Source organism: Stenotrophomonas maltophilia group sp. Smal12 (assembly GCF_037079935.1).
Taxonomy (GTDB): Bacteria; Pseudomonadota; Gammaproteobacteria; order Xanthomonadales; family Xanthomonadaceae; genus Stenotrophomonas; species Stenotrophomonas sepilia.
In genome coordinates this window covers 16,554-58,163 of record NZ_JBAWUK010000033.1, presented here as the reverse complement: position 1 = coordinate 58,163, position 41,610 = coordinate 16,554, and the positions used below count along the sequence as shown (strand labels likewise).

At 66.7% G+C, this 41,610-nt stretch carries 35 protein-coding genes; 23 read left to right on the top strand and 12 right to left on the bottom strand.

The features are described 5' to 3' along the window. Positions 1 to 316: 316 nt before the first annotated feature. Positions 317 to 1,375, bottom strand: a complete 1,059-nt coding sequence (locus WDC87_RS14780; RefSeq protein ID WP_080376906.1) for a lipid A deacylase LpxR family protein — start codon at positions 1,373 to 1,375, stop codon at positions 317 to 319. Between the two features lie 351 nt (positions 1,376 to 1,726). Between WDC87_RS14780 and WDC87_RS14775 the strand changes: the two genes are divergently transcribed. The 7 genes from WDC87_RS14775 (at position 1,727) to gnd (ending at position 9,188) form a co-directional block, all read left to right on the top strand. After that, positions 1,727 to 2,005 (top strand): YbeD family protein, encoded by a 279-nt coding sequence (locus tag WDC87_RS14775; protein WP_065196483.1) that lies wholly within the window; start codon positions 1,727 to 1,729, stop codon positions 2,003 to 2,005. Next, entirely contained in the window at positions 1,993 to 2,703 is a 711-nt protein-coding gene (lipB, locus tag WDC87_RS14770; RefSeq protein WP_072167188.1) for a lipoyl(octanoyl) transferase LipB, read from the top strand. Before WDC87_RS14775 ends, lipB begins: the two co-directional genes overlap by 13 nt. An 18-nt stretch (positions 2,704 to 2,721) precedes the next feature. After that, on the top strand, positions 2,722 to 3,732 hold the full coding sequence (gene lipA, locus WDC87_RS14765; RefSeq protein ID WP_072167187.1) for a lipoyl synthase: 1,011 nt from the start codon (positions 2,722 to 2,724) through the stop codon (positions 3,730 to 3,732). 278 nt (positions 3,733 to 4,010) lie between these two features. After that, complete coding sequence (locus WDC87_RS14760) at positions 4,011 to 6,188, top strand: carboxy terminal-processing peptidase (RefSeq protein ID WP_072167186.1); 2,178 nt, start codon at positions 4,011 to 4,013, stop codon at positions 6,186 to 6,188. A gap of 234 nt (positions 6,189 to 6,422) precedes the next feature. Next, positions 6,423 to 7,019, top strand: a complete 597-nt coding sequence (locus tag WDC87_RS14755; RefSeq protein WP_252744845.1) for a DUF2242 domain-containing protein — start codon at positions 6,423 to 6,425, stop codon at positions 7,017 to 7,019. Positions 7,020 to 7,021: 2 nt separating this feature from the next. Further along, on the top strand, positions 7,022 to 8,272 hold the full coding sequence (locus tag WDC87_RS14750) for a hypothetical protein (protein WP_088496531.1): 1,251 nt from the start codon (positions 7,022 to 7,024) through the stop codon (positions 8,270 to 8,272). A gap of 10 nt (positions 8,273 to 8,282) precedes the next feature. Next, the gene (gnd, locus tag WDC87_RS14745; protein WP_072167183.1) at positions 8,283 to 9,188 is read left to right on the top strand and encodes a phosphogluconate dehydrogenase (NAD(+)-dependent, decarboxylating); all 906 of its coding nucleotides are present in this window, start codon (positions 8,283 to 8,285) and stop codon (positions 9,186 to 9,188) included. Positions 9,189 to 9,372: 184 nt separating this feature from the next. Here gnd and WDC87_RS14740 read toward each other — a convergent pair whose 3' ends face one another. Further along, the gene (locus WDC87_RS14740) at positions 9,373 to 10,416 is read right to left on the bottom strand and encodes an oxidoreductase (RefSeq protein ID WP_072167182.1); all 1,044 of its coding nucleotides are present in this window, start codon (positions 10,414 to 10,416) and stop codon (positions 9,373 to 9,375) included. Between the two features lie 171 nt (positions 10,417 to 10,587). Here WDC87_RS14740 and WDC87_RS14735 point away from each other — a divergent pair, with 171 nt between their 5' ends. The 4 genes from WDC87_RS14735 to WDC87_RS14720 all read left to right on the top strand — a co-directional run bounded on the left by WDC87_RS14735 (position 10,588) and on the right by WDC87_RS14720 (position 14,976). Further along, positions 10,588 to 10,974, top strand: a complete 387-nt coding sequence (locus WDC87_RS14735; protein ID WP_072167181.1) for a BON domain-containing protein — start codon at positions 10,588 to 10,590, stop codon at positions 10,972 to 10,974. Between the two features lie 231 nt (positions 10,975 to 11,205). After that, the gene (locus WDC87_RS14730; RefSeq protein ID WP_252744844.1) at positions 11,206 to 13,023 is read left to right on the top strand and encodes an ATP-binding protein; all 1,818 of its coding nucleotides are present in this window, start codon (positions 11,206 to 11,208) and stop codon (positions 13,021 to 13,023) included. Beyond that, complete coding sequence (locus WDC87_RS14725) at positions 13,020 to 13,460, top strand: response regulator (protein WP_005411057.1); 441 nt, start codon at positions 13,020 to 13,022, stop codon at positions 13,458 to 13,460. Before WDC87_RS14730 ends, WDC87_RS14725 begins: the two co-directional genes overlap by 4 nt. Before the next feature lie 4 nt (positions 13,461 to 13,464). Beyond that, positions 13,465 to 14,976, top strand: coding sequence for an ATP-binding protein (locus WDC87_RS14720; RefSeq protein WP_088496527.1), 1,512 nt, complete (start codon positions 13,465 to 13,467; stop codon positions 14,974 to 14,976). 80 nt (positions 14,977 to 15,056) lie between these two features. Here WDC87_RS14720 and WDC87_RS14715 read toward each other — a convergent pair whose 3' ends face one another. After that, a complete protein-coding gene (locus tag WDC87_RS14715; protein ID WP_061479677.1) occupies positions 15,057 to 15,797 on the bottom strand; it encodes a 20S proteasome subunit A/B in 741 nt (246 codons plus the stop codon). Between the two features lie 89 nt (positions 15,798 to 15,886). On the opposite strand from WDC87_RS14715, the gene folK reads away from it, so the two are divergent. After that, on the top strand, positions 15,887 to 16,372 hold the full coding sequence (gene folK / locus WDC87_RS14710; RefSeq protein WP_088496526.1) for a 2-amino-4-hydroxy-6-hydroxymethyldihydropteridine diphosphokinase: 486 nt from the start codon (positions 15,887 to 15,889) through the stop codon (positions 16,370 to 16,372). 59 nt (positions 16,373 to 16,431) lie between these two features. Here folK and WDC87_RS14705 read toward each other — a convergent pair whose 3' ends face one another. After that, the gene (locus WDC87_RS14705) at positions 16,432 to 17,169 is read right to left on the bottom strand and encodes a pteridine reductase (RefSeq protein ID WP_005419347.1); all 738 of its coding nucleotides are present in this window, start codon (positions 17,167 to 17,169) and stop codon (positions 16,432 to 16,434) included. 59 nt (positions 17,170 to 17,228) lie between these two features. Here WDC87_RS14705 and WDC87_RS14700 point away from each other — a divergent pair, with 59 nt between their 5' ends. Both WDC87_RS14700 and WDC87_RS14695 read left to right on the top strand, forming a co-directional pair. Beyond that, positions 17,229 to 18,413 (top strand): SAM-dependent methyltransferase, encoded by a 1,185-nt coding sequence (locus tag WDC87_RS14700; RefSeq protein ID WP_065178045.1) that lies wholly within the window; start codon positions 17,229 to 17,231, stop codon positions 18,411 to 18,413. Beyond that, on the top strand, positions 18,410 to 18,802 hold the full coding sequence (locus tag WDC87_RS14695) for a hypothetical protein (RefSeq protein ID WP_065178046.1): 393 nt from the start codon (positions 18,410 to 18,412) through the stop codon (positions 18,800 to 18,802). The genes WDC87_RS14700 and WDC87_RS14695 overlap by 4 nt, the downstream gene beginning before the upstream one ends. 118 nt (positions 18,803 to 18,920) lie before the next feature. On the opposite strand, the gene WDC87_RS14690 is transcribed toward WDC87_RS14695, so the two are convergent. The 3 genes from WDC87_RS14690 to WDC87_RS14680 form a co-directional block, all read right to left on the bottom strand. Then, complete coding sequence (locus WDC87_RS14690; RefSeq protein WP_252744643.1) at positions 18,921 to 21,278, bottom strand: family 20 glycosylhydrolase; 2,358 nt, start codon at positions 21,276 to 21,278, stop codon at positions 18,921 to 18,923. Positions 21,279 to 21,389: 111 nt separating this feature from the next. After that, entirely contained in the window at positions 21,390 to 24,053 is a 2,664-nt protein-coding gene (locus WDC87_RS14685) for a TonB-dependent receptor (RefSeq protein WP_088496524.1), read from the bottom strand. Positions 24,054 to 24,196: 143 nt separating this feature from the next. Continuing rightward, complete coding sequence (locus WDC87_RS14680) at positions 24,197 to 25,213, bottom strand: glucokinase family protein (protein ID WP_088496523.1); 1,017 nt, start codon at positions 25,211 to 25,213, stop codon at positions 24,197 to 24,199. Between the two features lie 375 nt (positions 25,214 to 25,588). On the opposite strand from WDC87_RS14680, the gene WDC87_RS14675 reads away from it, so the two are divergent. The 6 genes from WDC87_RS14675 (at position 25,589) to WDC87_RS14650 (ending at position 34,528) form a co-directional block, all read left to right on the top strand. After that, positions 25,589 to 26,881 (top strand): sugar MFS transporter, encoded by a 1,293-nt coding sequence (locus WDC87_RS14675; protein ID WP_005419333.1) that lies wholly within the window; start codon positions 25,589 to 25,591, stop codon positions 26,879 to 26,881. A 39-nt stretch (positions 26,882 to 26,920) separates the two neighbouring features. Continuing rightward, positions 26,921 to 27,988, top strand: coding sequence for a LacI family DNA-binding transcriptional regulator (locus tag WDC87_RS14670; protein ID WP_005411045.1), 1,068 nt, complete (start codon positions 26,921 to 26,923; stop codon positions 27,986 to 27,988). A 7-nt stretch (positions 27,989 to 27,995) separates the two neighbouring features. Beyond that, a complete protein-coding gene (locus tag WDC87_RS14665) occupies positions 27,996 to 29,024 on the top strand; it encodes an SIS domain-containing protein (RefSeq protein WP_252744719.1) in 1,029 nt (342 codons plus the stop codon). Continuing rightward, positions 29,024 to 30,172, top strand: coding sequence for an N-acetylglucosamine-6-phosphate deacetylase (gene nagA / locus WDC87_RS14660; RefSeq protein ID WP_072167171.1), 1,149 nt, complete (start codon positions 29,024 to 29,026; stop codon positions 30,170 to 30,172). The genes WDC87_RS14665 and nagA overlap by 1 nt, the downstream gene beginning before the upstream one ends. After that, positions 30,172 to 31,239 (top strand): heparan-alpha-glucosaminide N-acetyltransferase domain-containing protein, encoded by a 1,068-nt coding sequence (locus WDC87_RS14655; protein WP_252744720.1) that lies wholly within the window; start codon positions 30,172 to 30,174, stop codon positions 31,237 to 31,239. The genes nagA and WDC87_RS14655 overlap by 1 nt, the downstream gene beginning before the upstream one ends. 262 nt (positions 31,240 to 31,501) lie before the next feature. Continuing rightward, on the top strand, positions 31,502 to 34,528 hold the full coding sequence (locus WDC87_RS14650; RefSeq protein ID WP_336331309.1) for an autotransporter outer membrane beta-barrel domain-containing protein: 3,027 nt from the start codon (positions 31,502 to 31,504) through the stop codon (positions 34,526 to 34,528). A gap of 102 nt (positions 34,529 to 34,630) precedes the next feature. Here WDC87_RS14650 and WDC87_RS14645 read toward each other — a convergent pair whose 3' ends face one another. Further along, positions 34,631 to 35,065, bottom strand: coding sequence for a hypothetical protein (locus WDC87_RS14645; protein WP_252744926.1), 435 nt, complete (start codon positions 35,063 to 35,065; stop codon positions 34,631 to 34,633). A 408-nt stretch (positions 35,066 to 35,473) separates the two neighbouring features. Between WDC87_RS14645 and WDC87_RS14640 the strand changes: the two genes are divergently transcribed. Together WDC87_RS14640 and WDC87_RS14635 are read left to right on the top strand one after the other, a co-directional pair. Next, positions 35,474 to 36,517 (top strand): S41 family peptidase, encoded by a 1,044-nt coding sequence (locus WDC87_RS14640; protein WP_088496421.1) that lies wholly within the window; start codon positions 35,474 to 35,476, stop codon positions 36,515 to 36,517. Next, positions 36,514 to 36,840, top strand: coding sequence for a hypothetical protein (locus tag WDC87_RS14635; RefSeq protein ID WP_072167166.1), 327 nt, complete (start codon positions 36,514 to 36,516; stop codon positions 36,838 to 36,840). The genes WDC87_RS14640 and WDC87_RS14635 overlap by 4 nt, the downstream gene beginning before the upstream one ends. 91 nt (positions 36,841 to 36,931) lie before the next feature. On the opposite strand, the gene WDC87_RS14630 is transcribed toward WDC87_RS14635, so the two are convergent. The 3 genes from WDC87_RS14630 to WDC87_RS14620 are packed head-to-tail and all read right to left on the bottom strand — an operon-like array spanning position 36,932 to position 39,050. Further along, complete coding sequence (locus WDC87_RS14630) at positions 36,932 to 37,834, bottom strand: XVIPCD domain-containing protein (protein WP_252744644.1); 903 nt, start codon at positions 37,832 to 37,834, stop codon at positions 36,932 to 36,934. Beyond that, the gene (locus tag WDC87_RS14625; RefSeq protein WP_252744645.1) at positions 37,780 to 38,415 is read right to left on the bottom strand and encodes a hypothetical protein; all 636 of its coding nucleotides are present in this window, start codon (positions 38,413 to 38,415) and stop codon (positions 37,780 to 37,782) included. Before WDC87_RS14625 ends, WDC87_RS14630 begins: the two co-directional genes overlap by 55 nt. Next, positions 38,412 to 39,050, bottom strand: a complete 639-nt coding sequence (locus tag WDC87_RS14620; RefSeq protein WP_072167164.1) for a hypothetical protein — start codon at positions 39,048 to 39,050, stop codon at positions 38,412 to 38,414. The genes WDC87_RS14625 and WDC87_RS14620 overlap by 4 nt, the downstream gene beginning before the upstream one ends. A 685-nt stretch (positions 39,051 to 39,735) precedes the next feature. On the opposite strand from WDC87_RS14620, the gene WDC87_RS14615 reads away from it, so the two are divergent. Further along, positions 39,736 to 40,170 carry an SseB family protein gene (locus WDC87_RS14615; RefSeq protein ID WP_072167163.1) on the top strand — a complete coding sequence of 145 codons (435 nt, stop codon included), beginning with the start codon at positions 39,736 to 39,738 and terminating at the stop codon, positions 40,168 to 40,170. A 48-nt stretch (positions 40,171 to 40,218) separates the two neighbouring features. Here WDC87_RS14615 and WDC87_RS14610 read toward each other — a convergent pair whose 3' ends face one another. After that, positions 40,219 to 41,439, bottom strand: coding sequence for a multifunctional CCA addition/repair protein (locus WDC87_RS14610; protein WP_072167162.1), 1,221 nt, complete (start codon positions 41,437 to 41,439; stop codon positions 40,219 to 40,221). Positions 41,440 to 41,610 lie beyond the last annotated feature (171 nt).

Sequence of the window (41,610 nt, the reverse complement as noted above, 5' to 3'; positions counted from 1 at the left end):
CCCCCCTACTACACGGCCATGAAGTACACGGGCTGGTGGAAGTTTTTGTGTATTTGTTGTAAATGATAATAACCCCCGCCGGGGGTTGTTAAACAAACGGCCCGCCAAGGGGGTTTTTTTTTTTTGTGGGGTTGGGGTTGGGGTGGGGTGGGGGGTGGGGGGGGCGGGGGGGGGGGGGGGGTGGCCCGGCGGGGGTGGGCCCACCGGCGGCCCCGCGCCCCCCACTACCCTCAGCCGCTCGCTTACAGCGAGCGATGCAATAACCGGTGTGCCGACCAACGGTCGGCACCTACCCGCTTCACCATCAGCCCCTCGCCTACAGCGACCGGCTGATGGTGAAGCTGCCGAACACCGGCGCCTCGCGCTGGCCGTTGAACTCGCGCGTGCTGTGGTAGCGCGCGGCGGCGAACTTCCAGCGGCCGTACATCACCGCCACGCCGTACCCGCCGTAGGCCACCACATGGCGCTTGTCCACGCTGTGACTGTTGCGGAAGGTGTTGCCATCGAGGGTGATATCGCGGATCACCCAGGCAGCGTCCGAGGTCGCGAACAGGTGCCAGGACCACCCACTGGGGCGGCCGCGGCGGGTCGGCGCGGTGTTCTCGCCGGCCGGGCGCAGCGGCGTGCTGCCGAAGTCGTCTGGCAGCTTCCAGCCAAAGCGCACTTCACCGCCGAAATTGGCCTTGGTTTCCAGGTTGCCGATCGACCCGCCGTAGTGGCTGATGGCGTCCCAACCCCAACCGTCGGCATTGACGCTGGCATCGCCCGGCCAGCGGCGCATGCGCTCATGGGTCAGCATGAACAGTGGTTCGTTGTGCAGCTGGTTGTCCCAACCCTTGAATTTTTCGTCGCCCAGCACGTCGTGCACGGCATTCTGCACCTGCTTGCCCTGTGCCCACGGACCGACCACGCCCAGTGTCAGCTGGGTGGTCTGCAGGCGGTCGCCGCTGCGCGCATTGAAACCGAAGTTCGCGATCAGCACGCCGGCGTAAGGGCGGTCGTCCTCGATCAGGTCCCTGCGAGTGAAATCGGTCGGGGTGAAGATCCCCTGGCCGATGCTGAAGATCATGTTCTGCTGTTCGAACTTGCCCGGATGCAGCCCTTCCAGGTACCGGTTCACCCAGCGCGCCATGCGCGGCAGGCAGGGGTCGTCGGTGTAATCGACCAGATTGGGGGAAACCAGGGTCAACAGCGCACCGTTGGTATAGCCCTGATCCTGGTGGCGGCCGCCGAACAGGTCGTTGTCGACGCGGAAATTGACCTGCGGCGGGTGGTCGCGCATGGCGTCCGGGCCACATTGTTCGGCCGCCTGGGCGGCAAGGGGGAGGGCAGAGGCCAGCAGGCCGGCGAGCCCGAGAGCTGCGACACTACGCATGGATGGAATGCTCATGGGGAAGGGGGCGGTTTTCAGTCGTTTTCTGCAACGCTACGGTACTCGTGCCCGCGCGTCGGAACGAGCACGTCCGGATCACTTGTCTGTTCCGAAAACAACATTGTCCGGCGGGCACAATTTGTTACCCGCGCACGCGCCGCGGGCCGGGCGTGAAGGCGGTCGCGGGCCGCCCGTACGATGTTCGCGTTGGTGACGGTCAGGAGATTGCAGTCAGCTGCCGTTGGGCCTCAGGCCCGTCCCTTTGGGCCGCCTGCAACGCAGCAGACCGCCGGTGCGGTCCTGGCGTTGATGAATACTCTTGGGTTTGTTGCCCTGCGGCCCGATAATGGGGCCATGGAAATCAAGTCCGACAACCCCGACCACGGCTTCCAGTTCCCCGGCCAGTTCGAGCTCAGCGCCATGGGCCCGGCCAACCGCGGCCTGGAGCATGAGCTTCCCCGCCTGTTGCTGGCCGCCGGCATCGATGTGGTGAACGAACGCATCAGCTGGAAGCACTCCTCCAACGGCAAGTACGTGTCCGTCCGCATCGTGTTCAAGGCCGGGAGCCGCGAACAGTACGACCTGGCGCACCAGGCGCTGCGTGACCACCCGGAAGTGAAGTGGACGCTGTAGCCGACTCCTGCCCGGCCGAAGCCGCCCCGGAGGACCGTGCGCCGCGTCCGGCGCTGGTCCGTGACCTCGGCCGCCAGCCGTATGAACCGGTGTGGCGCGCCATGCAGCGCTTCACCGACCAGCGAAGCGACGCCGATGCCGACGAGCTGTGGGTGGTCGAGCACGATCCGGTGTTCACCCTGGGCCAGGCCGGCAAGGACGAGCATGTGCTGGCGCCGGGCGACATCCCCGTGCTGCACGTGGACCGCGGCGGCCAGGTGACCTATCACGGTCCCGGCCAGATCGTGATCTATCCGTTGCTGCGCCTGCCACGGCTGGGCATCGGTGTACGCGATTACGTGTGCCGCATCGAGCAGGCGCTCATCGATACCCTGGCCGAGTGGAACATCGGCGCCGAACGCCGCGAGGGCGCCCCGGGCGTCTACGTCGGTGGTGCCAAGATTGCCGCACTCGGCATCCGCGTGCGCCGCGGCTGCACCTTCCATGGGCTGGCCTTCAACGTGGCCATGGACCTGGAACCCTTCCACCGCATCAATCCCTGTGGCTATCAGGGGTTGCAGGTGACCTCGGTGCTGGACTTGGGCGGCCCCTCCGGGATGGACGCCGTCAAGCCAGTGCTGCTGGACCACCTGGCCCGCCAGTTTGGCCTGCTGCTGCAGCACACGCCCGAACGGCCCGATCTTTCTGCGGCCGCCTGACCGCCCCCCGGAACTGCCATGACTGAAACCACCGCCCGTTCCATTCCCCTGCAGATCGTGCAGGGCGATTCTCCGTCCACCGCGCCGTTGCAGGCCGGGGTCAAGCAGCTGGGCGGTGACAAGATCAACCGTTCGCCGGTGCAGTTCGCCGACGCGCCGGTACTGCGCAAGCCGTCCTGGATCCGCGTGCGCATTCCTTCGGGCAATGCCGTGCAGAACCTGAAGGCCAAGCTGCGCGAGAACCGCCTGGTGACCGTATGCGAGGAAGCCAGCTGCCCGAACATCCACGAGTGCTTCGGTCATGGCACCGCCACCTTCATGATCCTCGGTGAGGTCTGCACCCGGCGCTGCTCGTTCTGCGACGTGGCCCATGGTCGCCCGAAGCCGCCGGATGCCAACGAGCCGGCCAGCCTCGGCCAGACCGTGGCCGACATGGGCCTGAAGTACGTGGTGGTGACCAGCGTCGACCGCGATGACCTGCGCGACGGGGGTGCCCAGCACTTCGTTGACTGCATCACCGCCATCCGCGAGAAGTCGCCGGGTACCCGCATCGAGGTGCTGACCCCGGACTTCCGCGGCAAGGGCCGCATGGAACGTGCGCTGGAGATCCTGGCGCAGAACCCGCCGGATGTGTTCAACCACAACATCGAGACCGTGCCGGACCTGTACCGCAACGTGCGCCCGGGTGCGGACTACCAGTGGTCGCTGAACCTGCTGAAGAACTTCAAGGCGCAGCACCCGGACGTGCCGACCAAGAGCGGCATCATGCTGGGCCTGGGCGAGGACTTCGAACAGATCAAGGCCACGATGCGTGACCTGCGCGCGCACGACGTGGACATGATCACCATCGGCCAGTACCTGCAGCCGACCGCGCACCACCACCCGGTGCTGAAGTACTGGACCCCCGAGGACTACAAGGCGCTGGAAGACTACGGTTACGAGCTGGGCTTCAGCCATGTGGCGTCCGGCCCGATGGTGCGCTCCTCGTACCACGCCGACGTGCAGGCCAAGGGCGCAGGGGTTTCCTGACACCCTCCCGGTGGGTGGGAGCTGCTTCTCCTGTGGGTGCGGACCGTTGGGCCCCACACCTCTGCCTGCGGTAGAGCCGAGCCCATGCTCGGCTGCTTGCTGCGGGCCAGCCGAGCATGGGCTCGGCTCTACATGCATTCACAATTTGCTACACCGGCCCCGCTAGGCTGGTTTTCCACCGAGCGCGGCCGGGTGACAAACCCGGCAACTTTCGGCACTGTCGGGGTGTCTGAACACCCTGCAGTCTCCCCCTTGGCAAGGCGCCTTCGAGCACGTCAATGAAATTCAAAGCCCCCGCATTCCTGATGGCCCTGGCGCTGGTCGCGCCGCTGGCGCTGGCGGCCAAGGCCGACTCGCCTGCATTGCCCGCTGCGGCAACTGCCGATCAGGTGACCACCTCCAAGCTGGTATATGGCCTGTTGTCCGACAGTCGTTACGCCTACCGCCCGCGTGCGCTGGACGAGGCCACCTCCAAGGACGTGTTCAAGCGCTATCTGGAGACGCTGGACGGCGCCAAACAGTATTTCACCCAGGCCGACGTGGCGCGCTTCGCGCCCTTCGAAGCCAACATCTCCTCGGCCATCCGTGGCGGCGAACTGGAACCGGCGTTCCAGGTGTTCGCGGTCTACAAGCAGCGTGTCGGCGAACGTGTGGCCTTTGCGCGCAAGCTGCTCAAGCAGGAGCCGGACTTCACCACCGACGAGCGCTTCGAGTACGACCGCAAGAAGGTGCCGTGGGCGGCCAGCAGCGCCGAGCTGGATGAGCTGTGGCGCAAGTCGGTGAAGAACGACTGGCTGCGCCTGAAGCTCGCAGGCAAGAAGCCGGACGATATCCGCAAGACGCTGGACAAGCGCTACGCGACGCTGGAGAAGTCGGTCAACGAGCTGAAGGGCGAAGACGTCTTCCAGTTCTTCATGAATTCGTACACCAGCGCGGTTGATCCGCACACCGATTACTTCACCCCGCGCACGGCCGAGAACTTCAACCAGGCGATGTCGCTGTCGCTGGAAGGCATCGGTGCGCAGCTGCAGCGCCAGGACGACGTGGTGGTGATCCGCGAGATCATCGCCGGCGGCCCGGCTGCGGTGGACGGCACGCTGAAGCCGGGTGACCGCATCGTCGGCGTTGGCCAGGGCAAGTCTGGCCAGGTCGAGGACGTGATCGGCTGGCGCATCGACGATGTGGTGGCCAAGATCCGCGGCGCCAAGGACACCCAGGTCAAGCTGGAGTTCATTCCGGCTGCCGAAGGTGCCGACGGCAAGCACCACACCCTGGTACTGACCCGGCAGAAGGTGCGCCTGGCCGAACAGGCCGCCAAGGGCGAGACCATGACCATTCCGGCCGCCAACGGCGAGCCGGCACGGAAGATCGGCGTGATCAAGCTGCCGACTTTCTACCAGGACTTCGAAGGCCGTCGCCGCAACGCCGCCGACTATGCTTCGGCCACCCGCGACGTGGCCAAGCTGCTGGCTGGTTTCAAGAACGACAAGCTGGACGGCGTGGTGCTGGACCTACGCAACAATGGCGGCGGTTCGCTGGATGAAGCCATCGAACTGACCGGCCTGTTCATCGAGCAGGGCCCGGTGGTGCAGGTGCGTGAGTCTGGTGGCCGCGTCACCGTCAACAGCGACCGCAACCAGGGTGTGGCGTGGGATGGCCCGCTGGCGGTGCTGATCAACCGCGGTTCGGCCTCGGCCTCGGAGATCTTCGCCGGTGCGATCCAGGATTATGGTCGTGGCCTGGTGATCGGTGAAACCAGCTTCGGCAAGGGCACCGTGCAGAACATCGTCGACCTCGACCGTTGGCCGAGTGGCGAGACCCAGCGCTTCGGCCAGGTCAAGCTGACCATCGCCCAGTTCTTCCGCATCAGCGGCAGCAGCACCCAGCACAAGGGCGTGGTGCCGGACCTGGCCTTCCCGGCCAGCGTCGATGCCACCGAGTTCGGCGAGAGCACCTACGATAACGCCCTGCCGTGGACCCGCATCGCCGCCGTGCCGCACACCCAGTACGGCAACTTCGCGCCGCTGCTGCCGAAGCTGGAGGTCCGCCACGACGCGCGAATCGCCACCGACAAGGAATTCCAGTGGTGGAACGAGGACGTGCAGCAGTTCCGGACCGAGGCGGCGAAGAAGTACATCTCGCTCAACGAGGCCACCCGTCGCGCCGAACGCGAGCGCCAGGACGCCCAGCGCAAGGAACGCCAGCTGCAGCGCAAGGAGCTGGGCCTGGCCCTGGACCCGCTGGCCGATGACAGCAGTGATGATGGCCTGACCGGCAACGAACGCGACATCGTGAAGGATGCCGCCCGCGAGAAGGCCGCCGAAAAGCGTCCGGACCCGCTGCTGCGCGAGTCGGCCTCGATCCTGGCCGACGCGGTGAACCTGCTGGCCAATGACCGTCCGCTGTCGGCCCAGGTGCTGCCGCAGTCCACCGGCGCGGGGCGTTGGGCGGACTGAGCCGGAGGCGGCGCACGACATCCGCAGGGGCCGGCATTGCCGGCCCCTATCTGTTTGGGAAGCCCATTCCCGGTCGCGCCGGGCCATGCCCGGGCCAATGAAGTGCCGCAAACGACTTGATCCCCTCCGTCCCCTTTTACGTGCATGAACCGGGAGCAACGTGGGGGGGCATATCGACCTGCCGCACACGGGGGCGGGACTACCCTTGGTGCTTCCGTCCTCGCAGGAGTACCCATGCGGGCCTCCCGTCTTTCCCGCGCTGCCGTGGCGTGCGCCAGCGCCTTGATCCTTTCGGCCTGTGGTGGCCGCGCCGCCGACAGCACCGTGCTGCGCGAGTCTTTCGATTCCGGCGATACCTTCTCGCGCACCGTTGAGGGACGCCCCGGCGAAGCCTGCGAGGCCGCGCGCCGCACGCTGCTCAGCCAAGGCTATGCCATCGCCCGCTCCGATGACGCACAGGTGGAGGGCAACAAGAACTTCCAGCCGCGCGAGGATGACCATGAGCAGCTGGTGCTGCGCATCTCCTGCGCCCCGCGCGGCAGCCAGACGCTGGTGTTCGTCAGTGCCGTGCAGGACCGCTACGCGCTGAAGAAGAGCCCGACCTCGGCCAGTGTCGGCGTGGGTGCGCTGGGCTCGGTGTCGCTGCCGTTCGGCAGCAACGACGACTCGCTGGTGAAGGTGGCCAGCAGCACGGTCACGGATGCCGAGTTCTATCGTCGCTTCTTCCAGCGCCTGCAGCAGTATCTGCCGGCCGCGGCTGGCACGCCATCGCCATCGCCGTCGCCGGCAGCGGCGCCGGAACCCGCACCGGCGGTCACGGACCAGGGCTGAGTGTGCGCGGCAGGTGGCTGATTGCAGCCCTGCTGGCGCCCGCGTGGGTCGTGGCAGCGCCATCCCCGGACTGTACGCAGGGCCTGCTGCAGCGGTTGGGGTGGCGCTTCGAAGAAGCGTCCCTCACCGCGCCGCAGGTGCGCGGTGGTCCCGTATGTACGCGTGCCTCGCTGGCTGATTCACAGGCGGCCGGCGACCTGCAGGTGCGGTGGCCGGCGGCGCTGCCCGCTGCCGCTCGGCAGGCACTGCTGCAGCAGCTGCTGGATGACCCCGCCACCGTCTGCGCCTATGCCTTCGAGCTGGGGGCGGCCACGCGGCGCGCGACTTCGGCATTGCAGGGCAATCCCACGTTCCGCTTCTCCGGCCCGCAGCTGGGATGGATCGGCTTCGGATTGCAGGGCGCACCGGCACAGGGTTGGCAGCGTACGCGCAGTTTCGGTCGTGGCTTCGTGCCCCGCGCGGGCAACAGCCATGCGCTGCAGGCGTTCTACAGCGGTGCCGTGCGTGCCGAATGCGGTGTCGGCCGCCAGGTCGCACAGCTGGCCACCCAGCGCGAGCTGTATGGCGATGCTGCGTTCGACACCGGGTTCGCAGCGGAGGAACTGTCGATCGGCACCTTCCTCGCGCTGCACGACACCGACAGCATCCTGCTCGGCGCGCATGCGGGCGACCTCTTCGCCGATGGCAAGGCGGTGCGCACCGCGGCGATGGGGCGGCAGGCGTTCGTGGGCGTGCCCGGTTTCATCGAACATGTGTACGACAAAGGCACGCTGGACGACCTGAGCAACCAGGCCGAGAACTTCGTGGTGGTCGAGGTGGGCGAGGGCGCTGCGCAGGCGCTGGCGCTGCACGCCGGCCTGGCCTGGTACGACCAGCGCAATGCCGAGCTCTGGAAACTGGCGCAGGACATTCCGCGCGCCGGCCAGCGCTATTTCGAGCGCCTGCTGTTCGAGCGCGATCCACAGCTGCGCGCACGCCTGGCACCGCGCTACCACGCGGCTCTGGTGCGCATGGATCAGCTGCTGGACGATCCGTTCTACCAGCAGTTCGTGATCTACGTGCATCCGCGCGGTATACGTCCTATCGGCTACCACATCGTCCGCCTGCTCGATCGCAACCCGAGAACGCCGTTTTCGATCGACCTGGCGGTGCACAATCTGCATACCACGCTCTACCGGCGTTGGCGCGAGGCGCAACTGCGCCACTGCGCGGCTACCGGCAGGCCAGGCAGCCTGACCCTAGACCCCAACTGAAGGTGAAACAATGGATATTGCAATGATCGGCCTCGGCCGCATGGGCGCCAACATGGCCCAGCGCCTGCATCGCGGCGGCCACCGCGTGGTCGGCTACGACCCGGGCGAAAGTGCGCGCCAGCGCGCTGCAGAAGCCGGCCTGGAAGTGGTTGATTCGCTGGCCGCCGCCGTGGCCGCGCTGCCGGTGCCGCGCGTGGTGTGGCTGATGGTGCCGGCGGGTGAAACCGTCGACCAGACGCTGGGACAGCTGACCCCGCACCTGGCCGAGGGTGACATCGTCATCGACGGCGGCAACTCCAACTACCAGGACTCGATCCGTCGCGCCAAGGCGCTGGCGGAGGACGATCTGGGCTACGTCGACTGCGGCACCAGCGGCGGCGTGTGGGGCCTGCAGGAAGGCTACAGCCTGATGGTCGGTGGCGAAGCGCCGGTGGTGGAGCAGATCGCACCGCTGCTGCGCACGCTGGCTCCGGCGGAGGATCGCGGCTGGGCGCGTGTTGGTCCATCCGGCGCCGGCCATTTCACCAAGATGGTCCACAACGGCATCGAATACGGAATGATGCAGGCCTATGCCGAAGGCTTCGCGCTGATGGAGCGCAAGCAGGAAATGGAACTGGACCTGGCCCAGGTGGCCGAAGTCTGGCGCCACGGCAGCGTGGTGCGTTCGTGGCTGCTGGACCTGAGTACCGAAGCACTCAAGCGCAATCCGTCGCTGGATGGCATCGCGCCATACGTGGAGGATTCCGGCGAAGGCCGCTGGACCGTGGCCGAAGCCATCGCGCTGGACGTGCCGGCACCGGTGATCACGTTGTCGCTGCTGGAGCGCCTGCGTTCGCGCGAATCGAATTCGTTCACCGATCGCCTGCTGTCGGCGATGCGCAATGAATTCGGCGGCCACGCCATCAAGAAGTCGTAAGCACTGCGGTGGGGTCAGAGTCCTTCGGCGTTGCCGAAGGGATCCGACCCCGGGCAGATCGGGGTCGGATCCCTTTCCGCAGGAAAGGGCTCTGACCCCATGCAGCCAGTCGAGCATGGCTCGACTCTACAAAAGCCGTCTCTGATCGTTGCCACGTCATCCACGCATGGCGTGGATCTACTGGTCAGTCCAACGCGATCCGCCGCCCTTCGCGCGCGCTGTCCATGCCGGCCTGCAGCAGCCGCATCAACTGCAATGCCTGCATCGGGCTGACCGTCGCTTCGCCGTCGCCGTGCATCGCCGCTGCGAACTGCGCATACAACCGACGATAGTCGCCGGGCAGGTTGTCGACGGTGCTGCGCAGAACATTGTCTTCTGCATCACAGCGCACCAGTTCGCCATGCCGGGGATCGATGCCCCAACCGGGCGCACCCGGCGCTACGCCGCGGCGCAGCTGGGCCTCCTGCACATCCAGGCCGTACTTGATCCAGCTGGCCTTGCTGCCATGCACGCTGAAGTGCGGGGCAGGGGCAGCCACCAGCGAACCGGCATGCACGATGGCGCGATGCCGCGGGTAGTGCAGTACGGCGTGGAAGTAGTCGATGCCGGCGCCACCTTGGCGCTGCACGGCCAGATCCGCATCGATGGCGTCGGGCCAGCCGAACAACACCAGCATCTGGTCCAGCAGGTGCGGGCCGAGGTCGTACCACAGGCCACTGCCTGGCCCGTCCTGTTCGCGCCAACGGTCGCGCACCTGCGGCCGGTAGCGGTCGAAATGCGCATGGCATTCGGCCACCTCGCCCAGCGTGCCTTCGGACAGCAGCGCCTGCAGCGTGAGGAAGTCGGCATCGAAGCGCCGGTTCTGGAACACGGTGGCGATGCGGCCGGCGTCGCGTGCTGCGGCCAGTACTGTTTCCGCTTCGGCCACATCCAGCGCAAAGGGTTTGTCGACCAGCACGTGCTTGCCGGCGGCCAGCGCGGCCATCGCCAGTGGCACGTGCTGTTCGTTCGGCGTGGCGATCACCACCGCATCCACCGCTGGATCGTCGAACACGTCCTGTGGCGTTGCACGCACGTGTACGTTGCTGAACGTGCGCAGCAACGTGTCGCGCTGCGAGCTGACGATGCTGTGCAGGACCAGGCCGGGCGTGTGCTGGATCAGAGGGGCATGGAAGACGCGGCCGGCGAGGCCGTAGCCGATCAGGGCCAGGTGCAGGTCGGGGCGCATGGCAGAGCTCCGGCTGGGGGGAAGGGCAGGGTAAACGACGGATGCGGACAGCCCAAAACTGAACCGTTGCCGTTGGAAACGCTTCGATTCACGGCGGCATGACCGCGACGCCACGCCTGCTCTACGTGCGCTTGTCCAGACTGGCAGCACATCCCGAAGGAGAACGACACGATGAGCAATACCACTCGCACGCTGATTGCTTCTGCCCTGACGCTGGGCCTGGCACTGTCCTCCTCGGCCGCCTTCGCCAAGGACCCGGCCGCGAAGAGCCCGCCGGCCACCAGCGCACATCCGGCTACCCATGCGGATCGCCATGATTCCAACGAACCGGTGACCGACAGCTGGATCACCACCAAGGTGAAGGCGGACCTGCTGACCAGCAGCAACGTCCCCGGCACCGAGATCAAGGTGGAAACGGTGAACGGCGTGGTCAGCCTGAGCGGCACCGTGGCCACCCAGGCCGAGAAGGACAAGGCGGTCACCACCGCCAAGGGCATCAAGGGCGTGACCCGCGTCGATGCCGCCGCATTGAAGGTCAGCGCTGCCGCCAAGCGCTGAACCGGTTGGGCGCCCCCGCGTGGGGCGCCCGGTGACCTGTAGAGCCGAGCCACGCTCGGCTGGAACTCCAAGGCAGCCGAGCATGGGCTTGGCCCTACAGGTCTGATTGCCAACCCGTTCAGCCGACCGCGCTGGAAATTCCAGAGTTGTGACCGCCTGCGCTATATTGCCGGTTCCGCCGCAACCGGGTTCGGCCCGGCCAATGCGTCGCGGCAGAGCTGAAGAGGAACTATGGCGCTGGTTTTCAGTGACGACATCTGGGACCGCTGGCGGTTGCCGGCCTTGGCGCTGGCCGCCGCCGCGATCATCGTGGTGCCGTGGTTGACCCTGCGTAAACTGCAGCAGGACAGCGAACAAGCGATGGCCTGGGTCAACCACACCCAGGCCGTGGGCGTGGCACTGCAGCAACTGCAGGCCGATGTGCGCGACGTTGAATCGGCCGCGTTGACCCTGTCCAAGGGCGTGGATGCCCCCGGCCTGCGCGAGCGCATGGCCCGCGCCGATGAAATTCCCGGGCGCCTGGCCGAACTGGGCCGGATGACCCGCGACAATCCCGACCAGCTGATCCGCATCGGTCGGATCGAATCGATGCTGGAAGGCCGCATGAAACTCGCCCGCGAGCTGGCCAGGTCCGAGCCGAACAGCGACCAGCGCGAGCTGGTGCAGGACCTGAGTACGCGCTATCCCATCCGCGGGCTGGTGGAAGAACTGCAGGCCAGCGAGCAGAAGCTGCTGGCGCTGCGCGCCGAGCAGGCGGCGCGCCAACGCAAGCAGACCGAACTGGTGTCGTGGAGTTCGCTGGTGATCCAGCTGGCGCTGCTCGGCCTGGTGCTGTGGCTGCTGCAGCGGCAGATCGGCCGTCGCCTGCATGCGGAGCGGCAATCGCTGCGCTCGGCTGCACGTGCGGCGTCGGTGCTGCAGACCGTGCGCGAACCGATCGTGCTGCTCGACCGCGACCTGCGCGTGCAGCTGCACAATCCAGCATTCGCTGAGCTGTACGGCCTGCAGGACGAGCGTGCCGACGGCCTGCTGCTGGAAAACGTTGGCGACAATGCATGGCAGGACCCGGTGGTCCGGCAGCGCCTGGCCGACGTACTGTCGCGCGGTCGCGAACTGTGGGACTTCGAGCACGAGCAGCGCACCGCTGACGGCGTGGTGCGCTACATGCTGCTCAACGCGCGGCGCATGCCGCTGCCCGACAGCGATGACGAGGTAGTGCTGCTGACCATCAGCGACGTCACCATGCAGCGCGCAGTGCAGCTGCGCGTGGAAGAGCTGAACCGCCAGCTGGAAGGCAAGGTTGCGCAGGTATCCGAGGTCAACCGCGAGCTGGAGGCCTTCAGCTATTCGGTCTCGCATGACCTGCGTGCACCGCTGCGCCACGTGGCCGGATTCTCCGACAAGCTGTCGCGCCACCTCGGCGATCAGGCCGATGACAAGAGCCGCCACTATCTGGACGTGATTTCCAGTTCGGCCCGGCGCATGGCAGCGTTGATCGACGACCTGCTGGTCTACTCGCGCCTTGGCCGTGCGGCGATGCGGCAGCAGGCGGTGGACATGCAGTCGCTGGTGGCCGACACCCGGGCCATGCTCGATTCCAACCTGCAGGCCGAGGCCGAGAACAGCGGCCATGTGCACCAGGTGGAGTGGAACATCGCGCCGCTGCCGATCGTGGTGGGCGACGAAAACATGATCCGCCAGGTCTGGCTCAACCTGCTCGGCAACGCAGTGAAGTACTCGGGCAACCGCGAGCCGGCGAAGATCCGCGTTGACTACCAGCAGCAGCCCGACGGCGGCCATCAGTTCACGGTCAGCGACAATGGTGCAGGCTTTGACATGGCCTACGCCGGCAAGCTGTTCGGTGTGTTCCAGCGCCTGCACAAGGCCAGCGACTATCCGGGGACCGGCATCGGCCTGGCCAGCGTGCGCCGCGTGCTGACCCGCCATGGTGGCCGTATCTGGGCCGAGGCCGAACCGGACGTCGGCGCTGCTTTCCACTTCTACCTGCCCCCCGCGACCGACGCGGACAAACAAGGTCCCTCTGCATGACGACTCTGCGCACCATTCTTCTCGCCGAAGACAGCCCGGCGGATGCCGAAATGGCGATCGACGCCCTGGAAGAAGCGCGTCTGGCCAATCCCATCGTGCACGTCGAGGACGGCGTGGAAGTGATGGACTACCTGCTGCGCCGCGGTGCCTTCGCCAACCGCGAGGAAGGCTTGCCGGCGGTGCTGCTGCTGGACATCAAGATGCCGCGCATGGATGGCCTGGAAGTGCTGCGGCAGATCCGCGAGCACGAAGAACTCAAGCGCCTGCCGGTGGTGATCCTGTCGTCCTCGCGCGAGGAAAGTGACCTGGCCCGCAGCTGGGACATGGGCGTGAACGCCTACGTGGTCAAGCCGGTGGACGTGGACCAGTTCTTCGGCGCGGTGCAGACCCTGGGCAAGTTCTGGGCATTGATCAACCAGGCACCGGAACTCGAGTGAGCCCATGCCCCTGACCGGTCCCGCCCTGGGGGCGCTGCGCATCCTGCTGGTGGAAGACTCAGCGGAAGATGCCGAGCTGATGTCCGAACAGATGCTCGACGCGGGCCTGGAGGCCCGCTTCGAGCGTGTGGAGAGCGAGGCGGAACTGCGCCAGGCACTGGCTGTGTTCCAGCCGGACATCGTGCTGTCCGACCTGAGCATGCCGGGGTTCTCCGGTGACGACGCGCTGCGCATCGTGCGCGAGACCTCGCCGGAGGTGCCCTTCATCTTCGTCTCCGGCACGATGGGTGAGGAGAATGCGGTGGCGGCGCTGCAGAAGGGCGCCAACGACTACATCATCAAGCACCAGCCTGCGCGCCTGCCTTCGGCGGTCGCGCGTGCGATCCGCGATGCACGCAGTGCTGTCGAGCGCGCACGCGTGGAAACCGAACTGATGCGTGCGCAGCGGCTGGAAAGCCTGTCTCTGCTTGCCGCCGGGCTCAGCCACGACCTGCGCAACATCCTGCAGCCGTTGCTGATCATGCCGGACCTGCTGAAGGCCCGCACCGAGGATCCGCAGCTGCACCACCTGGCCGACGTCATCGCCGAGTGTGGCCGCCGCGGCCATGAGATGGCCGAGTCGATGCTGTCGTTCGTGCGTGGTTCGCGCAAGCCGAGCGAGCGCATCGAGATCGATGGCCTGTTCGATGCGGTGGCGCTGCTGTTGCGCAGCAACGTGCCCGATGCCGTGCGCCTGGAACTGCAGGTGCTGGACGAAGGCCTGGTAGTCGACGCCAACTACACCGAACTGCAGCAGGTAATGCTGAACCTGGCGCTCAACGCGATCCAGGCGATGCCCAACGGTGGCCGCCTGAGCCTGACCGCCAGCCATGCCGGCCAGCGCGATGGCGTGGACTGGATGCAGATCTGCGTGTCCGACGAAGGCATCGGCATGGATGCGGACACGCTGTCGCACCTGTTCAATCCGTTCTTCACCACCAAGGCCGATGGCACCGGCCTGGGCCTGATTTCCTGCAAGCGCATCGTCGAAGGCGCCGGCGGCAGCATCCATGTCAGCAGCCAACCAGGGCAGGGCACCTGCTTCGAGCTGCGCTTGCCGATGCACGAAGCCAGCGACGGCAGCGAGCCGATCGAGCAGCTGGTGGCCCTGGGCAGTGGCCAGTCGATCCTGGTGGTCGACGGCGAAGCCACGCGCCTGTCGCTGCTCGGCAACGCGCTGTCCAGCCAGGGGTATCAGCTGCAGCTGGCCTCCGATGGCCCGGCGGCGCTGCGCTGGATGCAGCAGGAGGCGATGCCGGCGCTGGTGATTGCAGACGCCGGCTCAAAGCTGCTGCCGGCCAGCCAGCTGCTGGGCGAGATGGCTGCGCTGGGCTATCGCGGCCCGGCGCTGGTGCTGGAGGACGCGGCGGTGGCGGTGCCTGCCGATGCCTTCCCGGCCGGCGTGGACGTCCATGTACTGCGCAAGCCGCTGCAGATGCAGCAGGTGTTCCGGGCAGTGGCCGAGGCGCTGGGCTGATGCCGCTGGGGTTCTGTGGAGCCGAGCCTATGCTCGGCTGCTGTTCGCATTGACCTCGACAGCCGAGCATGGGCTCGGCTCTACAGGGCGGTTTCCCAGGGGAACCGCGGCAGCGCGTCCACCGCCTGTTCCAGCCGCCGCGACCAGTTCTGGTGGATGTCGGCATACAGCGTGGAATCCGCGCCCAGCCGCAGCTGCTGGCCGATGCGCAGTTCACCGTCGCGCAGCAGCGCCAGGTCGATCGGCAGGCCTACCGACAGGTTGGAACGGATGGTGGAGTCCAACGAGACGATCGCCGTGCGGGCAGCATCCTCCAGGCGCGTGGCGGGGCTGAGGATGCGGTCGAGGATCGGCTTGCCGTACTTGGATTCACCGATCTGCAGGTAGGGCGTCTCCGGCGAGGCGGCTATGGCGTTGCCGAGCGGGTAGATCATGTACAGCCCGGGCCGCTCGCCGGCGATCTGGCCGCCGAAGATCAGCGTGGCCTGGGTGTTGACCCCGTCATGGCCGTGTTCGCTGTGGCTGCTGTGCACCTGGCTGTCCACCAGCAGCTGCCCCACATACGCGGCGGCTTCGAACAGGTGGGTCATGTCGCGCAGGTTGGGCACGCGCCGCTCTGCGGCGTCGCGGCCCAGGCGCGACACCAGCAGCTGGGTGGTGGCCAGGTTGCCAGCCGCCATCAGCACGTAGGCTGCCTGGCCGGGATATTCGAACACGTGCAGCTTGCGATGCACGCGTACATCGTCCAGCGAGGCATTGGTCCGGGTGTCGGCAGCGAAGACCAGGCCCTCGTCCACCTCGATTCCAACGCAATAGGTCATGTCGGTGCCCTATCATGTGCGTCCCGGATTGTAGGCAGGCCGCCGTGACGACGGCATGTCCACGCCCCCCTCGCTGCCACCTGAACCGCATGACGACCGTGCTCCTGAGCCTGGGCAGCAATGTCCAGCCCCGCCGCTACCTCCACGCCGCGGTGGCGGCCCTGCGCGAGCGCTTCGGCGCGCTGCAGGTCTCGCCGGCCTACCGTACCGCCGCGGTCGGCTTCGACGGCCCGGCCTTCCTCAACAACGCGGTGGCGATCGAGACGGACTTGCCGCTGCAGGAACTGGACGACTGGCTGCATGCGCTGGAGGACGCGCACGGCCGCGACCGTAGTGGGCCGCGCTTCTCCGACCGGACCCTGGATATCGATGTGGTGTTCTACGGCGACCTGGTGGTGGAAGGTCCCGGCCACCTGCGCATTCCCCGTCCCGAACTGAAGCATGCCTTCGTGCTGAAGCCGCTGGCCGATATCGCGCCCGACTTCATCGATCCGGTCAGCGGGCTGGGCCTGGCCACGCTGTGGCGCGCGCACGCGCAGTTTGGCGAGGCGTTCGAGGTGGTTGACCTGGATTGATGGAGGTTGCCGGCAGCGGCCGGCATGACCGGTAGCGCCGGCCGCTGGCCGGCAACCTCTCAGCTGACCGTGCGCCCGCCATCCACGCGCAGCGTGTGGCCGGTGACGAAGCTGGCTTCGGCCACCAGCCAGTACACCGCTTCGGCGATCTCCTCGACCGTACCGATCCGCGCCAAAGGCGTGCGCGCCAGCAGGGCCTCGCGGGCGAAATCGTCCTTGCCCTGTTCCGGCCACAGGATCGCGCCGGGCGCCACCGCATTGACCCGCACCTTGGGCGCCAGCTCCAGCGCCAGCGAGCGGGTGGCCATCTCCAGCGCGGCCTTGGCCATCGTGTAGGCGATGTGGTCGCGCATCGGGTCGGTGCCGTGCAGGTCGGTCAGGTTGACGATGCAGCCCTGCTGGCGGCGCAGGTAGGGCGCGGCCGCCTGTGACAACAGCAGTGGCGCGCGCGCATTGACCGCATACAGCTCGTCCATCGCCTCGGCGGTGACCTGGCCGAGCGGGGTGGCATAGAAGTTGGAGGCGTTGTTGACCAGCGCGTCCAGGCGGCCGAAGTGGGTAACGGCCTGTTCCACCAGGTCGGGCAGGGCGTCGGCGTCACGCAGGTCGGCCTGCAGCGCAAGCACGCTGCCCGGCCGCACATTGTCGAAATCGAACGCGGCCTGCTGCAGTTCGGCGCTGGAGGTGTTGGCATGCAGTACCACCGACCAGCCACAGGCGTGGAACTGGCGGGCGATGGCCGCACCGATCCGGCGCGCGCTGCCGGTGATCAGGACCACGGGGTGGGTATCGCTCATCGAGGGTCCTCCAAGGCTCGGCTATCCTGTGCACCATTGTCACCGCATTCGAAGACGCCATGCAGCCCACCTTCCCCCTGCCCGAAGCCGATGCCCTGGCCCACAGCGACCAGCTGGCGGCCGCCCTGCGCGCCGAAATCCTTGCGCAGGGCGGAGCGATGCCGTTCTCGCGCTTCATGGAGCTGTGCCTGTACACCCCCGGCTGGGGCTACTACAGCGCCGGCGCCAGCAAGTTCGGAGGCAGCGGCGACTTCACCACCGCACCCGAGCTCGGCAGCCTGTTCGCCGGCAGCGTGGCCAATGCGCTGGCGCCAGTGTTCGCCCAGCTGGGCGCGCAGGCCCGCATGCTGGAACTGGGCGGCGGTACCGGCGCCTTCGCCGAGGCCGTGCTGCTGCGCCTGGCCGAACTGGACGCGCTGCCATCGCGCTACGCCATCCTCGAACCCAGCGCCGACCTGCGCGAGCGCCAGCAGCAGCGCCTGCAGCAGAACCTGCCGGCCGAGTTGGCCGCGCGCGTGGGCTGGATCGACCGCCCGTTCGAGGAGGACTGGGAGGGCGTGGTGTTCGCCAACGAGGTGATCGACGCGCTGCCGACCCCGCGTTTCCTGATCCGGGACGGCGAGGTCTATGAGGAAACCGTCGAGCTTGATGGCGAAGGCAACTTCATCCGTGGCGCGCAGCCGGCTGACATCCTGCTCAACGGTGCGGTGCGCCACATCGAGCGCTACCTTGAAAAGCCCTTTGCCGACGGTTACCGCTCCGAGGTGCTGCCGCAGCTGCCGTACTGGCTGCAGGCAGTGGCTGGCGGCCTGCAGCGTGGTGCGATGCTGTTTGTCGATTACGGCTACAGCCGCAGCGAGTTCTACCAGCACGACCGCGACGATGGCACGGTCCGCGCGTTCTACCGCCACCACGTGCATAACGACGTGCATCGTTGGCCCGGCCTGCAGGACATCACCGCGTCGGTGGATTTCACCGCGATGGCCGAGGCGGGCATGCACGGTGGTTTCGAATTGGCGGGGTACTGCAGCCAGGCCAGTTTCCTGCTCGGCAACGGCCTGGACCAGGTGCTGCTGCTGGCCGAAGAGCGTACGGATGAGGTCGGCCGCATCCAGCTGCGTGACCAGGTGAAGAAGCTGACCCTGCCGACCGAGATGGGCGAGCGCTTCCAGGCCATCGGCCTGCAGCGTGGTGTCGATTTCGAGCCGGCGTTCGAACTGGGCGACCTGAGCTGGCGCCTGTGAGCAATGCGTTGCCGCTGATCAAGCCGCTGCGGCGGCAGCGGCTGTGGACCGCGCTTTGGACATTGGCGGTGTTGCTGGTGATCGTGGTCTGCCTGATCCCACCACCGCCGATCCCGCTGCCGGAAAACAGCGACAAGGGCGAGCACTTCCTCGCCTACTTCATCCTGGCCGGCAGCGCGGTGCAGCTGTTCCGGCCGGGGCGCCCGCTGCTGTGGGTGGGCGTGGGGCTGGTGCTGATGGGCGTCGGCATCGAGTTCGCGCAGGGTGCGCTGACCAGCAACCGCACTGCTGACCCGATGGATGCGCTGGCCAACACGATCGGCGTGCTGGCCGGCATGGCCACGGCGCTGACCCCGTTGCGCGATCTGCTGATGCGCTGGCGGGGCTGAGGTTCCTGTAGCGCCGAGCCCGTGCTCGGCTCCCTCCCGAAAGGCAGCCGAGCATGGGCTCGGCTCTACAGTAGATCCACGCCATGCGTGGATGGATTGCGCCAGGACAGGCTTGCGGTTACTTCTTCAGCGTGACCTCATCCAGCACCCACATCGCCGGGCGCGTATCGCCGGTGAAGTTGATGCACAGGTCACCCGTGCCCTGCGTGCCCTTCGGCAGCGCCGCACGCAGGGTCACGAAGCCATCGGCATCGGGCGTGGCCGGCAGCGGTACCTGAGCCAGCACCTTGCCCGTGCAATCACCGCGGCGGATCAGCATTTCGCCATGTGCGCTCCGGGCCTTTTCGAAGCGACGCTTGGGTTCATCGTGGGCCAGCTGGAAGTAGTACGGAATGCGGCCCGCGCGGACCTCCACGCTGCCGATGCCGTCCAGCTGCGCCTGCGGCCAGCGCCAGCATGGCTGGAAGATGTCGACGTTGAACACCGCACGCGTTCCCTCGCGCGGGCCGTCGTCTTCCAGGCGCAGCACCAGCCCCTTCTTGCCCACACAGCTGAGCAGCGCATCGCTGCGGCGGCTGAGCAGCGACTGCGCGGTGAACGTGGCGATGGTCGGCTTCGCGGCCAGCATCTGGCCCTGGTAGAACGCGGCGGCCTGCACGGTGGTCGGCAGCGTCGCGGTCAGCGGCTGCTGGTACAACGGCGACTGCGCGGTCACCGGCTGGCCATCGGTGCTGTAGCGCACTTCATAGCCCAGCGGATTGGCCAGCGATAGGGTCACGGAGTTTTTCGCGCGATCATCGGTGTAGTCCACGCCCACTTCGAACGGGGTCTGCGCGTAGGCCAGGCCCCAGGCACGGTAGCGCTGCAGCTGCGCGGGCAGGCGCGCTAGGAAATCGCGGAAGTCGCGATGTTCCGGCGTACTCCAGCCGGTCTCGGCCACGGCGGCCAGGCGCGGGAACAGGTTGTGCTGCAGGCGCGCGTAGGTGCGCGTGTGCTCGGTGAACATGTTGGCCTGCAGGCCGAGAATGTGCTGGCGCTTGTCGGCCGCCAGCTCGGCCGGCACCGGCTCGAAGTTGTACAGCTTGCCGAGGTTGACCTGGGCCGGGCGACCCGGTGGCTCGTTCGGCGAGGCGGTCTGCAGGTAATCCAGGTACAGGTATCCCACCGGGGACATGACCACGTCATGGCCGGCACCGGCTGCAGCCAGGCCACCTTCGGTGCCCTGCCACGACATCACCGTGGCCTGCGGTGGTAGGCCGCCTTCGAGGATTTCGTCCCAGCCGATCAGGCGCCGGTCGTGCTGCTCCAGGAAGGTCTCCAGGCGCTTGATGATGTGGCTCTGCATGGCCATTTCATCCTTGATGCCCAGCGCACGCATGCGCTGCTGCACCTGTTTCGAGGCTTCCCACTGGTCCTTGACTGCTTCGTCGCCGCCGACGTGGACGTACTTCGCAGGGAACAGCGCGATCACTTCTTCCAGTACGTTCTCGAGGAAGGTGACGGTGCTGTCTTCCACGTTGAACAGGTTCGGGAACACGCCCCATTCGCTGATCGGCTTCAGCGGGGTGTTGATTGAACCCAATTCCGGGTACGCGGCGATCGCCGCGGTGGCATGGCCGGGCACGTCGATTTCTGGAATCACCTGGATATGCAGCCTGGCGGCATAGGCGATCACTTCGCGGATCTGCTCCTGCGTGTAGAAGCCGCAGTACGGATGCTCCTTGCCACTGGCCGGATCGATGCCACCGTCGCCGGCCGGCAGGCGGCAGCTGCCCACCTCGGTCAGCTTCGGGTAGCGCTTGATCTCCATGCGCAAGCCCTGGTCATCGGTGAGGTGCCAATGGAAGGTATTGAGCTTGTGCGCGGCCATGGCATCGAGCACGCGCTTGATCTCGTCCAGGCTCTGGAAATGCCGCGCCGAGTCGAGCATGAAACCGCGCCAGCCGAAGCGCGGCGCGTCCTGGATCTGCACCGCCGGCAGCACGCCGTTGCTGCCACCCGTGACCAGCTGGGCAAGCGTGGTTGCGCCGTAGAACAGGCCGGTTTCGTTGCCGGCCTGCACCAGCACGCCCTGCGCGGTGCTTTCCAGCGTGTAGCTCTCACCGCTGTCGCGGAAGGTCGGGACGATCTGGAAGCGGATGCTGCCCGACTTGCCTGCCGCCTTGCTCATGGCCGGCATGAGTCGCGGACCGCCACTGCGGGCCAGCAGGTCGGCGAACTGGGTGGCGACGCGCTGCGCGGCTTCGCCTTCGGCGTGCAGCGCGGTATCGGCGCGTACGGTGATGCCGCTGCCCTGGCCGTGCTGCACGGTAGCGGGCGCGGGAATCAGCATCAGGCTGCCGGCACGCAGCTGCGGACCCGGTGCTTCAGCGGCCGGCGTGGGATCGGCGGCGAGTGCGGGCAGTGCCGGCAACAGGGCGAGCAGGCTGCCCAGCAGCACTGCGCTGCGCATCCGGGCGCGGGAAGGCTTGACCATCGGAACGACTCCTTGGAACGGTGCGATGAACGCTATACATGAAAAACGCCGGGCCCGGAATGACCCAGGCCCGGCGTGCGTGCACGACTCGGCGATGTTGCTGCCGCTGGATCAGTACTTGAAGCGGAAGTTGAGGTAGTACTGGCGACCGTTGCTGTAGAACGAGGTCGGGATGGCCGCGGTCTGGTAGTACTTGTAGGTCGGGTTGTTGAGGTTCAGGCCATCCAGGCTGATGCTCAGCCAATCGGTGGCCTTGTAGCTCAGCGATGCCGACAGCGTGCCGAAATCATCCTGGTAGTACGGGTTGGTGCCCGACAGGCTGATCAGGAACGAGGAACGGCGGGTGTAGCTGACCCGGGCGCCAAAACGCTCGTTCTCGAAGTAGGCACCCACGTTGTAGGTGTTCTTCGAGGTGCCCAGCAGGTTGTGCGAACCATCCGACCAGGTGTGCGAGGTGGTGCCGTTGGCGTAGGTGTAGTTGGCGTTGATGCCGAAGTACTCGCCGATCGGCTGCTCGTAGGCCACTTCCACGCCGGTGACCTTGCCGTCGGCATTGATCGGGGTGGAGATCTGGTAGGTCTCAAGCTGGTTGGTCAGTTCGCTGTAGAGCTGGCGCGAGACCACGTCGAAGGCGATGTAGTCCTTCAGCTTCATGTGGTACGCACCCACCGACAGCAGGCCGCGCGGCATGAAGTACCACTCCAGGTTGGCATCCAGGTTGGTCGACAGGGTCGGCTTGAGGTTCGGATTGCCGCCGCCGCCGGTGCGGTTCAGGTCCGAGCCGTACGAGGACGCGCCCAGTGCCGAGTAGTCCGGCAGGGTCTGGGTCTGCGAGGCGGCGACACGCAGCACCAGCGAGTCGTCCAGGTCGAACTTGATGTTGGCGCTGGGCAGGACACGGTTGCGCTTGTTCTGGAAGGCCAGGCGCTCCCACATGCCGAACAGGCTGCTGACATCGGCATCTGCGGCCTTGCTGACGGCGTTGTAGGTGTCGATGTCCTGCTTGATGTTGACGTAGCGCAGGCCGACGTTGCCGCTCCACCAGTCGCCGCGGAAGTTGGCCTGCACATAGCCGGCGAAGTTCTTTTCCTTCACCTTCCACTCGGCGCCATAGTTGTGGCGACCGGTCGGGCCGTCATTGCCGGCCAGCCAGGTGGAGTTGTTGGTCACCGCGTCCTTCAGCGCGCCCGGGGTGAAGTACCACAGGTTGCGCGGGAAAGTGCCGCCGATGTCACCGGCAAAGCCGCTGGGATAGTTGGCCGTGGCACCGTTCTTCAGCGCGCTCCAGATGTCACCCGGGGTTGCACCTTCCGGCGACAGCGCTTCGCGCTTGTGGTCGGCGAAACGCAGGCCGAAGTCGATCGAGCTCAGTACGCCGCCATCATTGAAGTACTGGTTGAAGTCGAGCGTGGCCCACTTCTCCTTGTCTTCAGCGGTGACCTGCTGGTTGCCCCAGGTGCCGAAGCTGGTCACGCCGTTGGGCGAGAGGTCGCCGCCGACGTTCCAGTCGATCGGCGAGCCATTGCCGTGGGTGGCCCAGCTGGCGCCGCCGCCGTTGGCCAGGGTGACCTCGGCGATGTACTGGCGCGGCGTCTCGCCGGTGCCCTTGGTGCTGCCGGCCTGGAACGTGGCGGTCAGGCTGTCGCTGATCTGCCAGTCGGCATCGAAGGTGACATAGCTCGACTTGGCCTTCGACTCGCGGTAGATCATGTCGTACACCGCATAGTCGGTGCCCGGCACGCCCCTGTAGGTGGCGTTGGTCAGCACGCCGTCCTTGACCACATAGCCCGGATCCGGCGCCTGCGACTTGGCGAAGCTGTTGCCGAACATCATGAAGTTGCGGTTGTAGTTGTTGGCCTTCAGCTCGGAGCTGAAACCATTCAGGCCCAGGGTGAGGCTGTCGCTCGGCTTGAACTGCAGCGAGACCAGGCCGCCCTTGCGTTCGCGGGTCTGTTCGAACAGGGTCGAACCCAGCAGGCCCGGCACGTTGACGCCGATCAGGTCCGGATTGGTCCTGGCGACCGGGTCGCCGGCGCCGATCTTGAAGAAGCCGCCCGGGATTTCCTGCGCTTCACGGCGCAGTTCGCGCTTCTGGCTGAAGCCCTGCACCATCACGCCGAAGGTGCCTTCGTCGTTCTTGTAATTGAACAATGCCGAGTACTGCGGATCGGTCGATTTGGCCAGGTCCGAACGCACCGCACCGATGGAGCCTTCCGCGGTGAACGGCTTGGAGAATTCCAGCGGCTTGCGGGTGATGATGTTGACGGTACCGGTGGTGCCGCCGTCCTGCAGCTTGGCCTGCGAGGACTTGTTCACTTCCACCGAGCTGACCAGTTCCGACGGCAGCAGCGAGTAGCTGACGCTGCGGCCGACGTTGTTGCCCTGGCTGAGCACGAACCAGTCGGCCGAGCCGACGGTGTGGCCGTTGATCAGGGTCTGGGTCAGGCTCGGGCTGGTGCCGCGCAGGCTGACACGGTCGGCTTCGTCGAAGCCACCTTCGTCGGCGCTGGACGAGCTGATGTTGACGCCCGGCAGGCGCTGCAGGGTATCGGCAACGTTGTGCGCGGGCAGCTTGCCCACGTCTTCGGCGGTGACCACTTCCACGCGCGCATTGGCTTCGCGCTTGGTGTCCAGCGACTTTTCCATCGAGCCACGGATGCCGGTAACGGTCACGGTGTCCAGATCGGTGGCGGTCGGGGCCGCCTGCTGTGCGTGCGCACTGAAGGCGATGCAGCTGACGATGGCGGCCGAAAGCAGGGTCTTGCGGGTGTTCATGATGTCTCTCCTCATCACTCGATTGGGTGCCGGCGGCGGTGTTCGGTTACGGTTGCGATGACATGCGCGGGGCGGCGGCGAAGTCCCGTGCGTTGGCGTGCCACGTACTGCGTGCTGCGATTGCGTTGAAGCCTGTTGCGGTGTCAGGCGGCCGATTGCTGCAGGTACCAGCTGGCAGCGCCGACCACGCCCAACTGGCCGTGTTCGACGACCTTCACCGGGATGCGTGCCAGCGCTTCGCCCATCGGCCCCTTCTGCAGGTAGCGTTCGACGAAGGTGCTGGCGTGCAGGTATTCGCGGATCTGCGGCAGGATGCCGCCGGCCAGGTAGACGCCACCGTGGGCGCCGTAGAACAGCGCCATGTCGCCGATGGTGCTGCCGAGCAGGCCACAGAACACGTCCAGCGCCTGGCGCGCATGTGCATCGGTATCGGCCATGGCGGCGGCGGTGACTGCGTCGGGGCTTGCCAGGGTCGGCGCCTGCCCCTGCAGTGCACACACCGCACGGTACAGGTTCATCAGGCCGGGGCCGGAGATCGCATGCTCGATCGACACGTGCGCGCGGTCGCGCTGCATGTAGCGGACGATGGCCATTTCCAGTTCGGTGCTGGCCGCCAGGGTCGGCTGGCCGGCTTCGGTGGGCAGCACCACCGGGCCGTGCGCGGTGGGGATCCACAGCGCGGCGCCCAGACCGGTGCCGGGGCCGACCACCAGGGTCGGGCCACGCGCGGCGGTCTCCGGCCCGCACAGGTGCAGCACGCCGCTGGCGTCCACCTGCGCGGCGGCGTAGGCCACCGCTTCGAAATCGTTGACGATGTAGACCCGCTGCAGGCCGACGTCGGCCTCCACCTGGCGCGCCGACAGCGGCCACGGCAGGTTGGCGGTGATCACCGTGCCGTCTTCGCGGGCATAGCCGGCGCTGGCGACCACGCAATGCGTGGGCCGCGGGCCTTCGCCCAGGAAGTCGGACAGGATCGCGCTGAGGCCGGCATGGTCGGCATTGCGGTACTTGCGGTACTCCAGCACCTGCACCGGATGGGCGGCGTCACCGCTGGCCTGGACCCGGGCCACGCGCACATGGGTGCCACCGACGTCGGCGGCCAGGAACGAGGGCGCGACGCGAGACAGGACATGCGACGGGGCGGGGTGGCTGGCGGTCACGCGGGCTCCTGCTGCAGGTGGGCCGGCCCGGGGATCGGGGGCGGCGATTGGGGCGGAGTCTGTAACCGCGCTGACAACGATGTCAACGAGTTCGTGACACTTTCGTTGCTGCGTCGCAACGAATGCGGCGCGCAGTAAACGTTTACACGGTGTGAGTGCGGGTTTCACATGGGAACCATTGGCGCACGGGGCTCTAGGCCTCCCGCGCATTCAGCGGGGCGTACCGCGGCGGACTTGCGCAGTGCAGCACAAGGTTCAGGCAGGCGTGCATGGAAGTTGACAAACCGCCGTTGTCCATCGAAAGAATGTGACAACGTTGTTCCCAGCCACTCTCCGACGCCGCGTTCTGCGGCCGTCGCCGCAGGAGCCCTCCTGATGTCCGCCGTCCCCGCTGCAAGCGCGCGCCCGAACGTGGCCACCTCAATCGCCATCGTTGGCGTGTTGTTCTTCCTGATCGGCTTCTTCACCTGGCTCAACGGCCCGCTGATCACCTTCGTCAAGTTGGCCTTCGAACTCAGCGAGGTCGGCGCCTTCCTGGTGCTGATGGTGTTCTACCTGTCCTATTTCTTCCTGGCCCTGCCGGCGTCCTGGATCCTGCGCCGCACCGGCATGAAGAAGGGCCTGAGCCTGAGCCTGCTGGTGATGGCCGGTGGTGCCGCGCTGTTCGGTGAATTCGCCACCCAGCGCTGGTACCCGGGCGCGCTCGGCGGCCTGTTCGTGATCGGCAGCGGCCTGGCGCTGCTGCAGACCGCGATCAATCCCTACATCTCCATCCTCGGCCCGATCGAGACGGCGGCACGCCGCATCGCACTGATGGGCATCTGCAACAAGATCGCCGGCATGCTCGCCCCGGTGCTGATCGGCACCCTGGTGCTGCATGGCATCGGCGACCTGGACAAGCAGGTGCAGGCTGCCGACGCGGTCACCAAGGTCGCGCTGCTCAACGAATTCGCCGCCAAGATCCATGCGCCGTACCTGGCGATGGCCGCGCTGCTGGTGGTGCTGGCGGTGGCCGTGCTGTTCTCGCCTCTGCCGGAGATCAAGTCCTCCGAAGCCAATGCAACGCCGTCAGGGGCACCCGGAACGGCCGAGCGCCGCAGCATCTTCCAGTTCCCGCATCTGTGGCTGGGCGTGCTGTGCCTGTTCGTGTACGTAGGCGTGGAAGTCATGGCCGGCGATGCGATCGGCACCTACGGGCACGGTTTCGGCTTGCCGCTGGACCAGACCAAGATGTTCACTTCGCTGACGCTGGGTGCGATGTTGGCCGGCTACGTGGTCGGCCTGCTGGCGATCCCTGGCCTGGTCTCGCAGTCGCGCTACCTGACCATTTCGGCAGTGATGGGCGTGGTGTTCTGCCTGGGCGCCTGGGCTACGCACGGCTACGTCTCGGTGGCTTTCGTGGCGCTGCTGGGCTTTGCCAACGCCATGATGTGGCCGGCCATCTTCCCGCTGGCGATCCGCGGCCTGGGCCGCTTCACCGAGACCGGCTCGGCCCTGCTGGTGATGGGCATCGCCGGCGGCGCGATCATTCCGCAGCTGTTCGCCGTGCTCAAGCAGCACATCGACTTCCAGCTGGTGTTCGTGCTGCTGATGGTGCCGTGCTACCTGTACATCCTGTTCTACTCGGTGATCGGCCATCGTGCCGGCCTGCCGCAGGACAAGGCCTGATCGGCGATGATGGACGGCAGCCAACCCCAGGGAAAACCCATGCGCAGAGCGACCATCAAGGACGTTGCGGAGAAGGCCAAGGTCTCGCTGAAGACGGTCTCGCGGGTGATCAACAACGAGCCCTCGGTGATGCAGGCCACCCGTGCGCGGGTGCTGCGTGCCATCGCCGAGCTCGACTACGAGCCCGATCCGTCCGCGCGCAACCTGCGCAGCGGCACTACCTTCGTGATCGGGCTGGTCTACGACAACCCGAACCCGTACCACATCATCGGCGTGCAGAACGGCGTGCTGGCCGCGTGCCGCGAGACCGGTTTCGGCCTGCAGATCCATCCCTGTGATTCGAGCTCGCCGTTGCTGGCCGATGAACTGGCCGACTGGGTGCAGCGCTCGCGGCTGGCGGGGCTGGTGCTGACCGCGCCGATGTCCGAGCGCCGCGACCTGATCCAGGCGCTGACCGCGCGTGGCATCAAGCTGGTGCGCATCATCGCCGCCACTGAAGACCCGGCCGACGGCGCCTGCGTGTTCGTCGACGACCGCGAGGCGGCCTACGAGATCACCGAGCACCTGATCCAGCTGGGCCACCAGCGCATCGGCTTCCTCTGGGGCGGCAGCTCGCACCGCTCCTCGGGCGAACGCTACGCCGGTTACGAAGCCGCGCTGAAGGACTACGGCATGACCGTGGACAAGCACCTGGTGGTGCAGGGCGATTACACCTTCGACGATGGTTTCCGTGGGGCGCGCCGCCTGCTGGCGCTGCGCGAACCGCCCACCGCCATCTTCGGTTCCAACGACGAAATCGCTGCCGGCGTGCTGGCCGCCGCCAAGTCGGCCGGCATGAACGTGCCCTACGACCTGTCCATCGCCGGTTTCGAGGACAGCCCGTTCTCGCGCCAGTCGTGGCCACCGCTGACCACCGCCAAGCAGGCCACCGAGGACATCGCCCGCCACGCCGCGCGCCTGCTGATCGCACAACTGCGCAGCGACGCCTACGACGATGCGCCGGCACCGCTGCACAACCAGGGCTTCGTGCCGCAACTGGTGGTGCGCGGTTCGACCGCGCCGATGCGCCCGGCCGGCGCACGCCCCCTTCCTTCCGATCCTGCCTGAGCCTGCCATGTCGCTGTCAGACCCCACCGCCACCCTGATGTTCGCCGAGGCCGCTGAAGCGGCAGACGTGGTTGCCCGCCAGTTCTCGCGCAACCACGCCACCATGGAAACCCTGGCCGCCAGCCTGCGCGCCGCGCCGCCGCCGTTCGTGGTCACCTGTGCACGCGGCAGCTCCGACCATGCCGCCACCTACGGCAAGTACCTGCTGGAAACCCAGCTGGGCCTGGTGGTCGCCTCCGCGTCGCCGTCGGTAGGCTCGGTCTACGCCGCACCACTGCAGCTGCGCGGTGCGCTGTTCATCGTCATTTCGCAGTCGGGCAAGAGCCCGGACCTGCTGCGCAACGCCGAGGCGGCCAAGGCCGCTGGCGCACGCGTGATCGCGCTGGTCAACGTCGAGGATTCGCCGCTGGCGCAGCTGGCCGACACGGTCATTCCGCTGCATGCCGGTGCCGAAAAGAGCGTGGCGGCAACCAAGAGCTACCTGGCCTCGCTGGCTGCACTGCTGCAGCTGGCCGCCTACTGGAAGCAGGACAGCAGCCTGCGCAACGCGCTGGACCTGCTGCCGGACGCGATGCGTGAAGCCTGGCAGTGCGACTGGAGCGCGGTGACCGAAGGCCTGGTCGAGGCCACCAACCTGTTCGTGCTCGGCCGTGGCCTGGGCCTGGGTGCGGCGCAGGAAGCGGCGCTGAAGTTCAAGGAAACCTGCAGCCTGCACGCCGAAGCCTACAGCTCGGCCGAGGTCAAGCACGGCCCGATGGCACTGGTCGACCGTGGCTTCCCGGTGCTGGCCTGCGCGCAGCCCGATGAAACCGGCGCCGGCACCCGCGCGGTGGTCGAGGAATTTTCTGCACGCGGCGCGCAGGTGTGGCTGGCCGGTGCCGGCGGCAACCTGCCGGTGGCGCCCGCGCCACACCCGCTGTGCGCACCGCTGCTGACCGTGCAGAGCTTCTATCGCGCGATCAACGCGCTGGCGCTGCGCCGTGGCTTCAACCCGGACCTGCCGCCGCACCTGAACAAGGTCACGGAGACGGTGTGATGGCAACCGTGCTGCGCAATGCCCGCATCCTGGCAGGCGATGAATTCCGCGACGATCTGGCTGTGGTGATCGAAGAGGGTCGCATCAGCGCGCTGTTGCCCGACGCCGCACCGCAGCTGGGCCACGCTGCCGAGCAGGTGGACCTGGGCGGCGGCTGGCTGCTGCCCGGCTTCATCGACGTGCAGGTCAATGGGGGTGGCGGTGCGTTGTTCAACAACACGCCCGATGTTGCCTCGCTGCGTACCATCGCGCAGGCACACCGCCGCTTCGGTACCACCGCGATGCTGCCCACGCTGATCAGCGATGACGTGGCGGTGATGCGCGAAGCCATCGGTGCGATGCGCGAGGCCATCGCGCAGGGCGTGCCGGGCGTGATCGGCATCCATCTGGAAGGGCCCTACATCGCGCCGGCGCGCAAGGGCACGCACGATGCCAGCAAGTTCCGCGTGCCTGACGAAGAAGAGATCACGCTGGCCGCGTCGCTGGACAACGGCGTGACGCTGCTGACGCTGGCGCCGGAGCGCGTGCCACTGGAAACCATCCGTGCGCTGGTCGAACGTGGCGTGATCGTGGCCGCCGGCCATACCGCAGGCACGTACGAAGAGGTCCGCGCCGGCCTGGATGCCGGCATACGCGGCTTCACCCACCTGTACAACGCGATGTCGCCGCTGCAGGGCCGTGAGCCTGGCGCAGTGGGCGCTGCGCTGGAAGACCGCGACAGCTGGATCGGCATCATCGTCGATGGCGTGCATGTGCATCCGGCCAGCCTGCGCGTGGCGCTGGCGGCCAAGCCGCGCGGTCGCCTGCTGCTGGTGACCGATGCGATGCCGCCGGTCGGTGCCGACGATCCCAGCTACGTGCTGTATGGCGAAACCATCACCGCCATCGATGGCGTGGTGCGCAATGCCGCTGGTTCGCTGGCCGGTTCTGCGCTGGACATGGCCACGGCGGTGCGCAACACCGTGCAGCTGCTGGGCCAGCCGCTGGCCGAGGCCGCGCGCATGGCCTCGACCTACCCGGCGCAGTTCCTCAACGTCGACGACCGCCTGGGCCACATCGCCGAGGGCTACCAGGCCGACCTGGTGCTGCTGGATGACGCCCTGCAGGTGCGTGGCACCTGGATTGCAGGACAGTACGAGGCCGCCTGATGAACAGTACGCCGCCGCGCCGTCTGGGCTCGATCGATGCCCTGCGCGGCATCACCGTGGCGGCGATGCTGCTGGTCAACAACCCAGGCGACTGGAGTGCAGTGTTCGCACCGCTGCGCCATTCGGAATGGCATGGCTGCACGCCCACCGACCTGGTGTTCCCGTTCTTCCTGTTCCTGGTGGGTGTGTCGATGGCCTTCAGCGTGGCACCGCGCGCGTTGGATGCCGCCGCACGCCCGGTGTTGGCGCGCGGCGTGCTGGAGCGCGCACTGCGCATCCTGGTGGCCGGCGTGCTGTTGCATCTGCTGATCTTGTGGGCGCTGCATACGCACCACTTCCGCATCTGGGGCGTGCTGCAACGGATCGCCGTGTGCGCGGCATTGGTGGGCGTGCTGGCGGTGTATGCACGGCCGCGCATGCAGGCCGGCGTGCTTGTTGGATTGCTGGTGGGATACACGATGTTGCTGCTCGGCATGGGTGACCTGGCGCCGTGGATCAACCCGGCCAGCCGCTTGGACACCGCGCTGTTCGCGCCGTGGATCTATCAATGGCATGCCGATACCGGCCTCGGCCATGACCCGGAAGGATTGCTGAGCACGCTGGGTGCACTGGCCAGTACCGTGCTCGGCCTGTTGGCCGGTGGCCTGCTGCGCAGCGGGCGTTCGACGGCACTGGCCGGGCTGGGCGTGGCGACCGCCGTGCTGGGCCTGTTGCTGGCCGGGGTGTTGCCGTTGAACAAGCCGCTGTGGACGCCCAGCTACGTGCTGTGGACCGGCGGCCTGGCCGCGCTGGCGCTGTGGCTGGGCCACGTGCTGATCGACAAGAAGGGTTGGCCGCCGCTGGGCCGGCGTTTCGGGGTCAACGCGATCACCGCGTATCTGGGGGCCTCGGTGATGTCGGTGGCGTTGATGGCCAGCGGTGCCTGGGGCTGGATCTGGCAGCAGCTGGCCAACGCGATGCCGCAGGCGCTCGAGCTGGCATCGATGCTGCAGGCACTGGTGTTCGTCGCGCTGTGGTGGGGCGTGGCCTGGTGGCTGGACCGTCGCAAGATCTACCTGAAGATCTGAGCAGTCCCGGGGTCGGACCCTTTTCCGCAGGAAAAGGCCCTGACCCGATCCGCCAACGGCATCCACGCATGTGCGGCTCCCAACGCCCAGAAAAAATGAACGATTTCAGCCACATCACATTGGCGTGAGGGCCCGGCGATTTCACATCCGAAATGTGATTTTCCGCACTCAAGTTCATCTATCGAAACGATTCACATCACGGCAGACTGCATACGCAGCAGCGTGCATTTGCAGTTCCTGATTCTCTGTCCAGGAGGACTGTATGACCCGTGCCGTCCCGCGCGCTTTCCGTCCGCGCCGCCTCACCGTTTCCGTGCTTCAGGCACTGGCAGTCCCGTCCATGGTGCTGTTGACCGCCAGCGCCGCCTGGGCCGGCTGCAGCACCGTCGCTCCGGTCGCCGGCCAGACGGTCACCTGTGACGCCAACGCGCCGAATCCGCAGACGGTGCCCATCTCGGCCAGCGGCGAAGCGGGCATCACCGTCAACGTCGCCAGCGGTGCCCAGTTGCAGCAGAGCGGTGGGGCGTCGGCCGTTACCCTGGTCGGTGCAAGTGGTCACCTGTTGACCAACCAAGGCACGATCAGTTCGGTGGGGGGTGTGGCGGTCCAGCTCGGTGGTGGCAGCCGCGTCGAAAATGCGGGCAGCATCAGCACCGGCAACAACACCGCGCTGCAGTTCGTCGGTGCGGGCGACAGCGTGCTGGTCAACCGCGGAACGATCAGTGGGCGTACCGGCGTACAGTTCGATTCAGGCAACGACCGCCTGGACATGCAGGCCGGCAGCATCAGCGGCGGTGTCCTGCAAGGGGATGGCAACGACGTGCTGCTGCTGGGCAATGGCACCATCGACAGCGTCGACCAGGGCAGTGGCGATGACCGGATGACCGTCACCGGCGGCACCGTCACCGGCCTGGTAGCGCAGGACAGTGGCCGCGATGATTTCGTCATGAGTGGCGGCACGATCGGCGCGCTGCAGCAGGGCGACAACATCGATACCTTCCGCATGAGCGGTGGTCGCATCATCGGCGCGTTCGAGGATGGCGACCAGGCCTGGATGACCGCTGGCCGCATCGGCCGCGTCAACATGAAGCTGGACAAGAACCTGTGGGACCAGTCCGGCGGCACCGTGGATGGCAACGTGGTGACCGGCTTCGACACCGACACCATCATCATTTCGGGCACGGCCTACATCGGCGGCAACATCAGCGTCAGCGGCGGCAACGACAGCGTGACCATCACCGACGGCACCGTGCGCGGGCAGGTACTGCTCAGCACCGGCGATGACACCTTCAACTGGGACGGCGGTGGCATCGTCTACGGTGCGATCGACATGGGCCCGGACAACGACGTGGCCAACCTCAGCAACCTCAACCAGGGCAACCTGGGTGCGGTGCCGCTGTTCGACGGGGGCAGTGGCATCGACCAGCTCAACCTGAGCAACGTCAAGACCGCAGGCGTGGGCCGCTTCCAGAACTGGGAGGCGATCAGCCTGGCCAACAGCACGGAGCTGAGCTTCGATGGCGACCTGGTGCTGGGCGACAGCGCAACCGGCACCGGTACGCTCACGGTGGACGGCACCAGCACCGTCTACGCGGGCAGTGGCGGCCATGCCATCCGCCCATTCAACAGTGCTGCACTGGTGGAGATGGTCAATGCCGGGCGCATCGACCTGACCGGTACCGGCGCCGGCGACGTGTTCACCGTGCGCGGCAACTATCGCGGTGACGGTGGTGGCCTGTACCTGCGCACCGTGCTGGGCGCGGACAACTCCCCCAGCGATCGCCTGGTGATCGATGGCGGTACCGCCACCGGAACCACCGGCATCGGCGTGCTGAATGCCGGCGGCAGCGGCGCGGCCACGCTGGCCGATGGCATCCTGGTGGTGCAGGCCTTGAATGGTGGCCGCACCGCGCCGGGCGCGTTCTCGCTGTTCGCACCGGTCGCGGCCGGCGCCTACGAGTACTTCCTGTTCAAGGGCGGTGTCAGTGCCGGTACCAGCGAGAACTGGTACCTGCGTTCGACGCTGGTGACCGGCCCGACGCCGGCACCCAACGGTGGTGGTAGTGCCGCCCCGCCGCCGCTGACGCCGCCGGTGGCACCCCCCCCCCCCATTGCCCCGGCACCTCCGCCGCCGCCGGAAGGCGCCACCGATCCGGACCTGACCGCAGGCGAGACCGCACCACCACCACCGCCGCCGGAACCGGCGCCGGTGGCACCGCCCAGCGATCCGGCGGTGCCGGACGTGCCCGTGGCCGGCGGTGCATTGCCCGGTACCGGCGCACCGCCGACGCCGGGTGCACGCCCGGCCGAAGGCGCGGTGGTACCGCTGTACCGCGTGGAGACCGCCGCCTACGCGGTGGTGCCGCCGCTGCTGCGCGAGACCTCGCTGGCCAGCCTCGGTACCTTCCACGAGCGGCAGGGCGAACAGCGCCTGCTGTACAACCAGGGCGCATTCCGCACCGCCTGGGGCCGCCTGGTGGGGCAGAGCAGCGAGATCCATTGGAAGGGCGATGCACAGCCCGGCTTTGATGGCGACGTGATGGGCCTGCAGGCCGGCCTCGACGTATGGGCTGCGGCGTCGGACAACCACCGCAACCAGATCGGCGTGTTCGTCGGCCGCACCCGCGCGCAGGGCAAGACCACCGGCCTGGCACTGGGCTGGGAGAACGTACAGGTGGGCCAGAACCGCCTGGACGACAAGCACGTGGGCCTGTACTGGACGTTCACCGACAGCAGCGGTGCCTACATCGACGCCGTGGCGATGCAGAGCCGCTACGACGGCCGAGTGCGTTCCTCGCGCGGGCTCGGCTTCGGCCTGAGCGGCGACGGCACCAGTGTGTCGGTGGAGGCTGGCAAGCCGCTGCTGCACTTCGGGCAGTCCGCATGGTGGCTGGAACCGCAGGTGCAGGTGATCTGGCAACGCACTTCGCTGGATGACCGTCGCGATGAAATATCGAGCGTGCGCTTCGACAACGACAACGCCTGGACCGGCCGTGTGGGCCTGCGTTTGGCCGGCGATTACCAGCTGGCCGACAACGGCTGGCAACCGTATTTCAAGCTGAATTACTGGCATGGTCGTTCCGGCGAGGATCGCGTCCGCTTCGACGACGACGTGATCATCAATTCGCAGCGTTCACGCGCGCTGGAAGCCGGCGTGGGTGTGGTCGGGCGCTTCAACCGCACCATCAGTGCGTACGCCGTGGCCGACTACACGCGCGAGCTGGGCGGCGACCGCAACGAGAAGCGCCGCATCATCGAAGGCAACATCGGGCTGCGCGCGGACTGGTAGCGCCCTTGCGCTCGGGGGACCCTGCTCTGGTAGGTGCCGACCTTGGTCGGCACTGAACCTACCGACGCCACGAGCACAGTGCAGCCGAGCATAGGCTCGGCTCTACGACAACGGCGCGCACGCATCCGGCTCCACCAACGCCCCGGCATGATCGGCCAACACCACCACCGCATGCAGCAACCCTTCCTCCACCTGTGGCGGACACTGCACCTGCGCATCATCCATCTCGCGCGCCGACTGCGCCGCCAGCAACACACCGCCGCAGGCGGACAATGCGGCAAGACAGCGCGTCGCCTCGGCCAGTTCCCGGCCGCGCGCCTCGCTGAGTTGCCGCTCGCGCCACGCCTGGCCGTCGGCTCCGTGGCTGTGTGCGATGCCGCGCAACCGGGCGAAGAACGCCGACTGCGGCGCCTGTTCGTCGGCTTCGGTGAGCGCATCTTCCAGCGCTTCGGCTGCCGTAGTGGACAGCTGCAGGTCGGACAATGCAGCACCGAGCAGTGCCTGCAGGCGCGGATAGGTGGGGTAGGGCGTGTTCATGGCAGCAACCTCAAGGCCACCTGCGGGATGCAAGGTGGCGGGCGGTGCGGGTTGGCGTGCCGGTGAAGCTCTTCACGAGGAATGACGCCGGCGGATCCGGGGATCCCCACGCACCGCCCGCCGCAGAACGACGGACGGTGCATTGTTCGGGCAGGCAACGACCTTGCAAGCCCGCTCGTGAAAAGCTTCATTCAGGACGCCAATCCCGGTCAGCGCAGGAAGCGCCGACGGGGGCCACCTTGGCGCGTTGTGCGCCGCGATGACATGGGCAAAGTTGCAATGTGGTGACTGCACGCAAGCCGCCTTGCTGCAATCAGCGACCGGGCCGGATACGACAGTTCGCGCGTGGCGCAAGCGATCATGTCCCGGTTATGCTGCGGTCCTGACTCAACGACAAGGAAGCGTCGCATGCAGGTTCGCAAGGGAGTGCGTCGCATCGGCGCGCTGATGTTCGTGTTGCTGGCGACCGGCGCCATGGCCGATACGCCAAGCACGGTCGAGGTGCCCTCGCCGGAGGCCCTGGCCGAGATCCTCAGCCTGCTTGAACGCCAGGCGCTGTATCGCGATCGGGTGGACTGGCCCGCCATCCGCATCCGCCTGCAATCGGCGCAGGGCGACCCCGCGCAACGGCTGGCCGTTCTGCGCGAAGCCATTGCGCTCAGCACCGGCCACCATGGTGCATGGACCACGACCCAGCGCCAGCGTGAATCCCTTGCGCGCGCGCAGCAGGCCGGTGCCGCCGCCGTGGACCAGACCAAGGCCGTCGATGCGGTGGATGCGCGCATCGGCTGGGTGGTCATCGAGGGCTATGCCCCTATGCCCGGCGCGACGCCGCAGGAGAAATTCCGCCAGGACATCCAGCGCGCCGCGCGGTGGCAGCAGGTAATCCGTAGCAAGGACGACGGCATGCGCTGTGGCTGGATCGTCGACCTGCGTGACAACAGCGGTGGCAACATGTGGCCGATGCTGCTGGGCATGGCACCGTTGCTGCGCACCTCGGTGGTGAACAACGAAGATGTGGGAGCGTTCGAAGCCGCACAGGGGCCGGAGCGCTGGACGTTGACCGCGACCGCTGTACAGCGTGCAGGCAAGTCGGTGCTGGACTTCGGCCAGTCCGGCTATGTGCTGCGGCAGCCCGGCGCGCCGGTGGCGGTGCTGTTCGGGCCGCGCACCGGCAGTTCGGGCGAGGCCTCGGTGCTGGCGTGGCGTGGTCGTCCGCAGACGCGGAGTTTCGGTCAGCCTACTGCGGGTGTCTCCACTGGCAATGTCGTGCACACGCTTGCCGATGGCAGTCGCCTGCTGCTGACCACCAGCGTGATGCGGGACCGCAATGATCGTGGTGATGGCTTGAAGATCGAGCCCGACCAGCGCGTCGACGGGGACGCCGCCACCGTGGCCGCCGCCCAAGCCTGGCTGCTGGCCCAGCCCGCCTGCCAAGGCACCCGGTCATGATCCTGATCGGTCAACAGGAACGGGTGCTGATCGTCGGCCCCACCGAAGCCCACCACTGCCTGCGCTGCCAGACCGAAACCGAATTCGCCCCGCAGCTGCGCTACAAAATGGCGCGCATCGACCTGCTGTTCGGCTTCACCTACCAGCGCCGCTACGAACTGGCCTGTACCCGTTGCGAGCACGGCTGGGTGCTGGATACCGAGACCATGGACCAGCAGCTGGGTGGGGTGCCGATCCCGTGGCGGCACCGCTTCGGCCTGCCGTTGATGCTGGTGGTGGTGGCGGGGCTGGCGGTGGCCGGATGGATGTGGCGGCACCTGTAGGCCTCCTAGAGAGAGAGGGCGGGCCGACATGGCCTCAGCAGGTCGTTCCAACGGGCGCCGGCCTCAAGTAGGGCCAAGCAATCACGCTGGCCTAGCCCATGCGCATCGCGGTTCGAATCTGCTCTTGGGTTTGCTCGTGCTGGGCGACCTGCTGTGCCTGCGAAGTCTGCTCGGCCTTGGCGAGCGACTGTTCTACGGGTGTATTGACGGCCTCGCTGACCGCGATCGACGCCCGCAAGTGTGCCGGATTGTCGAGCGCTCCCTGCACGACGAACATGCGAGGGCCTGAACCATCGCTGGGAGGATCGCCCAAGACAACATGATCGACGCGTTCCAGGCCGCTGTGCTTGGCCTTTGCAAGCAGGCTGGCCGTCATTCGCTCGCTGGTTTCATCGAAGCTGCGCCCGTGCTTGGCATCCACGGCAGATACACCGTCGCGAATCTGCCGGTAGAGCGCATGGTCGGGGTGGCCGTCCGTTCGGGGATCCAGGCCTGCCTTGTCCAAGGTTGATTCGATGCTTTCCTGCAATGGACTCTTGGGAGCAAAGCCTGGGTGGCTTAGAGAGGGCGAGCCCTTTTCGGTTGTCTCATGGACCAGACGCTCCCCAGGTTTCAATGCACTTTCTGCGCGCTGCACGGCTTCGGCTTCGCGACGGGCGTACGCTCCGGCTTCCTCAGTGCCGCGAAGGTGATTGACCCCGTCGCGCAGGAGTCCAGGGCCACCGCCGACAAGTACGGTCGCCCCCAGCCGCAACTGGTGGATGTCTTTGCGATACTCCGCTATCCGGCGTAGGTCCTCGGCATCAGTGATCCGCGCCTCGGGGTCGTCCAGTACGGACTGCACTGGGCCCTTGTCGGTCATACGGTCAATGAAGTGAACCATTCGATGGGAATCACCCAACTGGACCGCAACCGCAGCGGACATGACATGGCCGCTTTTCATCCCAAGCGATACGAGCGAGGCGATGCGCTGGCCCTGCTCGGCATCGCGCAAGACTCCCAGTTCCTTGGGAGTGCGTACATCTCAACCTTGCCGTAATGAGGGCCGGCCGCACTAACCAGGTCGCCCGCCATCACATGGTTGGTGAAGGGCGCCGCATTGGCCGGCTGGCCTTCAGGCAGGCGATACGCCAGCCCGGCAGCGCCGTAGGGGTTGAAGGCGTCGCCAGGAAGATTGTAGTGGTGGGCAGTGATCTGCGCGAGTGCGCCGCCTAGGGAATGTCCAGTGACGTACACCGGGCCATATCCGTTTTCCTCAGCTTGCTTGATTGCCTGCTTGGTCAGTACGAGGGCATCATTAATCTGTGCGTTGACTCTGGCGCTGACCATCGCTGCGTCGACGCCGCCATCAAGTATGGCCTGGCGATCAAACTCGGTGCCTCGGTGGGCGATGATGATCTCGTTGGTCTTGATGTTCCGGTACACAACGCCTTGATAGCCGCTGACTGCGTCACGTCGCCCTAGAACTTCGAAGTCTTCACCATCAACGCGCAGCGATTCCTTATCGCCTGGAGCTGGATGTGACGGTGGGGAGTAGGCTGCATTGGCCAGGGCTGCATTGGTTAGAGGTCTCATGGGACGATTCCTTTCGAAGGAGACGATATCTCTATGGCAAAGTACTTCTGCTTCTCGATATCAGACAATCTGTTGTAGCTATACTGGGACTGCGTTCGCACCCACCCAGGCGTCGAACTCTTTGTTTGCAGGGTCATTTGACTGTCTGCGTACGAAATCGATGTGAGTAGTTTCTTCAGTTCGAGATGGTGGACGGCAACTGATATGAAGCCTTCGCGTCCCTCGGAAATGACTGGGAATGAAGCTCGAATGATGCTGGGTTTCCATTCGCATGGCCCACGCCCGTAATAGTCAGCGACTGCCATGCCGTCCTCGAACACGGTGCTGCTGAACTCGGTTGCACTGACGCGTTGTACTGGGAACTCTACTGACTGCCGTTGGGGGGCGTACTGCACACCCTCGTAGTTGTTGATCGGTGGGAGGCAGAGCGGATCTATCTCGTAGGAGACGAAAACCTTCGGGAGGGTGAGCTCCACAGGCGCATCGTGGACCCGGATCACAATCGGTAGTGCATCCTTGGGTGCAGGATTCTCGCGATAGACCGGGTATGAGCGTTCCTTGTTGCATCCAGTAACGGCCAGTGTGATCAAGGCGATCAACGCCACGTGAGTGAGGGGGGGGGAGGGTTTCAGCATGAGCGGTCCATGTCGCTGATTGAGGTAGGCGCCTCTTCAGGGTTACTACGGGGCACGGTTCTCTGCGCGTGACGATACCGGCAGGATTGCCCTGATCCTTGATCGGCTGGACAGGAGGGAAGGCCGAGGAAGACGGCGCCATGTACCGCGCTACGGTGCACATCTGACAGGTTGCGCTGCTCGTGCTGCCAGCTTCCTTGGCCTTCATCCATGCATGCCTGTGGCGCGAGGCCTTGCGAGGTAGCGTTCATCGGCGTTCCGTTGCTCTACGTCATCCGACTATACGATCCGCTCCAGCCGTGCTCAAAGCTCTCGGTCATGCCAGTCTCAACGTCCTTCCAGGATTGAGTGAAGCGACGCCGGCACAGGGTCAGAAGCGAATCGGACACATTGACGATTTCGTCAAACTGTTGGAGCAGGGTCTTAACAATTACCTCGTCGAACGGCTCAGGGGGGAGCAGCGTTCGCAGAATCAGCGGCCGGCCGTATCCTGCCCGCCGTGCTTTCCTCCCAAGGCCATCAAGATTTCCGCGGCCCCGATTCCCTTTGGCTGGATCCAGACCGGTGAGCGCTGGGCGCTTTGGAATAACGGTCGCCGACGCCCTGCGTGTCCCTGCCAATGCGCTGTCGTGCCTCACCCTAGGCCTGTTAAAGTCTGCCCTGCAACCACGTACCGGAACCGACCATGGACCACGACACCCCGTTCGAACCCCTCAACGACCTCGAGGTGCGCCTGCTGCAGGCCCAGGACGGTACGCTGACCGCAGCGCAGTTCCTCGACGGCCTGCTGACCTCGACGGCGTTCGTGCTGCTGGACAAGGCCATCGGCGAAGATGGCGCCTGGGACGAGAGCATCTCGCCGCTGGTGCTGACCAGCGAGAGCGGTGAGCCGATGTTCGCGGTGTTCACTGCCCCCGAGCGCGCGGGCCTGTGGCACGAGCAGCTGCCGCAGTTCGCGCATGCCATGCCGATCGCGGTGCACGCGCTGCTGGCCGGCATCGGCGAGGGCGTCGGCCTGGTGCTGAACCCGGGCCTGGACGTGGGCATGGAGATGATTCCCGATGCCGTGGCCCAGCTGAAGCAGCGTGCGGCGGCGATTACCCGTGGGATGGCGCATTGAAGCCAGTGATATAGGGGTGCCGGCCAGCGGCCGGCACTACCAGGTGCTTCAGCGGGCGGCGGCAATCGCCTTCACCCGCGCCTTGGCCAGCGCTTCACCGATGGCCGGGCCCTTCAGATGGGTGGTATCCAGATCCCGCGCCTGCACTGACAACGCCGCCTGGTGCAGTCGCTTGAGCGTTTCGCCCTGCGGGTAGTCGGCGTCCTCGAAGCCGAGACGGCCACGCTTGTCGGCTTCGCAGCACAGTGCGATGCGCGCCACGCGCTCCGGCCGGCGCAGCGCATCACAGCGGCCCAGCAGTTCCAGCACGGTGGCATCGCGCAGTTCGTCGATGCGGTGCACGTTCAAGTGCTCGCGACACACCGCTTCAGCCAGCTGCTGGTGCTCGGCTGGAATCTTCAACCGCGCACACAGTGCCTTCAGCGGCTTGATGCCGCGCTGCTCGTGCATGATGTGGCGCGGCCATTCCTCCGGCGGGGTCAGGCCCTTGCCGAGGTCGTGGGTGAGCGCGGCGAAGCCGACCAGGTCATCGCCGGGGGCCAGCTTCGCGGCCATGTCGCTGACCATTTCCTGGTGGATGCCGGTATCGACTTCCGGGTGGAACTCAGCACGCTGCGGCACGCCGTACAGCGCTTCCAGTTCGGGCAGGATCGGGCCCAGGGCATGCGCATCGTGCAGTGTGCGCAGGAAGGCGGAGGGCCGCTCACTGACCAGCGCCTTGCGCAGTTCCTGCCAGACGCGCTCGGGCACCAGCGCGTCCAGCTCGCCACTGGCGGCGACCTCGCGCATCAGCGCCATGGTCTCTTCGGCGACGGTAAAGCCCAGCGGCGCAAAGCGCGCCATGAACCGGGCCGCGCGCAGCACGCGTAGCGGATCCTCAACGAAGGCCGGGCCAACGTGGCGCAGCACGCGTTGCTCGATATCGCGCACACCGCCATAGGGATCCACCAGCGTGCCGGTGTCTTCGTCACAGGCAATCGCGTTGATGGTGAAGTCGCGGCGCTGCAGGTCTTCGTCCAGCGTCACCGCCGGATCAGCATCGACCACGAAGCCGCGATAGCCGCGGCCGGATTTGCGCTCGGTGCGCGCCAGTGCGTATTCCTCGCCGGTCTTCGGGTGCAGGAACACCGGGAAATCGCGGCCAACCGCTGTGTAGCCCTGCGCTTCCATCTGCGCAGGCGTGGCGCCAACCACCACCCAGTCGCGGTCGCCGGCAGGGCGCTGCAGCAGGCGGTCGCGCACGGCGCCGCCGACAAGATAGATCTTCATGGGGGAATGATCGCACGGTAGGCGCAGATGTTCCGGTAGTGGGGGGGGGGGGGGGGGGCCCCCCCCCCCCCCCCCCCCGCCCGCGCCCCGGCGCCCCCCCCCCCGCCCCGCCCCCCCCCCCCCCCCCCCCCCCCCCGCCAGCCTTCACCCCCCCCCCACCTCAAAACCCCC

Excerpts from the sequence above, each read along its gene's own strand:
- WDC87_RS14690 (WP_252744643.1), bottom strand. The coding sequence starts at position 21,278 with ATGGTCAAGCCTTCCCGCGCCCGGATGCGCAGCGCAGTGCTGCTGGGC.
- WDC87_RS14670 (WP_005411045.1), top strand. The coding sequence starts at position 26,921 with ATGCGCAGAGCGACCATCAAGGACGTTGCGGAGAAGGCCAAGGTCTCG.
- WDC87_RS14640 (WP_088496421.1), top strand. The coding sequence starts at position 35,474 with ATGCAGGTTCGCAAGGGAGTGCGTCGCATCGGCGCGCTGATGTTCGTG.
- WDC87_RS14730 (WP_252744844.1), top strand. The coding sequence starts at position 11,206 with ATGGCGCTGGTTTTCAGTGACGACATCTGGGACCGCTGGCGGTTGCCG.
- folK (WP_088496526.1), top strand. The coding sequence starts at position 15,887 with ATGACGACCGTGCTCCTGAGCCTGGGCAGCAATGTCCAGCCCCGCCGC.
- WDC87_RS14735 (WP_072167181.1), top strand. The coding sequence starts at position 10,588 with ATGAGCAATACCACTCGCACGCTGATTGCTTCTGCCCTGACGCTGGGC.
- WDC87_RS14655 (WP_252744720.1), top strand. The coding sequence starts at position 30,172 with ATGAACAGTACGCCGCCGCGCCGTCTGGGCTCGATCGATGCCCTGCGC.
- nagA (WP_072167171.1), top strand. The coding sequence starts at position 29,024 with ATGGCAACCGTGCTGCGCAATGCCCGCATCCTGGCAGGCGATGAATTC.
- WDC87_RS14635 (WP_072167166.1), top strand. The coding sequence starts at position 36,514 with ATGATCCTGATCGGTCAACAGGAACGGGTGCTGATCGTCGGCCCCACC.
- WDC87_RS14755 (WP_252744845.1), top strand. The coding sequence starts at position 6,423 with ATGCGGGCCTCCCGTCTTTCCCGCGCTGCCGTGGCGTGCGCCAGCGCC.
- WDC87_RS14665 (WP_252744719.1), top strand. The coding sequence starts at position 27,996 with ATGTCGCTGTCAGACCCCACCGCCACCCTGATGTTCGCCGAGGCCGCT.
- WDC87_RS14740 (WP_072167182.1), bottom strand. The coding sequence starts at position 10,416 with ATGCGCCCCGACCTGCACCTGGCCCTGATCGGCTACGGCCTCGCCGGC.
- WDC87_RS14760 (WP_072167186.1), top strand. The coding sequence starts at position 4,011 with ATGAAATTCAAAGCCCCCGCATTCCTGATGGCCCTGGCGCTGGTCGCG.
- WDC87_RS14685 (WP_088496524.1), bottom strand. The coding sequence starts at position 24,053 with ATGAACACCCGCAAGACCCTGCTTTCGGCCGCCATCGTCAGCTGCATC.
- WDC87_RS14780 (WP_080376906.1), bottom strand. The coding sequence starts at position 1,375 with ATGCGTAGTGTCGCAGCTCTCGGGCTCGCCGGCCTGCTGGCCTCTGCC.
- WDC87_RS14620 (WP_072167164.1), bottom strand. The coding sequence starts at position 39,050 with ATGCTGAAACCCTCCCCCCCCCTCACTCACGTGGCGTTGATCGCCTTG.
- WDC87_RS14625 (WP_252744645.1), bottom strand. The coding sequence starts at position 38,415 with ATGAGACCTCTAACCAATGCAGCCCTGGCCAATGCAGCCTACTCCCCA.
- WDC87_RS14705 (WP_005419347.1), bottom strand. The coding sequence starts at position 17,169 with ATGAGCGATACCCACCCCGTGGTCCTGATCACCGGCAGCGCGCGCCGG.
- gnd (WP_072167183.1), top strand. The coding sequence starts at position 8,283 with ATGGATATTGCAATGATCGGCCTCGGCCGCATGGGCGCCAACATGGCC.
- WDC87_RS14720 (WP_088496527.1), top strand. The coding sequence starts at position 13,465 with ATGCCCCTGACCGGTCCCGCCCTGGGGGCGCTGCGCATCCTGCTGGTG.
- WDC87_RS14700 (WP_065178045.1), top strand. The coding sequence starts at position 17,229 with ATGCAGCCCACCTTCCCCCTGCCCGAAGCCGATGCCCTGGCCCACAGC.
- WDC87_RS14775 (WP_065196483.1), top strand. The coding sequence starts at position 1,727 with ATGGAAATCAAGTCCGACAACCCCGACCACGGCTTCCAGTTCCCCGGC.
- WDC87_RS14650 (WP_336331309.1), top strand. The coding sequence starts at position 31,502 with ATGACCCGTGCCGTCCCGCGCGCTTTCCGTCCGCGCCGCCTCACCGTT.
- WDC87_RS14725 (WP_005411057.1), top strand. The coding sequence starts at position 13,020 with ATGACGACTCTGCGCACCATTCTTCTCGCCGAAGACAGCCCGGCGGAT.
- lipA (WP_072167187.1), top strand. The coding sequence starts at position 2,722 with ATGACTGAAACCACCGCCCGTTCCATTCCCCTGCAGATCGTGCAGGGC.
- WDC87_RS14610 (WP_072167162.1), bottom strand. The coding sequence starts at position 41,439 with ATGAAGATCTATCTTGTCGGCGGCGCCGTGCGCGACCGCCTGCTGCAG.
- WDC87_RS14675 (WP_005419333.1), top strand. The coding sequence starts at position 25,589 with ATGTCCGCCGTCCCCGCTGCAAGCGCGCGCCCGAACGTGGCCACCTCA.
- WDC87_RS14715 (WP_061479677.1), bottom strand. The coding sequence starts at position 15,797 with ATGACCTATTGCGTTGGAATCGAGGTGGACGAGGGCCTGGTCTTCGCT.
- WDC87_RS14645 (WP_252744926.1), bottom strand. The coding sequence starts at position 35,065 with ATGAACACGCCCTACCCCACCTATCCGCGCCTGCAGGCACTGCTCGGT.
- WDC87_RS14615 (WP_072167163.1), top strand. The coding sequence starts at position 39,736 with ATGGACCACGACACCCCGTTCGAACCCCTCAACGACCTCGAGGTGCGC.